The 57,671-nt window shown below is 66.0% G+C and carries 51 protein-coding genes (2 of these 51 only partly in view); 32 read left to right on the forward strand and 19 right to left on the reverse strand.

Translation table 11 applies throughout. The features are described from left to right. From M4578_RS05295 to M4578_RS05330, 8 genes are all read left to right on the forward strand, one after another. On the forward strand, positions 1-1,249 hold the 3' portion of the coding sequence (locus tag M4578_RS05295; protein ID WP_258092397.1) for an OmpP1/FadL family transporter. 11 nt of this gene lie to the left of the window's left edge; the window shows 1,249 of its 1,260 coding nt (coding positions 12-1,260); its start codon lies beyond the left edge, outside the window; it ends in the stop codon at positions 1,247-1,249. A 190-nt stretch (positions 1,250-1,439) separates the two neighbouring features. Next, positions 1,440-2,189 carry a DUF2270 domain-containing protein gene (locus tag M4578_RS05300; protein ID WP_258092398.1) on the forward strand — a complete coding sequence of 250 codons (750 nt, stop codon included), beginning with the start codon at positions 1,440-1,442 and terminating at the stop codon, positions 2,187-2,189. Positions 2,190-2,405: 216 nt separating this feature from the next. Beyond that, positions 2,406-3,041, forward strand: coding sequence for a DUF2270 domain-containing protein (locus tag M4578_RS05305; RefSeq protein ID WP_258092545.1), 636 nt, complete (start codon positions 2,406-2,408; stop codon positions 3,039-3,041). 51 nt (positions 3,042-3,092) lie between these two features. Further along, positions 3,093-4,658, forward strand: coding sequence for a glutamine-hydrolyzing GMP synthase (guaA, locus tag M4578_RS05310; RefSeq protein WP_258092399.1), 1,566 nt, complete (start codon positions 3,093-3,095; stop codon positions 4,656-4,658). 58 nt (positions 4,659-4,716) lie between these two features. Beyond that, a complete protein-coding gene (locus tag M4578_RS05315) occupies positions 4,717-4,989 on the forward strand; it encodes a putative quinol monooxygenase (protein ID WP_258092400.1) in 273 nt (90 codons plus the stop codon). Beyond that, a complete protein-coding gene (locus M4578_RS05320; RefSeq protein WP_258092401.1) occupies positions 4,986-5,864 on the forward strand; it encodes a DMT family transporter in 879 nt (292 codons plus the stop codon). Before M4578_RS05315 ends, M4578_RS05320 begins: the two co-directional genes overlap by 4 nt. Before the next feature lie 101 nt (positions 5,865-5,965). After that, positions 5,966-7,120: an OmpP1/FadL family transporter gene (locus M4578_RS05325; RefSeq protein ID WP_258092402.1), complete on the forward strand. Its 1,155-nt coding sequence runs from the start codon at positions 5,966-5,968 to the stop codon at positions 7,118-7,120. 74 nt (positions 7,121-7,194) lie between these two features. Further along, a complete protein-coding gene (locus tag M4578_RS05330; protein WP_258092403.1) occupies positions 7,195-8,049 on the forward strand; it encodes an ATPase in 855 nt (284 codons plus the stop codon). Between the two features lie 6 nt (positions 8,050-8,055). Here the strand turns inward: M4578_RS05330 and M4578_RS05335 are convergent, their stop codons facing one another. Together M4578_RS05335 and M4578_RS05340 are read right to left on the reverse strand one after the other, a co-directional pair. Then, complete coding sequence (locus M4578_RS05335) at positions 8,056-8,424, reverse strand: hypothetical protein (RefSeq protein WP_258092404.1); 369 nt, start codon at positions 8,422-8,424, stop codon at positions 8,056-8,058. Further along, positions 8,421-9,344 carry a hypothetical protein gene (locus M4578_RS05340; RefSeq protein WP_258092405.1) on the reverse strand — a complete coding sequence of 308 codons (924 nt, stop codon included), beginning with the start codon at positions 9,342-9,344 and terminating at the stop codon, positions 8,421-8,423. The genes M4578_RS05335 and M4578_RS05340 overlap by 4 nt, the downstream gene beginning before the upstream one ends. Positions 9,345-9,488: 144 nt before the next feature. On the opposite strand from M4578_RS05340, the gene M4578_RS05345 reads away from it, so the two are divergent. The 4 genes from M4578_RS05345 to M4578_RS05360 all read left to right on the forward strand — a co-directional run bounded on the left by M4578_RS05345 (position 9,489) and on the right by M4578_RS05360 (position 13,103). Continuing rightward, on the forward strand, positions 9,489-10,442 hold the full coding sequence (locus M4578_RS05345) for a homoserine O-succinyltransferase (protein ID WP_258092406.1): 954 nt from the start codon (positions 9,489-9,491) through the stop codon (positions 10,440-10,442). Positions 10,443-10,641: 199 nt separating this feature from the next. Further along, on the forward strand, positions 10,642-11,511 hold the full coding sequence (gene ppk2, locus M4578_RS05350; RefSeq protein ID WP_258092407.1) for a polyphosphate kinase 2: 870 nt from the start codon (positions 10,642-10,644) through the stop codon (positions 11,509-11,511). After that, positions 11,511-12,128, forward strand: coding sequence for a TetR/AcrR family transcriptional regulator (locus M4578_RS05355; protein ID WP_258092408.1), 618 nt, complete (start codon positions 11,511-11,513; stop codon positions 12,126-12,128). The genes ppk2 and M4578_RS05355 overlap by 1 nt, the downstream gene beginning before the upstream one ends. 123 nt (positions 12,129-12,251) lie before the next feature. Further along, on the forward strand, positions 12,252-13,103 hold the full coding sequence (locus tag M4578_RS05360; RefSeq protein WP_258092409.1) for a sulfotransferase family protein: 852 nt from the start codon (positions 12,252-12,254) through the stop codon (positions 13,101-13,103). A 105-nt stretch (positions 13,104-13,208) separates the two neighbouring features. Here M4578_RS05360 and rpsI read toward each other — a convergent pair whose 3' ends face one another. From rpsI to M4578_RS05375, 3 genes are all read right to left on the reverse strand, one after another. Next, complete coding sequence (gene rpsI / locus M4578_RS05365; RefSeq protein WP_258092410.1) at positions 13,209-13,697, reverse strand: 30S ribosomal protein S9; 489 nt, start codon at positions 13,695-13,697, stop codon at positions 13,209-13,211. Positions 13,698-13,699: 2 nt separating this feature from the next. Continuing rightward, entirely contained in the window at positions 13,700-14,158 is a 459-nt protein-coding gene (gene rplM, locus M4578_RS05370) for a 50S ribosomal protein L13 (protein WP_258092411.1), read from the reverse strand. Positions 14,159-14,317: 159 nt separating this feature from the next. After that, positions 14,318-15,745, reverse strand: coding sequence for an aminotransferase-like domain-containing protein (locus tag M4578_RS05375; protein ID WP_258092412.1), 1,428 nt, complete (start codon positions 15,743-15,745; stop codon positions 14,318-14,320). 69 nt (positions 15,746-15,814) lie between these two features. Here M4578_RS05375 and M4578_RS05380 point away from each other — a divergent pair, with 69 nt between their 5' ends. Next, on the forward strand, positions 15,815-16,042 hold the full coding sequence (locus tag M4578_RS05380; RefSeq protein WP_258092413.1) for a DUF1127 domain-containing protein: 228 nt from the start codon (positions 15,815-15,817) through the stop codon (positions 16,040-16,042). A gap of 96 nt (positions 16,043-16,138) precedes the next feature. On the opposite strand, the gene M4578_RS05385 is transcribed toward M4578_RS05380, so the two are convergent. Further along, positions 16,139-16,567, reverse strand: coding sequence for a PaaI family thioesterase (locus M4578_RS05385; protein ID WP_258092414.1), 429 nt, complete (start codon positions 16,565-16,567; stop codon positions 16,139-16,141). Between the two features lie 57 nt (positions 16,568-16,624). Between M4578_RS05385 and M4578_RS05390 the strand changes: the two genes are divergently transcribed. From M4578_RS05390 to M4578_RS05400, 3 genes are all read left to right on the forward strand, one after another. Next, positions 16,625-17,410 carry an enoyl-CoA hydratase gene (locus M4578_RS05390; protein ID WP_258092415.1) on the forward strand — a complete coding sequence of 262 codons (786 nt, stop codon included), beginning with the start codon at positions 16,625-16,627 and terminating at the stop codon, positions 17,408-17,410. A 100-nt stretch (positions 17,411-17,510) separates the two neighbouring features. Further along, a complete protein-coding gene (locus M4578_RS05395; RefSeq protein ID WP_258092416.1) occupies positions 17,511-17,708 on the forward strand; it encodes a YgaP family membrane protein in 198 nt (65 codons plus the stop codon). A gap of 118 nt (positions 17,709-17,826) precedes the next feature. After that, a complete protein-coding gene (locus M4578_RS05400) occupies positions 17,827-18,201 on the forward strand; it encodes an excinuclease ABC subunit A (RefSeq protein ID WP_258092417.1) in 375 nt (124 codons plus the stop codon). A 66-nt stretch (positions 18,202-18,267) separates the two neighbouring features. Here M4578_RS05400 and uvrA read toward each other — a convergent pair whose 3' ends face one another. Continuing rightward, positions 18,268-21,150, reverse strand: a complete 2,883-nt coding sequence (gene uvrA, locus M4578_RS05405) for an excinuclease ABC subunit UvrA (protein ID WP_258092418.1) — start codon at positions 21,148-21,150, stop codon at positions 18,268-18,270. Positions 21,151-21,303: 153 nt separating this feature from the next. Between uvrA and M4578_RS05410 the strand changes: the two genes are divergently transcribed. Both M4578_RS05410 and M4578_RS05415 read left to right on the forward strand, forming a co-directional pair. Continuing rightward, the gene (locus tag M4578_RS05410; RefSeq protein WP_258092419.1) at positions 21,304-21,663 is read left to right on the forward strand and encodes a rhodanese-like domain-containing protein; all 360 of its coding nucleotides are present in this window, start codon (positions 21,304-21,306) and stop codon (positions 21,661-21,663) included. A gap of 99 nt (positions 21,664-21,762) precedes the next feature. After that, entirely contained in the window at positions 21,763-23,451 is a 1,689-nt protein-coding gene (locus M4578_RS05415) for a VWA domain-containing protein (RefSeq protein WP_258092420.1), read from the forward strand. A 60-nt stretch (positions 23,452-23,511) separates the two neighbouring features. On the opposite strand, the gene M4578_RS05420 is transcribed toward M4578_RS05415, so the two are convergent. The 5 genes from M4578_RS05420 to M4578_RS05440 form a co-directional block, all read right to left on the reverse strand. Beyond that, positions 23,512-24,603, reverse strand: a complete 1,092-nt coding sequence (locus M4578_RS05420) for an ABC transporter ATP-binding protein (RefSeq protein WP_258092421.1) — start codon at positions 24,601-24,603, stop codon at positions 23,512-23,514. Between the two features lie 20 nt (positions 24,604-24,623). Then, positions 24,624-26,279 (reverse strand): alpha-amylase family glycosyl hydrolase, encoded by a 1,656-nt coding sequence (locus M4578_RS05425; protein WP_258092422.1) that lies wholly within the window; start codon positions 26,277-26,279, stop codon positions 24,624-24,626. A gap of 11 nt (positions 26,280-26,290) precedes the next feature. Beyond that, the gene (locus tag M4578_RS05430; protein WP_258092423.1) at positions 26,291-27,430 is read right to left on the reverse strand and encodes a carbohydrate ABC transporter permease; all 1,140 of its coding nucleotides are present in this window, start codon (positions 27,428-27,430) and stop codon (positions 26,291-26,293) included. Positions 27,431-27,442: 12 nt separating this feature from the next. Continuing rightward, positions 27,443-28,441 carry a carbohydrate ABC transporter permease gene (locus M4578_RS05435; RefSeq protein ID WP_258092424.1) on the reverse strand — a complete coding sequence of 333 codons (999 nt, stop codon included), beginning with the start codon at positions 28,439-28,441 and terminating at the stop codon, positions 27,443-27,445. 138 nt (positions 28,442-28,579) lie between these two features. Further along, positions 28,580-29,932 (reverse strand): ABC transporter substrate-binding protein, encoded by a 1,353-nt coding sequence (locus M4578_RS05440; protein WP_258092425.1) that lies wholly within the window; start codon positions 29,930-29,932, stop codon positions 28,580-28,582. 251 nt (positions 29,933-30,183) lie between these two features. Here M4578_RS05440 and M4578_RS05445 point away from each other — a divergent pair, with 251 nt between their 5' ends. The 12 genes from M4578_RS05445 to eno all read left to right on the forward strand — a co-directional run bounded on the left by M4578_RS05445 (position 30,184) and on the right by eno (position 48,829). Then, positions 30,184-31,215: a LacI family DNA-binding transcriptional regulator gene (locus tag M4578_RS05445; protein WP_258092426.1), complete on the forward strand. Its 1,032-nt coding sequence runs from the start codon at positions 30,184-30,186 to the stop codon at positions 31,213-31,215. An 11-nt stretch (positions 31,216-31,226) separates the two neighbouring features. Then, positions 31,227-32,558 carry a GH1 family beta-glucosidase gene (locus M4578_RS05450; protein ID WP_258092427.1) on the forward strand — a complete coding sequence of 444 codons (1,332 nt, stop codon included), beginning with the start codon at positions 31,227-31,229 and terminating at the stop codon, positions 32,556-32,558. Further along, a complete protein-coding gene (locus M4578_RS05455) occupies positions 32,555-33,526 on the forward strand; it encodes a glucokinase (protein WP_258092428.1) in 972 nt (323 codons plus the stop codon). The genes M4578_RS05450 and M4578_RS05455 overlap by 4 nt, the downstream gene beginning before the upstream one ends. Before the next feature lie 95 nt (positions 33,527-33,621). After that, a complete protein-coding gene (locus tag M4578_RS05460; protein WP_258092429.1) occupies positions 33,622-36,012 on the forward strand; it encodes a glycogen/starch/alpha-glucan phosphorylase in 2,391 nt (796 codons plus the stop codon). Positions 36,013-36,071: 59 nt separating this feature from the next. Then, positions 36,072-38,255 carry a 1,4-alpha-glucan branching protein GlgB gene (gene glgB, locus M4578_RS05465; RefSeq protein WP_258092430.1) on the forward strand — a complete coding sequence of 728 codons (2,184 nt, stop codon included), beginning with the start codon at positions 36,072-36,074 and terminating at the stop codon, positions 38,253-38,255. A 66-nt stretch (positions 38,256-38,321) separates the two neighbouring features. Next, positions 38,322-39,587: a glucose-1-phosphate adenylyltransferase gene (glgC, locus tag M4578_RS05470; RefSeq protein WP_258092431.1), complete on the forward strand. Its 1,266-nt coding sequence runs from the start codon at positions 38,322-38,324 to the stop codon at positions 39,585-39,587. Next, the gene (gene glgA, locus M4578_RS05475) at positions 39,584-40,996 is read left to right on the forward strand and encodes a glycogen synthase GlgA (RefSeq protein ID WP_258092432.1); all 1,413 of its coding nucleotides are present in this window, start codon (positions 39,584-39,586) and stop codon (positions 40,994-40,996) included. Before glgC ends, glgA begins: the two co-directional genes overlap by 4 nt. Next, on the forward strand, positions 40,993-43,050 hold the full coding sequence (gene glgX, locus M4578_RS05480; protein WP_258092433.1) for a glycogen debranching protein GlgX: 2,058 nt from the start codon (positions 40,993-40,995) through the stop codon (positions 43,048-43,050). Before glgA ends, glgX begins: the two co-directional genes overlap by 4 nt. Further along, a complete protein-coding gene (locus M4578_RS05485) occupies positions 43,047-44,903 on the forward strand; it encodes a 4-alpha-glucanotransferase (RefSeq protein WP_258092434.1) in 1,857 nt (618 codons plus the stop codon). The genes glgX and M4578_RS05485 overlap by 4 nt, the downstream gene beginning before the upstream one ends. A gap of 13 nt (positions 44,904-44,916) precedes the next feature. Beyond that, entirely contained in the window at positions 44,917-46,551 is a 1,635-nt protein-coding gene (locus M4578_RS05490) for an alpha-D-glucose phosphate-specific phosphoglucomutase (RefSeq protein ID WP_258092435.1), read from the forward strand. Positions 46,552-46,557: 6 nt separating this feature from the next. Continuing rightward, positions 46,558-47,436, forward strand: coding sequence for a DMT family transporter (locus tag M4578_RS05495; protein WP_258092436.1), 879 nt, complete (start codon positions 46,558-46,560; stop codon positions 47,434-47,436). Positions 47,437-47,554: 118 nt separating this feature from the next. Further along, complete coding sequence (gene eno / locus M4578_RS05500; RefSeq protein ID WP_258092437.1) at positions 47,555-48,829, forward strand: phosphopyruvate hydratase; 1,275 nt, start codon at positions 47,555-47,557, stop codon at positions 48,827-48,829. Positions 48,830-48,919: 90 nt separating this feature from the next. On the opposite strand, the gene M4578_RS05505 is transcribed toward eno, so the two are convergent. Beyond that, positions 48,920-49,321: a cell division protein ZapA gene (locus M4578_RS05505; RefSeq protein ID WP_258092438.1), complete on the reverse strand. Its 402-nt coding sequence runs from the start codon at positions 49,319-49,321 to the stop codon at positions 48,920-48,922. After that, positions 49,318-49,911, reverse strand: a complete 594-nt coding sequence (locus M4578_RS05510) for a hypothetical protein (protein ID WP_258092439.1) — start codon at positions 49,909-49,911, stop codon at positions 49,318-49,320. Before M4578_RS05510 ends, M4578_RS05505 begins: the two co-directional genes overlap by 4 nt. A gap of 236 nt (positions 49,912-50,147) precedes the next feature. Between M4578_RS05510 and tkt the strand changes: the two genes are divergently transcribed. Then, positions 50,148-52,166, forward strand: coding sequence for a transketolase (tkt, locus tag M4578_RS05515; RefSeq protein ID WP_258092440.1), 2,019 nt, complete (start codon positions 50,148-50,150; stop codon positions 52,164-52,166). Between the two features lie 379 nt (positions 52,167-52,545). On the opposite strand, the gene M4578_RS05520 is transcribed toward tkt, so the two are convergent. Further along, positions 52,546-53,514: a DUF808 domain-containing protein gene (locus M4578_RS05520; RefSeq protein WP_258092441.1), complete on the reverse strand. Its 969-nt coding sequence runs from the start codon at positions 53,512-53,514 to the stop codon at positions 52,546-52,548. A gap of 251 nt (positions 53,515-53,765) precedes the next feature. Between M4578_RS05520 and gap the strand changes: the two genes are divergently transcribed. Next, positions 53,766-54,773: a type I glyceraldehyde-3-phosphate dehydrogenase gene (gap, locus tag M4578_RS05525; protein ID WP_258092442.1), complete on the forward strand. Its 1,008-nt coding sequence runs from the start codon at positions 53,766-53,768 to the stop codon at positions 54,771-54,773. Between the two features lie 63 nt (positions 54,774-54,836). Here the strand turns inward: gap and M4578_RS05530 are convergent, their stop codons facing one another. The 4 genes from M4578_RS05530 to M4578_RS05545 all read right to left on the reverse strand — a co-directional run. Beyond that, complete coding sequence (locus M4578_RS05530; RefSeq protein WP_258092443.1) at positions 54,837-55,322, reverse strand: cytochrome b; 486 nt, start codon at positions 55,320-55,322, stop codon at positions 54,837-54,839. A gap of 171 nt (positions 55,323-55,493) precedes the next feature. Then, on the reverse strand, positions 55,494-56,045 hold the full coding sequence (locus tag M4578_RS05535; RefSeq protein ID WP_258092444.1) for an NADPH-dependent FMN reductase: 552 nt from the start codon (positions 56,043-56,045) through the stop codon (positions 55,494-55,496). Positions 56,046-56,242: 197 nt separating this feature from the next. After that, on the reverse strand, positions 56,243-57,451 hold the full coding sequence (locus tag M4578_RS05540) for a beta-ketoacyl-[acyl-carrier-protein] synthase family protein (RefSeq protein WP_258092445.1): 1,209 nt from the start codon (positions 57,449-57,451) through the stop codon (positions 56,243-56,245). Then, positions 57,448-57,671, reverse strand: partial view of an acyl carrier protein gene (locus M4578_RS05545; protein ID WP_258092446.1) — the 3' portion only. The gene runs 37 nt beyond the window's last position; the window shows 224 of its 261 coding nt (coding positions 38-261); the start codon falls outside the window, past its right edge; it ends in the stop codon at positions 57,448-57,450. Before M4578_RS05545 ends, M4578_RS05540 begins: the two co-directional genes overlap by 4 nt.

The following is a 57,671-nucleotide window of genomic DNA, read 5'->3' on the forward strand; positions in this document are numbered from 1 at the left end:
TTTCGCGCGCAGGCCGCTGGCCTGTGCGATGGTTTTCTGCACCCTTGGCGCAGGACCCGCGCTTGCCACCAACGGCTATATCGCCAATGGCTACGGCGGGGCCTCCAAGGGCATGGCCGGGGCCGGTGTGGCCGTGCCCTCGGGCGTTCTGGGCCTCGCGCAGAACCCGGCCATGGGGCACAAGGTGGGCAATCAGGCCGGCGTCTGCCTGACCAATTTCTGGCCCGACCGCGAGACCGAGATCGGCGCCGGCGGCCCGCTGACGCCGGGCACCCACAAAAGCCGCAACGACTATTTCCTCATTCCCTGCGGCGGCGCCAACTGGGTGCTGAACGACCGCTTCACCTTTGGCGCCTTCATGTTCGGCAATGGCGGCATGAACACCGAATACGGCACGAATTTCTTTGCCGGTCTCGGCGCTGGCTCGGCCCCGGTCGGGGTGAATCTGGAACAGGCCTTCATCAGCCTGAACCTGTCCTACAAGGCCACCGAGACGCTGACCCTGGGCATTTCGCCGGTCTTCGCCATCCAGCGCTTCAGCGCCACCGGGCTCGAAGCCTTTGGCGGCATGTCCATCGACCCCGCCCATGTCACCAATCAGGGCGACGACTGGTCGAACGGTCTGGGGGTCAATCTCGGCGTGCTCTGGGAACCGACGCCCGAACTGTCCTTCGGCGCCGCCTACCGGTCCAAGATCGACATGGGAGAGTTCGACAAATACGCGGGCCTCTTCGCCGAGGGCGGCGATTTCGACGTGCCCGCCGTCGCCACCATCGGCATGGCCTGGAAGCCGCAATCCATGCCGCAATGGACCTTCACCGGCGAATACCAGCGCATCTTTTACGGCGATGTCGCCTCGATCTCGAACCCCAACGCGCCGCCCCAGGGCCCGCTTGGCGCCGACAATGGCGTGGGCTTCGGCTGGAAGGACATGGATGTCTGGCGTCTGGCCGCGATCTACCGGCACAACGATCAATGGACCTTCCGCGGCGGCGTCAGCCATGCCAGCAAGTTCATCGACGACAGCTCGGCGGTGATCAATTCGCTGACCCCGGCCACGCCGCAATGGCATGCCTCGCTGGGCGCCTCCTACAAGATCAACGAGCGCTGGGGCATCACCGCCTCCTGGACCCATGCGTTCGATGCCGAGATCTCCGGCACCAACCCGGCACTGACCGGCGTGCCGCAGCCGGTCAAGATCCGCATGTCGCAGAACGAATTCGCCATCGGTGCCACCTATCGCTGGTAGGCCCCGCGCGACACCCGCCGGCACAATGCCCCCGCAGTCCCGCTGCGGGGGTTTTCGTCTTGTATCCCGGGGAAACTGAACGGCTTTTGAACCATCTCCGCCCCCATTGACCGCCGCTTAACCCCCGCCCCATAGCCTGAGCCCCGGGGCGGAGACCGGCACGGCAGGTCATGATCCGGAGGTGGCAAAGGTGGTATTCCTGGCAGACAGGCCCGCGCGCGATCCTGCGCGCGACTGGCAGGCCGACGCGATGGCGGAAGCGGAGAGCGAGGCAGAGACGCCCTTCGCCCCGAGTGCGGCCGAGATCGGCGCGGTGGCGCATCTCTACCGGGGCGAGATCTATCGCTGCACGGTCTGGCGCACCCGGCTCGACACCACCACCAACTGGGCGGTGGTGACGCTGGGCGTGGCGCTGTCGATTTCCTATGCCGCGCCCGATGCCTCGCCGCTGCCGCTGGTGCTGGTCGGCATCCTCAACCTGTTCTTCCTGACGCTGGAGGCGCGCCGCTACCGCTATTGCGACGCCTGGGGCACGCGGTTCCGGACGATGGAGCGGAATTTCTACGCCCCCATTCTCGACAACCGCGTCGCCGCGCCAGATCCCGGCTGGTCGCGGGATCTGGCGCGGGATTATCTGCGCCCCGCCTTCCGCATCGGCTATCTGCACGCGCTGGGGCGGCGCATCCGGCGGGGCTATCTCTGGATCATGTTCATCCAGAACATGGCCTTTCTGGGCAAGCTGGTGGTTCACCCACGGCCCGCCGCCTCGTGGCAGGATCTCTTCGACCGCGCCGCGGTCGGGGGTCTGCCCGGCTGGCTGATGTTCCTGGGCGCGGCGCTTTACATGACCAGCTTCTGCGCGCTTGCGGTCTGGAGCGGCCTGCGCGACCGCCGTCACCGGCGCCGGCACGACGTGCCCGCGCCGGATGCCGCCAACTAAGGCATGCAAGCCCGCCACGCCACAGGCCCAAAGCGTCTCCGGCGCTCAAAAGCCCCCTCCCTGCCGCGCCCCGCGATTTGACGCCGCCCAGGCCGCCATGCACTATGCTCCGGGGAGACGCGGGGCGCCCCGGAGCCCTGCACGGAGGAGGATACGGCCATCACCACCGACAGCAGCGGCCCGCCGGTGCCGCGCAAGGATCTCAGCACCGCCGAGATGGGCGCGGTCGCGCATCTTTACCGCGGCGAGGTCTATCGCAGCACCATCTGGCGCACCCGGCTCGACACCACCACCAACTGGGCGGTGGTGACACTGGGCGTGGCGCTGTCGATCTCCTTTGCCTCGCCCGATGCCTCGCCGCTGCCGCTGGTGCTGGTGGGCGTCCTGCTGGTCTTCTTCCTCGTGCTCGAAGCCCGCCGTTACCGCTATTTCAACGTCTGGCGCGCGCGTGCCCGCTGGATGGAAACGCATTTCTACGCGCCCATGCTGGCCGAGGGCGATCTGCATCTCGAAGACGACTGGCAGCGCGTGCTCGCCAACGATTATCTGCGCCCGCGCTATCATGTGCCCTTCATGGTTGCCGTGGGCCGCCGCATCCGCCGCAACTATTTCTGGATCCTGCTGATCCAGACGCTGGCCTTTGCCGGCAAGATCGCCGTGCACCCGACCCCGGTTCAAAGCCTCGACGCGGCCATGCGCCGCGCCGATGTCGGCCCGGTCCCGGGCGAGGCGATGATGGCCCTGGGCTTGCTCTACGTGGCCGTCAGCGGCGGAATCGCGCTCTGGAGCAAACGCGACGACCTGCGCCGCAGCCGCGCCCGCGGCCGCGAGAAATCCGACTCCATGGGCTGAGCGGCGCGCGCGCCTCTTGCGCCCGCCCCAAACCGCCCCTAAAGCGGGGTCATGACCCAGCATGACCGCCTTCTCATCATTGATTTCGGCTCTCAGGTGACCCAGCTCATCGCCCGGCGCCTGCGCGAGCTGAACGTCTATTGCGAGATCCATCCCTATCAGAACGTCACTGACGCCTTCCTGAAAGACTTCGCCCCCAAGGCGATCATCTTTTCCGGCGGGCCCGACAGCGTGACGCGCGAAGGCTCGCCCCGCCCGCCGCAATCGGCCTATGAGCTGGGCGTGCCGATCCTCGGCATCTGCTACGGCCAGCAGGTGATGATGCAGGATCTGGGCGGCAAGGTGGACGCGGGCCAGAGCCACACCGCCGAATTCGGCCGCGCCTATGTGACCCCCAAGGACGACCGCCTCGATCTGCTCTCGGGCTGGTTCCTCGACGGGTCCGGCCGCGAACAGGTCTGGATGAGCCACGGCGATCACGTCTCGGAAATCGCACCGGGGTTTGAGGTCTATGCCACCTCCCCCGGCGCGCCTTTCGCGATCACTGCCGATCTGGCCCGCCGCTTCTACGCGGTGCAGTTCCACCCCGAGGTGCATCACACGCCCAACGGCGCCACGCTCTACGAGAATTTCGTGCGCGAGGCCGGGTTCAAGGGCGACTGGACCATGGGTGCCTATCGCGAAGAGGCCATCGCGAAGATCCGCGAGCAGATCGGCGACAAGAAGGTGATCTGCGCGCTTTCGGGCGGCGTCGACAGCTCGGTCGCGGCAGCGCTGATCCACGAGGCGGTGGGCGATCAGCTCACCTGCGTCTTCGTCGACCACGGGCTCTTGCGTCTGAACGAGGCCGAAGAGGTTGTGGGCATGTTCCGCGACCACATGAACCTCTCGGTCATCCACGCGCAGGAGCAGGAGCTGTTCCTCGGCGAGCTCGAGGGCGTCTCCGACCCCGAGACCAAGCGCAAGATCATCGGCAGGCTCTTCATCGACGTGTTCCAGAAATACGCCGACCGGATCGAGGGCGCGGAGTTTCTCGCCCAGGGCACGCTTTACCCAGATGTCATTGAATCCGTGAGCTTTTCCGGCGGCCCCTCGGTCACCATCAAATCGCACCACAATGTGGGCGGCCTGCCCGAGAAGATGGGGCTCAAGCTGGTCGAGCCGCTGCGCGAGCTCTTCAAGGACGAGGTGCGCGCGCTCGGTCACGAGCTGGGCCTGCCCGCCAGCTTCATCGGGCGCCACCCCTTCCCCGGTCCGGGTCTGGCGATCCGCTGCCCCGGCGAGATCACCCGCGAAAAGCTCGACATTCTGCGCAAGGCGGATGCCGTCTATATCGACCAGATCCGCAAGCACGGGCTTTATGACGAGATCTGGCAGGCCTTCGTGGCGATCCTGCCGGTGCGCACCGTGGGCGTGATGGGCGACGGGCGCACCTATGATTACGCCTGCGCGCTGCGCGCGGTGACCTCGGTCGATGGCATGACGGCGGATTACTATCCCTTCACCCACGAGTTCCTGGGCGAGACCGCCACGCGGATCATCAACGAGGTCAAGGGCATCAACCGCTGCACCTATGACATCACCTCGAAGCCGCCCGGCACGATCGAGTGGGAATGATCCCCGGTACGGCGGCCCCGCGGCCGTCGAGGAGGCCGGCAACGGCCGAGGAGACGCCATGCCCCAGATCCGCCTCACCGGACTCATGACCTGCCCGCCCGAACGGGTCGAGGCCGTGCGTGACGCCCTGCCCGAGCATATGCGCCTCACCCGCGCCGAACCCGGCTGCCTGAGCTTCGAGGTGCGCGAAACCGCGCCCGGCATCTTCGCCGTGGCCGAGGTCTTTGCCGACCGCGCCGCCTTCGACGCGCATCAGATCCGCGCCGCGGCCAGCGCCTGGGCGCGCGTGACCGCCGGCTGCCCGCGCGATTACGAGATCACCGAGGCATGAGCCAGACGCTCAAGGCGGTGCTCTGGATGTCGGGCGCCATTGTCTCCTTCACCACGATGGCGGTGGCCGGGCGCGAAGTGAGCCTCGATCTCGATACGTTCGAGATCATGCTCTACCGCTCGCTGATCGGCGTGGTCATCGTCTCCGGCCTGCTGGCGGCCACCGGAAATCTGCACCAGATCACCCGACGTCATTTCGGGCTGCATATCCTGCGCAACCTGAGCCATTTCGGTGGCCAGAACCTCTGGTTCTACGCCATCACCGCGATTCCGCTGGCGCAGGTCTTTGCCCTGGAGTTCACCTCGCCGCTCTGGGTGATTGTGCTGTCGCCACTGGTGCTGGGCGAACGGCTGACCCCCAGCCGGGCGCTGGCCGCGGGGCTGGGCTTTGTCGGCATTCTCGTGGTCGCGCGCCCCTCGCCCGACACGCTCAACGCTGGGATTCTCAGTGCCGCGCTGGCCGCGATCGGCTTTGCCGGCTCCGCCGTCTTCACCCGCAAGCTGACCCGCAGCGAGACCGCCGCCTGCATCCTGTTCTGGCTCACCGTCACGCAATCGGTCTTCGGACTGCTTTGCGCCGGGGCGGATGGCGACATCGCCCTGCCCGCGCCGCAAAGCTGGCCCTGGGTGGCGCTGATCGCCGTGGCGGGGCTGGTTGCGCATTTCTGCCTGACCACGGCGCTGGGACTCGCGCCCGCACCGGTAGTTATGCCTATCGACTTCACCCGCCTCCCGGTTGTAGCCTTGGTCGGAATGCTCCTATACGGAGAGGCGCTCGATCCATATGTGTTTCTCGGTGCTGCCATTATTTTCGGTGCGAATTACTACAATATCCTCCGCGAAACGCGTCCGGCACCTGTCGTGACGGGGAAATGACCGCGCATCGCGCGGCGTCCCTCTCCCGGCCCGTTCCGTTCTGACCCGTGGTCTCGCGACCGGTTTCGCCGGAGGGCAAACCCGTTTGGGAAAGGGACAGTATGAACAGATCCTTGACCGCCGCCGCCGCGCTGTTGCTGAGTGCCGCCACGGCGCAGGCCGGCGGCATCGAATGGATGCCGCAATCGGCCATGGTGCTTTACGAAACCGGGACCGTGCTGGAAGTCACCCTGGCCCATGCCGCGCCCAGCCTGACCGGCCAGAACGTCTCGCCGCCCTTTCCCGCGCAGCAGATCGGCAATGTGGCCGAACCGTTCTACCTGCCCGCCTTCGCGCTGAAGGCCGACATTGGCGCGCGCACCGCCGTCGCCCTGCTTTACGACCGGCCCTTCGGCGCCGATGTCGCCTATGCCCCCGGCAACCTGCCCTTTGGCGGCACCACCGCCAAGGCCTCGACCCAGGCGCTTACGGCGCTGCTGAAATACCAGGTCACCGATCGGGTCAGCGCCTTCGGCGGGCTGCGGCTGCAACAGGCCGGCGGCGACATCCACATGCAGGGCGCTGCCTATGGCCCGCTTGCCGGCTATACCGTTCATCTCGCCCCGGAAACCGGGCTTGGCTATGTGCTGGGCGCCGCCTATGAGATCCCCGAGATCGCGCTGCGCGTGGCGCTGACCTACAATTCGACCATCCGGCACGACATGGAGACCAGCGAATCCGGCCCGCTGCTCGACCCGGACGGGCCCGGTCCGCTGCCGGCGCTGCCGCTGCTCGACGGCCAGAGCAACACCGAGGTGAAGACCCCGGAAAGCTGGAACCTCGAATTCCAGACCGGGATCGCCCCCGACACCCTGCTGTTCGGCTCCATCCGCTACGTCAAGCATTCGCAGTTCCGCGTCGATCCCGAGCAGTTCATCGCCGTCGCGCCCGGCGGGCTGATCGACCTCGAAGACACCACCACCTATACGCTCGGGCTCGGGCGGCGCTTTTCCGAGCGGGTTTCGGGCGGGGTCAGCGTCACCTACGAGCCCGCCGGCGACCGGCTGCTGTCGCCGCTGGCACCGACCACCGGCTATACCCAGCTTCGCCTGCTGGGCTCCTACAAGGTCAACGACCGGCTGACGCTGTCGGGCGGGGTCAGCCATTTCTGGCTCGGCGACGGGATGCCCGCGACCGGCATGCCCGAGGCCGCGCGTGCCGACTTTACCGACAACAGGGCCTGGGGCGTCGGCGTCAAGCTCGCTTACCGCTTCTGAGCGGTGCGCGCTGTTTGACGCCGCCCGCCGCCATGGTTACCTGTGGCGCCGGACGAGTCAGAGGAGCCCCGCCAATGCGTTACGACACCGCCGAGGACTGGCGCGCGGCGCCGCGCAAGCGGGTGGTGCTTTTCGCCATGTCGGGACTGGGCAAGACCCATGTCTCCTCGCTGCTGCGCGACACGGGCGACTGGTTCCACTACTCGATCGACTACCGCATCGGCACCCGCTACATGGGCGAATATATCGCCGACAACGCCAAGCGCGAGGCGATGACCGTGCCCTTCCTGCGCGAGCTTCTGCTGTCGGATTCGATCTATATCGGCTCCAATATCACCTTCCACAACCTCACCCCGGTCTCCACCTATCTCGGCAAGCCCGGCGATCCCGCCCGGGGCGGCCTGCCGATGGAGACCTACCGGCAGCGGCAGGAGCAGTTCCGCCGCGCCGAAGAGCAGGCGCTGCTCGACACCGGCTATTTCATCGACCGCGCGCAGGATCTGTACGGCTATCCGCATTTCGTCTGCGACACCGGCGGGTCGATCTGCGAATGGGTCGATGCCGAGGATCCCGCCGACCCGATCCTGACCGAGCTCAGCCGCCACGCGCTGATGGTCTGGGTGCGCGGCAGCGAGGCGCATACCGAAGAGCTGATCCGCCGCTTCGACAAGGCGCCGAAACCCATGGCCTACCAGCCCGAGTTCCTCGCCGCCTGCTGGGCGGACTATCTTGCCGAGACCGGGCTGGCGGAGACCGCCGTCGACCCCGACGGGTTCATACGCTGGACCTATGCCCGCGCACTGGCCCACCGCCAGCCGCGCTATGAGGCCATGGCGCGGAACTGGGGCGTGACGGTCGAGGCCGCCGACATGGCGACCGTGCGTGACGCGGCGGATTTCACCGAGGTGATCGCCGCCGCGCTGCCCTGAGTCTCGCTAGCTCAGTAAGGTGACGAGCCGCGCCAGGATACTTGCCATTTTCCCCGCGCTTTCAAGAACATCCGTCAGGGTCTTGATGGATCGCACGAGCGCGTTTGCGCGCCGGGTCTGTGCCCTCACGCGCTTTTCGGCCTCCGAAGGATCGAGCTGCGTGGCTTGAAACGCCATCTCGGCCTCCAGAATCTTCTGATCGTTTTGCGACAGCTTGGCGCGTTCCGCGCGCAACTCGGCGATGCGTCCGAGATCCGATGCGGCGGCGGCTTTTTTCAGCTCCTGAAGATTGAACCGGTAGAGATCGTTCTGGCGGTTCCGAAGCTGCTGGAAATAGGCGTCGGATTGGACGGATGGGCTGCTCATGACGGTCACTCCTTCAACAGATCGGACAGCGCCCGAAGGCTTTCGAGATAGGCCACGACATCCTCGGCCGAGCCATGCGAGCGCAGCGCCGCCGCCAGCTTGCCATGCAGCTCGGCCACCAGCGTCAGACGATAGGTCAGCGTGCCCCGGTAATAGGTCATGAAGGCGCTGTGCTTGTTCTCCAGCGCGACCATCGCCGCGCGATAGGCGGCGGTATCGCTGCTGTCGGCAAGCAGCACCGCCTGATCCGCCGCGCGCAGATCCGCAACCGCTCCGGGCAGCTTGGGATCGACCCCGAGATTGAGCGCGTGCAGCACCGATTCCCGCACGATCTGGCGCACATCCTCATCCGAGGCCAGCACCACCGAGCGCATCCGCTTGTAACGCAGCGCGCTGACCGCCGCGCTGACCACCGCTCCGCTCTTCTCGGCATTCGCCTGCCGCTCCGCCAGGAACGTCGTCAGATCCTCGAGCTCCGCCGCCTTCGACAGATCGCTGAAAGACGCGACCGCCGTCGCATAGGCGGCGTTCAGATCCGATTCCAGCGTCGCGTCGCTCAGCGCCTCCAGCGACCCCAGATAGGCCGACAGCACCGTCAGCTTGCGTTTCAGCGCCGTGGCCTCGCCGATCACCGGCGCGCGGTCGCCCACCCGGATCTTTTCCAGCGTGCAGGTGGCCGAGGGCAGGAACACCCCCGTCGCCAGCTCGTTCGAGCAGTCGTTGCCAAGCGTCCAGATGTCCCGATTGGCCGCCGCCGCCGAAATTTCGGCCTGGCGGTCGGCTTCGAGCCCCGGCGCCAGTTTCGGCTCGATGGCGCTTTTGGTCTCGTCGAAGGCGGTCTTCAGATCGCCGAACTCCGTCGCGACCCGGTCGGTTGTGCAGCCTGCGGCCATCAGGCCGCAGAGCGCCATGGCAGATGCCAGTCGCATGTTCTTCCCCCTGGTGTTCCCGGTTTCCCTTGCGTCAGAATGTTAACCCGCCGTCATCGTTTCGTGAACGCCTCCTGCAATCCGTTGGACTTCGCCCCACCAAGGGGATATTCGGCACAGACCGTTTTCACAGATATGCCTGCCATGCCGATCAAACTGCCCTCCGACCTGCCCGCCTACGACGTCCTCAATCGCGAGGGCGTCATGGTCATGTCCGAGGACAGCGCGTCGCGGCAGGACATCCGGCCGCTGCGCATCGCGCTGCTGAACCTGATGCCGAAGAAGATCCAGACCGAGACCCAGTTCGCCCGGGTCATCGGCGCGACCCCGTTGCAGATCGAGTTCTCGCTGATCCGCATGACCGAGCATCAGACCAAGAACACCGCCGCCGAACATATGGAGGCGTTCTACCGCCCCTTCGCCGATGTCGCGGAGACGGGCGAGAAATTCGACGGGCTGGTGATCACCGGCGCGCCCATCGAGCACCTGCCCTTCGAGGAGGTGACCTATTGGGACGAGATGACCCGCGTCTTCGACTGGACGCAAAGCCATGTGCATTCGACCTTCGGCGTCTGCTGGGGCGGCATGGCGATGATCAACTATTTCCACGGCGTGCCCAAGCACATGCTGGATCACAAGGCCTTTGGCTGCATCCGGCATCAGAACCTCGCCCCCGCCTCGCCGTTCCTGCGCGGCTTCTCCGACGACATGGTCATGCCGGTGTCGCGCTGGACCGAGGTGCGCCGCGACGAGGTCGAGGCGGCGGGGCTGCCGGTGCTGATCCATTCACCCGAGACCGGCCCCGCGCTGGTCGAGGACCCGTGCCATCGCGCGCTCTATATCTTCAACCATCTGGAATATGATTCCGGCACGCTGAAGGAAGAGTACGACCGCGACGTGGCCGCCGGGAAAGACATCAACGTGCCGGCGAACTACTACCCCGAGAACGACCCGAAGCGCGCGCCGCAGAACCGCTGGCGCAGCCATGCGCATCTGCTCTACGGCAACTGGATCAACGAGATCTACCAGACCACGCCCTTCGATCTGGCCCGCATCGGCATCGACTCGACCGACTGGCGCAATTCGGCGGGTGGCTAGGGCTTGCGCCGCAACGGGCTGATCCGGCCCCCGGCCGGCCCGGTAGCGGGCGCCCGGCTTCCTGCCATGTCTCTGCGAACGACCTTGCGGACGGGCACCGCCCATGGCGTCCCGGGCAGCCGGCGCCCGCGTTGCGGGTTTGCGTTAACGACATTCACATCCCATATTAGCCGCCAAAACAACGAGTAGGACCTGTGCTTTGACCCTTCCCTTCGACGGCGCCATCAGCGCCTTTTTCGAGAAAGACGCCCCCGAAGACATCCGCAACGCGCTCAGGCGCGCGGACAAGGACGAGGTGCTTTCCGCAAGCTACCCCTATTCCGAGGCGATGAAGGGCAAGGCTTATCAGAAGGAAATGGACGCGCTGCAGATCGAGCTGGTGAAAATGCAGAGCTGGGCCAAGGAGACCGGCCAGCGCATCGCCATGGTTTTCGAGGGTCGCGATGCCGCCGGCAAGGGCGGCACGATCAAGCGCTTCCGCGAGAACCTGAACCCGCGCGGGGCGCGCGTGGTGGCGCTGTCGAAACCCTCGGACATCGAGGCGACGCAATGGTATTTCCAGCGCTATATCGACCACCTGCCGGCGGGCGGCGAGATCGTCTTCTACGACCGGAGCTGGTACAATCGGGGCGTGGTCGAAAAGGTCTTCGACTTCTGCACCGAGGCGCAGCGCGAACATTTCTTCGCCCAGGTGGTGGATTTCGAAAAGATGCTGGTCGAGGAAGGCATCCTGCTCTTCAAGTTCTGGCTGAACGTGGGCCGCGCCGAACAGCTCCGCCGCTTTCTGGCGCGCGAGCAGGATCCGCTGAAACAGTGGAAACTGTCGTGGATCGACGTCGAGGGTCTGAAGAAATGGGATGCCTACAGCGCCGCCATCTCCGAAACCCTGTCGCGCGCGCATTGCCCCGAGGCGCCCTGGACGGTGATCCGCTCGGATGACAAGAAACGCGCCCGTCTGACGGCGATCCGCCATGTGCTGAGCCATCTCGACTACCCCAACAAGAACGAGAAGGCCGTCGGCGCCCCCGATGCCAAGCTCGCGGGGGGCCCCGAGCTCTGGGAAAGCTGATGGGCAAGCGCGGCTATCATCACGGCAATCTGCGCCAGGCGCTGGTCGATGCGGCGCTTGCGCTCATCGAGGAGAAGGGCCCCACCGGGTTCACGCTGTCGGAGGCCGCGAAACAGGCGGGCGTGACGCCCGCCGCGGTCTACCGCCATTTCGCCGGGCGCGACGATCTGATCGCCGAGGCCGCGCGCCAGGGCTACGAGATCTTCGCCGATGTGATGCAATTCGCCTATGACAAGGGCCAGCCCTCGGCGCTGGCCGCCTTCGAGGCGACGGGCCGCGCCTATCTCGCCTTTGCCCGCAAATATCCCGGCCATTACATCGCGATGTTCGAAAGCGGCATCTCGGTGAACCATTCTCCGGCGCTGGCGGCGGTCTCGGCCCGCGCGCGCGGCGTTCAGGAACGCGCTGCCGCCGAGCTGTCGCAGCACATCCCGCCGGGCAAGCGCCCGCCGCCCAGCATGGTCTCGGCCCATATCTGGGCGCTCTCCCACGGGGTGGTCGAGCTTTTCGCCCGGAACTCCCCGGGCACCCAATCGCCCTTCCCGCCCGAGGCGCTGCTGGAATCCGGCATCGGCATCTATCTGCGCGGGCTCGGCCTGCTGCCGCCCGACCAGTAACCCCTTGGCGCCGGACCCGCCGCGGGATAAGCCTTCCATTGGCCCTGAAATATCCCGGGGAGTCACGGCAGCGCCGTGACGGGGCAGCGCCCCGCCCGGCCCGACCGTCAAAGCCCGCGCGACATGTCCGACAAGACCTTCCTTCTCTGCCCCGGCGCCTCGAAATCCGGCACCACCTGGATCCGTACCTATCTGGGCGCCGCCGAAGGCGCCGATATGGGCCCGCTGGGCGAGATGCAGGTCTGGGACGCGGTGAGCGTGCCGGAAAAGGCGCATTTTCTCATGCCCGAGCCGCCCGCGTTTCGCCGTGCGCAATTCGCCCTTGCGCGGCGATTGGGGCTGAAAGCGCGCGGCAAGGAGCTGCGCTGGTTTCTGCAACAGGATCCCGGCCGCTACATTCCCTATTTCGCCGGGCTGCTCGCGCGGCCGGGGATCCGGCTCACCGGCGATGTGACGCCGGGCTATGCGGCGCTCTCCACCGAAACGCTGCGCGATCTCGACCGCGGCTTCGCCGCGCGGGGCATCGAGGTGAAGACGATCTTCACCATGCGCGACCCGATCGAGCGCGCCTGGTCGCTGCTCAAGATGTACCGCCGCAAGAGCAGGCTCTCCGACAGCCTGTCGGACGCCGAGGCGTTTCTGGCGATCTTCGCCCCCGGCGGCTGCGGCACCACGGATCCGGATTATCACGTCACACTGGCCCGGCTCGACGCGGTGTTCCCCGAGAACCGTCGCTTTATCACGCTTTACGAAACCCTCTTCACCGCAGAGACGATCGCGGATCTGTCGCGCTATGTGGGGATCGCGGCCCGCCCCGAGGCCGGGGGGGCCGCGGTCAATGCCGCGGGCGACCGCAGCGCCTTGCCCGCCGGGCTGGCCGAGCAGGTCTTTCCGAGCTTTGCCAGGGATTACGACGCGGTGCTCTCGCGGCTGCCGCGGGCGGCGACGCTCTGGCCCCACGCGCGGCTCCTCTGACACGGGCGCGCCCAGGATTTTTCGGACGAAAAATCCTGGGCCCTCCGCAAAAGCAGAAGGGCCGCCCAACCGGGCGGCCCTTTGCAAATCCGTGTCGCGAAACGCTTAGCGCTTCGAGAACTGGAAGCTCCGGCGCGCCTTGCGCTTACCGAATTTCTTCCGTTCCACCACGCGGCTGTCGCGGGTCAGGAAGCCGGCGGCTTTCAGTGCCGACCGCAGCGAGGGATCGTAAAGCTGCAGCGCTTTCGAGATGCCGTGCTTGACCGCACCGGCCTGACCCGAAAGGCCACCGCCCTTGACGGTCGCCATCACGTCGAACTGGTCCTCGACGCCGGCCACGGTGAAGGGCTGACGCAGGATCATCTGCAGCACCGGACGGGCGAAATAGGTGTTCAGCTCCTTGCCGTTCACCACCACCTTGCCCGAGCCCGGCTTGATCCAGACGCGGGCGACCGCGTCCTTCCGCTTGCCGGTGGCATAGGAGCGGCCCAGCTCGTCACGAACCGGCTCGCGGGGTGCTTCGACGACTTCCGGGGCGGCTTCGATGCCGGCCGCGGTGCCGAGGTCTTCCAGGGAATTGATCTGTTCGGCCATGATTACACCCGGGTGTTCTTTTTGTTCATCGACTTGACGTCCAGCACATCCGGCGTCTGCGCCTCGTGCGGATGTTCGGCGCCGGCATAGATGCGCAGGTTGGTCAGTTGCTTGCGCGACAGGCGGTTGCCCGGCAGCATGCGCTTGACGGCCTGGAACACCACACGCTCGGGGTGCGCACCCTCGAGGATCTGGGCCTTGGTGCGGGACTTGATGCCGCCCGGGTGGCCGGTGTGCCAGTAGAAGTTTTCTTCACGCTTCTTGCCGGTCATCTGCACCTTGTCGGCGTTGATGACGATGACATTGTCGCCCATATCCATATGGGGCGTGAAGGTGGCCTTGTGCTTGCCACGCAGACGCATGGCGACGATCGAAGCGAGACGGCCGAGAACGACGCCTTCCGCGTCGATCACGATCCATTTCTTCTCGATGTCTGCCGGAGTCGCAGAGAAGGTTTTCATCGTGGGTGCCCTTGAGCTGGTATTGAAAGGGCCCGCGCAAGGGGCCCGCATTCCGATTGCGCGGTTATACGCATCCCGAAATCGCAGTCAAGGGACCCATATCCGTATTTATCAAACAAAATCAGTGTATTAAAATTATGGTATTTAGATACCCCAGTCCTACACGAGAATCTGCTCCGGCGGATTGTCCAGCAGCCGGCGCAGGCGCGCCAGCGCCGCCTCGAAATCCGCCAGCGCCACCTGCGCGTTCATGCCGATGCGGATCGCATGCGGGGCAAAACCGTTGCGGGGGGCAAAATCCTCGCCCGGACGCACCTGCACGCCCTGTGCCTCGGCGGCGAGGCAAAAGGCGGCGGCGCGCCAGCCCGGCGGCAGGCGCAGCCAGACGAAGGGCGCCTCCTCGTGCCAGCTCAGATCGTGCCCGCCCAGCAGGTTCAACGTCGCCCGGACATAGACCGCATTGCGCCGGCGCACCGAGCGGACGATCTCGCGGGTTTCGCTGCGGGTAAGCAGATCCTCGGTCAGATCCGCCAGCGGCCGCGCCAGCCCGAAGAACCCGTTCTCGGCCACCCGCCGCAGTTCCGAGCGCCGTGTCTGCGGCGCGATGGCAAAGCCGATGCGCAGCGCCGGGGTCAGGGTCTTGGAGATCGACGAGACGAACCAGCCCTGTTCCGGCAGCAGCGCGCGATAGGTCTCGTCCCGCGCTTCGCCCAGAAAGGTGCTGTCGTCTTCCAGAATGTCGAAACCGCATTGCCGTGCCACCTCGGCAATCTCGCGGCGGCGTTCCGGCGGTGTGACCAGCGTGGTGGGATTGTGCAGTTCCGGAGAGGTACAAAGAAGCTGCGCCTCGTGCCGCCGGGCGATCTCGGCCAGAGCCGATGGAACAATCCCCTGCGCGTCCATGGGCACCGGTACAACCTCGGCCCGCATCAGCTCGGCGGCGCGGCGGAAACCCGGATAGGCCAGCTCCTCGGTCAGCACCACAGGGCGCCGCCCGCGCAGCACCGCCTGCATGACCAGGGAAATCCCGCTTTGCGCGCCATGCGACAGCACCACATCTTCGTGTTGAAGCGCGCCCAGGGGCACCTCGCCCAGCCAACCGACCACCGCGCGCCGGGCCTGCGCGAAGGCGCGTGCCGAAGGGTAGTCGAGCAGATCCCGCGCTGGCCGGTGGGCCAGACGCGCGAATCCCTCCTGAATCAGCGCCACCTGCCCCAGATCGGGCAGCCGCGCGGTGAACAGCGTCACCAGTTCGCCGCCATCGGGGCCCTTGCTGTGCGGCAGGGAATCATAGACCGGCGGCCGGTCGTCGCCACCGCCGCCGTTGACGAAGGTGCCGCGCCCGACCTCGGCCAACAGCAGGCCCTCATCGGTGAGAATGGTATAGGCCCGCGCCACCGTGCCGGGGGTCATGTTCAGCCGCCAGGCCAGATCGCGTACCGGCGGCAGCCGCGTGCCCGGGCTCAGCCGCCCATCCGAAACCCCCTGACGCAACGCCCCGGCAAGCGCGCGGTACTTCGGCCCTTCCGGCTGATCGCTATACAGCGCTGATATTGTATCAGTCACAATGTTTTTCTCGACACTCATATTGGCACATTGTATCAGGATTTTGCGAAAATCAAGGAAATTGTATCAATACAAGAATCGGAGACTCCCATGGCACATATCGCTCACGCCCCGCTTATCGCCTATCTCGACGCGCAGCGCCCGCTGCCGCCGCTGTCGGCATTCGCGCTGCGCACCGCGGTGGTGCTGGCGAAGTGGTCCGAGCGCAGCCGCACCCGCCGCGCGCTGGCACAGCTCGATCCTCATCTTCTGCGGGATATCGGACTGGAACGGCACGTCGCCTTCAAGGAGGCACGCCGCATGTTCTGGCAGGGCTGATCCCCGGACCTGTCAGAACCTCTTCCCCTGGGCGCGAGGTATTCCCTCGCGCCTTTTTTGTCGGCCCCCTCCGGTCACCCTGCCCCGCCCGCCGGCTCAGCCCGCGGGCACCGGCGGAATCGAATAGGTCAGCGAGGCATGGGCGACGGGCTTGTCCGAGCCTTCGGAAAACAGCAGCACATCGGTCACGCTGAGGCTGCGCCCGAGCTTGAGCAGCCGGGCCTCGGCCAGCAGGTCGCGCCCCGCCTCGGGCTTGCGCATGAAGTCGATCGAGCAATGGGTGGTCACCGTCAGCGCCTGCGGCCCGATGCGGGCCAGCGTCGCCACATAGGCCGCCACATCCGCCAGCGAGAACATCGAGGGCCCCGACACCGTGCCGCCGGGGCGCAGATGGTCGTCCGACACATGCAGCCGCATCACCAGAAGAGCCTCGTCCATGCGGTCGATCCCGAACATCCCCTCCACCTGCGGAAACACTTCCGTCAGATAGTCCTGCATCTCCGCAATGGTGAATCTGAGCGCCATGCTTTCCTCCCTGTCGCTGCGGGTCTAAGCTGAACGCAAACAGGTTGGGAGGACAAGATGGACCTGCTGGAACGTCACGACACCGGCGCCGTCGCGCATCTGCGCATGTGCGCGCCCGAGCGGCTGAATGCGCTTTCGGACGAGATGCTTGCGGCGCTTCAGGCGCAGATCGACGCATTGACGGACGACCGGACGATCCGCGCCGTGGTTCTGTCCGGCGCGGGCAAGGTGTTCTGCGCCGGGCACGATCTCAAGCAGATGCAGCGGGGCCGTCAGGCCGAGGATGGCGGCAGGGCCTATTTCGCCGATCTCTTCGCCCGCTGTTCCCGGGTCATGACGGGGCTGCAAAAGCTGCCCCAGCCGGTGATCGCGCAGGTACACGGGATCGCCACCGCCGCCGGCTGCCAACTCGTGGCCTCCTGCGACCTTGCGGTGGCCGCAAAAGGCACGCGCTTCGGGGTGAACGGGGTGAATATCGGGCTGTTCTGCTCGACCCCGATGGTCGCGCTGACCCGGAACATCGCCGCCAAACATGCGTTCGAGATGCTGAGTACCGGCCGTTTCGCCGATGCCGAGGAGGCGCGGCAGATGGGTCTGGTGAACCGCGTCGTGCCGGGCGAACAGCTCGCCGAGGCGGCGCAGGATCTTGCGGAAACCGTCGCCGGCAAGCTCGGCGCGGCGGTGAAGATCGGCAAGGAGGCCTTTTACGCGCAGGCCGCGCTGCCGGTGGAAGAGGCCTATGCCTATGCCGGTGACGTGATGGTCGAGAATATGCTCTGGCGCGATACCGAGGAAGGCATCGCGGCCTTTCTCGAGAAACGCGCGCCCGACTGGACACAATAGTTCCGCCCGCTCTGTGACCAGATCACAGACGCCGCCATCAGGATGCGGCACTACCATGGGACAGACTTCGCACTCCTCTTTTGCAGAAAGGACAACGACCATGTTTTCCAAGAATGTCGGCGGGATCGACAAGATCCTGCGTATCGTCGTCGGCGCGCTGCTCATCCTCGCCTATTTCCTCGTCGATGGCGCCTATAGCTGGCTTTACCTGCTGGGCATCATCCCGCTGGTGACCGGGCTGCTGGGCACCTGCCCGCTCTACTCGATCTTCGGGATCAACACCTGCCCCCGGAAATAATCCGCCGGCGGCAAAGCCCGATCTGGCAAGCCTCCGCCCATGGCGCCCGGTTGCGGAACCGGACCATGGGCGGGCGGCGTTTCCTCTGCAATGACTTTGCAAAACAAGGAGACCCGCCATGAGGCAGAGACTTGCCATCGCCCTGATCGCCACCGCCACCGCGCTGAGCCTGCCGCTCGCCGCAAGCGCCGCGCCCAAGGGCTGCCCGCCGGGGCTGGCCAAGAAACACAGCGGCTGCACGCCGCCGGGGCTGGCGAAGAAGGTCCAGCGCGACCGACCGTCCGACAGCTACGCCTATCGGGAACGCGAGCGTGACCGCTATCGCATCGGCGAGCGGATCTCCGACGGCTATATCGTCCTGCGCGATCCCCGCGCCTACGGGCTGCTGCCGGACCATACCTATTACCGCAGCAACGATGTGGTGTATCGCGTCGATCCGCAGACCCGCGAGGTTCTGGACGTGATCGGCGCCGTGGCCGCGCTGCTGGACTGACGCGCGCCAGACCGGCGCCGGCACGGGCCTGCCATGATTGGCAGGCCCTATTTTGTGCCCGAAGAACTACTCCGCCGCCACCTTGCCCGGCCTCAGCATCGGCTTGAGGTAACGGCCGGTATGGCTGCGCTCGACCTCGGCCACCTCTTCGGGCGTGCCGGTTGCGACGATCTCGCCGCCGCCATCGCCGCCCTCGGGGCCGATGTCGATGAGGTGGTCTGCGGTCTTGATCACGTCGAGATTGTGCTCGATCACCACCACCGTGTTGCCCTGCTCCACCAGCTCGTGCAGCACTTCGAGCAGCTTGCGCACATCCTCGAAATGCAGCCCCGTGGTGGGCTCGTCGAGGATATAGAGCGTGCGTCCGGTGGAACGTTTCGCCAGCTCTTTCGACAGCTTCACCCGCTGAGCCTCGCCGCCCGAAAGCGTTGTCGCCTGCTGGCCCACCTTGATATAGCCGAGCCCCACGCGCATCAGCGCGTCCATCTTCTCGCGGATCGAGGGCACCGCCTTGAAGAATTCCTGCGCCTCTTCAACCGTCATATCAAGAACGTCGGCGATGCTCTTGCCCTTGAAGCGAATTTCCAGGGTCTCTCGGTTGTAGCGCTGGCCCTTGCAGGTTTCGCATTCCACATAGACATCGGGCAGGAAGTGCATCTCGATCTTGATGACGCCATCGCCCTGGCAGGCCTCGCAGCGCCCGCCCTTGACGTTGAAGCTGAACCGCCCCGGTTTGTAACCGCGCGCCTTGGCCTCGGGCAGCCCGGCGAACCAGTCGCGGATCGGGGTGAAGGCGCCGGTATAGGTGGCCGGGTTCGACCGCGGCGTGCGCCCGATGGGGCGCTGGTCGATGTCGATCACCTTGTCGAGATGTTCGAACCCCTTGATCGTCTCGCAGGGCGCGGGCGTCTCGCGCGCGCCGTTCAGCTTCATCGCGGCGTTCTTGTAAAGCGTCTCGATGGTGAGCGTCGACTTGCCGCCGCCCGAGACGCCGGTGACGCAGACGAACTTGCCCAGCGGAAATTCGGCGGTCACCTCCTTGAGATTGTTGCCGGTCGCCTTGACCACGGTCAGTTTCTTCTTGTTGCCCTTGCGCCGGGTCTCGGGCACGGCGATCTCGCGGGCGCCGGAGAGGTACTGACCGGTGAGGCTGGCGGGATCGGCGGCGATGGCCTCGGGGGTGCCGTGGCTGACCACCTGGCCGCCATGCACGCCGGCGCCGGGGCCGATGTCGAAGACGTAATCCGCCTGGCGGATCATGTCCTCGTCATGCTCGACCACGATCACGGTATTGCCCTGATCGCGCAGGGATTTCAGCGTACCGATGAGCCGGTCGTTGTCGCGCTGGTGCAGACCGATGGAGGGCTCGTCGAGCACGTAGAGCACACCGGTCAGGCCGGAGCCGATCTGGCTCGCGAGCCGGATGCGCTGGCTTTCGCCGCCGCTCAGGGTGCCCGCGGCGCGGCTCATGGTGAGATATTCGAGCCCGACATTGTTCAGGAATCCGAGCCGCTCGCGGATCTCCTTGAGGATGGCGCGAGCGATCTCGTTCTTCTGGCCGGTAAGGCTGGCGGGAACGGTTTCGATCCAGGCGAAGGCCTCTTTGATCGACATCTCGACCACCTGGCCCACATGCAGCCCGGCAATCTTGACCGCCAGCGCCTCGTCGCGCAGCCGGTAGCCATGGCAGGCGCCGCAGCGGCGGTTGTTCTGGTAGCGCTCGAATTCCTCGCGGATCCAGTTGCTGTCGGTCTCGCGATAGCGGCGCTCCATATTCGGGATGACCCCCTCGAAGACACGGGAGACCTGGTAGATGCGCCCGCCCTCGTCGTAGCGGAAGGGGATTTCCTCGTCGCCGGAGCCGTAGAGAAAGACCTGCTGAACATGTTTCGGCAGGTCCTTCCAGCGGTCGTTCTTGTTGAACTCGTAATGCTTGGCGATGGCTTCGATGGTTTGCAGAAAATAGGGCGACTTGCCCTTGCGCCACGGCGCGATGGCGCCATCGGCCACCTTGAGCGTGGCATCGGGCACCACCAGCCGCTCGTCGAAGAACAGCTCGACGCCAAGCCCGTCACATTCCGGGCAGGCGCCGAAGGGGGCGTTGAAGGAGAACAGCCGCGGCTCGATTTCGGGGATGGTGAAACCGCTGACCGGGCAGGCGAAATTCTCGCTGAAGGTGATGCGGACCGGCTCCTCGGTCTCTTGCGAGCCCTCCTCGCCCGGGCGCGGCGCGGTTTCCAGGATGGCAATGCCCGAGGCCAGATCCAGCGCCGTGCGGAAACTGTCGGCCAGCCGGGTCTCCAGCCCCTCGCGCACCACGATCCGGTCGACCACCACGTCGATGTCGTGGCGGAATTTCTTGTCGAGCGTCGGCGGGCTGTCGAGCTCGTAGAACTCGCCATCCACCTTGACCCGCTGGAAGCCCTGCTTGCGCAGCTCCAGAAATTCTTTCTTATACTCGCCCTTGCGGTCTCGGATGATCGGCGCCAGCAGATAACCGCGCGTCCCCTCTTCCATCGCCATGACCCGGTCGACCATGTCCTGCACCTGCTGCGCCTCGATGGGCAGGCCGGTGGCGGGCGAATAGGGCGTGCCGACGCGGGCGAAGAGCAGCCGCAGATAATCGTAGATCTCGGTCACCGTGCCGACGGTCGAGCGCGGGTTCTTCGACGTGGTTTTCTGCTCGATGGAGATCGCGGGCGAGAGGCCCGAGATGTGATCCACATCGGGTTTCTCCATCATGTCGAGGAACTGCCGCGCATAGGCGGACAGCGATTCCACGTAGCGGCGCTGTCCCTCGGCATAGATCGTGTCGAAGGCCAGCGACGACTTGCCCGAGCCCGACAGCCCGGTGATCACCACCAGCTCGTCGCGGGGAATATCCACGTCGATGGATTTCAGATTGTGTTCGCGCGCGCCGCGCACTTCGATCTGCTTCAGCTCTGCCATGAGACCTCCGGATCCGGATGCCCAACACATAGGCGAAAGCCCGGGCTTCGCCAATCGCAAAGTGAGAACATAGCGGGAACTTTCGCGCATCGCCTTTACATTCGCAATCATGAATGTATATCCCTTGAGCAACAGAGCCAATGGAGTCGCCGAATGTTCGCTTTTCTGACCGGTAACCGCGCCGCCGACATGAGTGCCGCCGAGGCTGTCGAGAAATCCCGCGCGGGCGAGATCGTGGTGATCGACATCCGCGACGGTATGGAGCTGAAGGCAACCGGCAAGGCCAAGGGCGCACTGCATGTGCCCATGGCCGCCTTCAAGATGCGCTGCGACCCCAGCAGCCCGGAATGCCTGCCCGAACTGAAATCGGGCAAGCCCATCGCGGTCTATTGCGCCAGCGGCGCGCGTTCGGGCATGGCCAAGGGCATGCTCAAGCGCTTCGGCTACGAAGACGTGCACAATATCGGCGGTCTGGCCCATTGGCAGCGCGCCGGCGGCGCCATCGAGCGCTGATCGGGGCCTGCCGGGCCGGAAAGGTCCGGAATTCCTCAATTGTTCCTTCCTGTCATTGCGCCGAGGCTGTGCCCCGGCCCTGACAGGAAAGGAATGTCCATGCCCCGACTCCGCCATCTGCTTGCCCCAGCCTTGCTGGCCCCGCTGCCGCTGTTTGCGCAGGAGGGGGGCAACAGCATTCTGGTCCTCGACGCTTCGGGCTCGATGTGGGGACAGATCGACGGCAAGGCCAAGATCACCATCGCGCAGGAGGTGATCGGCGGGCTGCTTGAAACGCTGCCCGAGGATCGGGCGCTGGGGCTGACCGTCTACGGCCACCGCCGCAAGGGCGACTGCCGCGACATCGAAACGCTCGTGGCGCCCGCCGGTCGCAACCGCGCGGCGATCTCCGAGGCGGTGGCCGCGATCAAGCCCAAGGGCAAGACGCCGATGACCGATGCGGTGATCGCGGCGGCCGAGGCGCTGCACCATAGCGAAGAGGCGGCGACGGTGATCCTGGTGTCGGACGGGATCGAGACCTGTGCCCCCGATCCCTGCGCCGCCGCGCAGGCGCTGGAAGAGGCCGGCGTCGATTTCACCGCCCATGTGATCGGGTTCGATGTGGCCGATCCCGAGGCGCAGGCGCAGCTTGCCTGCATCGCCGGCAACACCGGCGGGCGTTACCTGACGGCCTCCGACGCGGCAGAGTTGGCCGAGGCGCTGAGCGAGGTGACAACCGCACAGGCGCCGGATCCGGCATTGTCCGCGCCGGTGCGGCTGACCGCGCGGGAACGGTTCGGAGAGGCCACGCGCGATGTGGCAGTGATCTGGACCGTGACCGGCCTCGACGGCGAGATCGTGGAAGACGGGCTGGCGGACAGCGACGGTTTGCAGCTCGCCCCCGGCCGCTACCGGGCGACCGCGATGCGGCTCTCGGACGACAGCGAGCTTGCGCAGACGCTCGAGGTCACCGAGACCGGCGGGGCGCTCACGCTGACCTTCGAGGCGCCCCTGCCCCGGGCCACGCTCGATGCCCCCGCCACAGGCGCCGCCGGCACGATGATCGAGGTCGCCTGGACGGGACCGGACGGCGAAATGGATTATCTCGCCACCGCCCTGCCCGGCGCCGACGCGACCGATTATCTGAGCTATGACTATACCCGGACGGGCAGCCCGATGGCGCTGCGGCTGCCCGCGCAGCCGGGGGCATACGAGATCCGCTATGTCGACTCTGGCACGCTGCAGGTTCTGGCACGCCGCCCGGTGACGGTCACACCGCAGCAGGACGGGCTGAGCGCGCCGGATACGGCGCCCATCGGCGCCACGATCGAGGTCGCCTGGCAGGGCGGCGGTTTCGACGCGGATTACATCGATGTCGCCCTGCCCGGCGCCGCGCCGCTCGACTATCTGACCTACGCCTATGTGCGGGACGGCAATCCGCTGGACCTGGTACTGCCGCTCGCGCCCGGCGCCTATGAGATCCGCTATATCACCGCGCAGGACAACAGCGTCGCGGCGCGGCAGTCGATCACGGTGACCGACCTAGCCGCGACGCTCGATGCGCCGGAGAGCGCGGCGGCGGGCGCCACGCTGATGGTTGGCTGGGAGGGCCCGGGCTATGCGGGCGATTACCTGACCATCGCGCAGCCCGGCAGCGACGCGCTGAGCTACGAGAGCTATGCCTATACGCGGAACGGCATGCCGGCGGTGCTTGCCACCCCCGACACGCCCGGGCGCTATGTGCTGCGCTATGTGGCGGAGGGACGGCATTCGCGCGTCCTGGCGGAACGGACACTGGAGCTGCGCTGATCGCCGGCGCAAATTCCTTCAAAGGAATTTGCAAATCTTTTCGAAAAGATTTGCCCGGCTTTACCGATAGCGCAACGAGATGCCCCCGGCGAAAAGATGCACCTTCGCCGGGTCCGCCGCCAGCTTGACCTCCTGGCCGCGCAGCCCCTTGTGGATGCCCGGCAGCTTGGCGATCACCGGTTCGCGCGCGCCCTGCGCGGGCTCGAAATGCAGCAGCGTGACCTCGCCCAGCGCCTCGGTCATCGCCACCGGCCCCGCATAAAGCGCCGCCTGCTGGGCGATGGTGAAATCCTCCGGCCGGATTCCCACGGTCACCGCGCGCCCCAGATCGCCCTTGCCGGTGGGCACGTCCGAGACCGCCGTGCCGCCGCTCGCCAACCGCACCGTCGTCCGCATCCCGGTGCCCGTCACCTCGCCCTCGAGCAGGTTCATCGCCGGCGATCCGATGAACTGCGCGACAAATTCCGAATTGGGCGTCTCGTATAGCTCGAGCGGCGTGCCGACCTGGGCGATCCCCTTGTTGGCGAGTACCACGATCCGGCTTGCCAACGTCATCGCCTCGACCTGATCGTGGGTCACATAGATCATCGTGCGGTCGGGCATGGATTCCTTGAGCTGCGCGATCTCGATCCGCGTCGCCACCCGCAGCGCGGCGTCGAGATTGGAGAGCGGCTCGTCAAAGAGATAGACCTTGGGATCGCGCACGATGGCCCGCCCGATCGCCACCCGCTGCCGCTGCCCGCCCGACAGCGCCTTGGGCAGCCGGTCGAGATAGGGTTCGAGCTGCAGCATCTCGGCGGCGCGGGTCACCGCCGCGTCGATCTCGGATTTGGATTTCCTGGCGATCTGCAGCGCAAAGGCCATGTTGTCGCGCACGGTCATATGCGGATACAAAGCATAGCTCTGGAACACCATGGCGATGCCGCGCTGCGCGGGCGGCACGTCGTTGACCAGCTCGCCGTCGATCTCCAGCGTCCCCGCGGTGATCTTTTCCAGCCCGGCAATCATCCGCAGGAGCGTGGACTTGCCGCAGCCCGAGGGCCCCACAAAGACGATCAGCTCGCCCGCCTTGATGTCGAGGTCGATGTGCTTCAGCACCTCGACCGCGCCGCCATAGGTCTTGCCCACATCGGTCAGTTTCAGATCGGCCATCCGCTGCCCCTCCCCCTTTGTTATGTCTTCAGCGCCAGCACGGGCTGCCAGCGCCCGAAATGCAGGCGGCCATCGGGCGCCGGACCCGCCGAGCCCAGCTCCGCCCCGATCTGATGCCAGCGCCCTCCCGGCGCCTCCACCGTGACCGGCGCGTCGCCGATGTTGAAGGCGCAAAACAGCTCCTCGTCGCCGCGGCAGCGGCGGAAGCGCAGCACCGTGCCCTCGCAGGCCACCTCGCTGATGGCGCCCTTCATCAGCGCCGGGTGGCTGTGCCGGAACGAGATCGCGCGCCGGTAGTGATGCAGAATCGCCAGCGGATCGCTTTCCTGATCCGCGACCGTGCGGCTCAGATGCGCGTGGCTGACCGGCAGCCAGGGGCGCATATTGGTGGAAAACCCGCCGTTATGCGCATCGTGCTCCCAGACCATCGGCGTGCGCGCCCCGTCGCGCCCCTTGAAGGCGGGCCAGAACCGTTTGCCGTAAGGGTCCTGAAGATCCTCGAACGCCACCTCGGCCTCGGGCAGCGCCAGTTCCTCGCCCTGATAGATGCAGGCCGAGCCGCGCAGACACATCATCAGCGTCATATAAAGCCGCGCCGCCGCCTCGGGGATCTTCCAGCGCGAGATATGGCGCATGACATCGTGGTTCGAAAACGCCCAGCAGGCCCAGCCGCCTGCCGCCTTCTCCTCCATGTCGTCCATGACTTTCTTGATATAGGGTGCCGTCGGCGCGTGATCCGAAAGCAGTTCGAAGGCGTAGGACATGTGAAGATGGTCGTCGCCGCGCGTATATTCGCCCAGCACCTCCAGCCCGCGCTGGTCCTCGCCGATCTCGCCCACCGCCGCCGCGTCATACGCGTTCATCAGGCTGCGCAGCCGCGCGAGGAACTCGAGATTCTCCGGCTGGGTCTTGTCGTAAAGATGGTTCTGCCAGGTGTAAGGGTTCACCGCAGGCGCGGTGATCGGGTTGCGCAGCTCCGGCGGCAAGGGCGGGTTGTCGCGCAACTCCTTGTCATGAGTGTAGAAATTCACCGTATCGAGCCGGAACCCGTCGACGCCCCGGTCGAGCCAGAACCGCGCGATGTCCAGCAGCGCCTCCTGCAAGGCCGGTTCGTGGAAATTCATGTCCGGCTGCTCGGTCAGGAAATTGTGCAGGTAATACTGGCAGCGCGTCGGATCCCATTGCCAGGCCGATCCGCCGAAGATCGACAGCCAGTTGTTGGGCGGCGTGCCATCGGGCTTGGCATCCGCCCAGACATACCAATTGGCGCGCGGGTTGTCCTTTGACGACCGGCTTTCGGTGAACCACGGATGGTCGATGGAGCTGTGCGAGATCACCAGATCCATCAGCACCTTGAGCCCCAGCATATGGGCGGTCTCGATCATCACGTCGAAATCGGCCAGCGTGCCGAACAGCGGGTCGATGTCGCAATAATCGCTCACATCGTAACCGAAATCCCGCATCGGAGAACGGAAGAACGGCGAGATCCACACCGCATCGACCCCCAGCGAGGCCACATAGGGCAGCCGCTGGGCGATGCCCAGCAGGTCGCCCACACCGTCGCCATTGCTGTCCTGAAAACTGCGCGGGTAGATCTGGTAGATCACCGCGCCGCGCCACCAGTCGGGATCTTTGCTGAGGTATCGTTTGGCGCTCATGTCGGACATCTCGGTCATCTCTGTTGCCCTCATTTCACCGAGCCGGCCAGCAGGCCGCGCACGAGGTATTTCTGCATTGCGAAAAAGACCAGCAGCGGCACGGCGATGGAGACGAAGGCCGAGGTTGCCAGAATCTCCCATTGCCCGCCCCGCGAGCCCAGAAGGTTCACCAGCCGCGCCGTCAGAACCAGCGTGTCGTCGTCGGTGCCAAGAAACACCAGCGCCACCAGCAGATCGTTCCAGGTCCAGAGGAACTGGAAGATGGCAAAGCTCGCCAGCGCCGGGAAAGACAGCGGCAGCACGATCTTGACGAAGACCTGAAAATCGGTCGCCCCATCCACCCGCGCGCATTCGATGATGTCGCGCGGCAGCCCCACCATGTAGTTGCGTAAGAGATAGATGGCGAGCGGCAGGCCGAACCCGGTATGCGCCAGCCAGACGCCCAGATAGCCCTTGCCGATGCCGATGTCGTTGTGAAGCTGCAAAAGCGGGATCAGCGCCAGTTGCAGCGGCACCACCAGCAGCCCCACCACGGCGGCGACCAGCAGCGCACGGCCGGGAAACTCCATCCAGGCCAGCGCATAGGCGGCAAAGGCCGCGACAAGGATCGGGATCACCGTCGCCGGGATCGCCACGGTCAGCGTGTTCAGAAACGCCTGCCCCACCCCGGTGCCCGCCGTGGTGCCGAACAGGACCGAGCGGTAATTGTCGAGCGTGAATTCCGGCGGCGCGGTGGCGGTCGAGAAGATGCGCGGCAGGCGCTCGCCCTCGAAGCTCTGCGGCGCGGTCAGACGGTAGCGCCCGGCGGCATCGACGCTCAGCGCCCAGCCGTCCTTGAGCTCGGCCACATCGCCGGGGCCATAGGCCTCGGGCGCGCGCGACGAGGTGCCCCATGCCGAGACGGCGGCGCCGGTATCGGGATAAAGCTCGCCCTCGATCACGTAGAGCGCCCCCTCCTGCCGTTCCGCGCCCGCCACACGGATCGCCGGCGCCTGCCGTTCCTGCGCCGAGAACGACGACCACCAGCCGGAGTTGGAGATCTGCTCGCCGGTGCGGAAGGAGGAGACGAGCAGCCCCACGGTCGGGAACAGCCAGAGCGCCACCAGAAGTGCCACCGAAAGGTGCACGGCCCAGGTCAGCGTCGATTTGGTGCCAGCGATATTGTCCATGGGTCCGGCTCCTCAGCGCATTTCCTTGCGTGCGTTCAGCACGTTCCAGATCAGGATCGGCAGTACGAGGATCATGATCACCATGGCCGCCGCCGAGCCCACACCCCAGTCGAAGGCGCGGAACATCTTGTCGTACATGTAATTGGCCAGCACCTGCGTCTCCCACTGGCCGTTGGTCATTGCCAGCACGATGTCGAAGACCTTGAGAACCACCAGCGTGATCGTTGTCCAGACCACCACGATCGTGGGCATGATCTGCGGCACCTTGATGCGGAAGAAGATCTGGAACGGGTTGGCGCCGTCGACGATGGCAGCCTCCACGGTTTCCTCGGGGATGCCGCGCAGGGCGGCGGAAAGAATCACCATGGCAAAGCCGGTCTGGATCCAGATCAGCACCACCATGAGCAGGAAATTGTTCCAGGGCGTGATCGTCAGCCAGGTCTGCGGATCGCCGCCCAGCGCCACCCAGATCGCGTTCAGGACGCCGATCTGGTCCTGCCCCTCGGGGCGGAAATCATAGACCAGCTTCCAGATCACCGAGGCGCCGACGAAAGAGATCGCCATGGGCATGAAGACCAGCGATTTCGCCAGATTGCCCCAGCGGATACGGTCGGTGAGCTGGGCGGCCAGAAGGCCGAAGCCGGTGGAGGCGGCGGGCACGACGATGAGCCAGAGCATGTTGTTGCGCATGGCTTCCCAGAATTTCGGCTCGCCCATCATCTGGCGGTAGTTCGCAAGCCCCACAAAGGCGCCGCCCTGATCGCGGTCGGTGAGCGACAGCCAGAGCGTCGCCACGACCGGATAGGCCAGATAGAGCCCCAGCGCGAAAAGCGCGGGAAACAGGAACAGCCAGGGCCGGACCATATTGGCGCGGGAGATATTGCGGGCGATATGGGCGCCCCGCGCCGGAAAGATCAGCTTGTCGAGGATCTGGTTCGCGCCCCAGAAATAGCCCACGCAGCCGCCCACCCCGATCACGATGGTCAAAACCGCCTGAAGTGCCGGATGCATGATGTCTCCCTCCCCTGACAAGACGGGCTCTGCGCCGGCCCCTGCCGCCCGCCCCGCAAATCTCTTCCAAGAGATTTGCAAGGTCCTTCGAAGGACCTTGCGGAACAAGGGCCGGACGCGGGCGCCCGTTGCGCGCCCTTACTTGATGCCGTCCCAGCTGTTCTGGATCTCGGTGGCGACCTCTTCGGCGGATTTGCCGCCGACGTAATCGACCATGCCGGTCCAGAAACTGCCCGCGCCCACCGCGCCCGGCATCAGGTCGGAGCCGTCGAAGCGGAAGGTGGTGGCGTTCAGCAGGATCTCGCCCTGTTTCTTCAGCGGCGGGCTGCCGTAAAGCTCGGCATTGGCGCCCTTGAACGGGGTCAGGAAGCCCGATTGCGCCATCCAGATCTCATGCGCGATGGGGGTCTTCAGGAACTCGATGAAGGCGCGCGCGCCGGGGCTGTCCTTGGTGATGAAGGCCAGCGTGCCCGCGCCCAGCACCGGCTTGCCCAGATCCTTGCCCTCATAGGCGGGCATATAGAAGAAATCCGCGTCCAGCCCCAGCTCGGTGCCTTCCGGGAAGAAGGTCGGGATAAAGCTCGCCTGGTGGTGCAGATAGCATTGCGACGGCGAGGCGAAGAGCCCCAGCGGGCTTTCGCGGAAATCGGTGGTGGCCACCGCACCGGTGCCGCCCGCCACATAGGCGTCGTTCTTGGCGAACCAGCCGAATTCGTCGATGGCGCCCACGACCTTGGGGTCGTTGAACGGGATCTCGTTGGTCACCCACTGGTCATAGACCTCGGGCGGCTGGGTGCGCAGCATCATGTCCTCGACCCAGTCGGTGGCGGGCCAGCCCGTGGCCCCGCCAGACCCCAGACCGATGCACCAGGGCGTTTCGCCCTCCTCGGCGATCTGTTCGGTCAGCGCCTTGAGATCCTCCAGCGTCTCGGGCACCTCATAGCCCGCATCCTCGAAATTCTCGGGCACGTACCAGACCAGCGATTTCACGTCGATCTTGTAGGGAAAGGCGTAGAGCGCGCTTTCGCCGTCGGGCCCGGTGTAGGAGCCGAGGCTCACCCAGCTTTCGCCCGCCGCGTAATTCTCCTTGAGCCAGGCTTCGGTCTCTGCGCCCAGCGGTTCGACAAAGCCCTTGGAGACCAGATCGGCGATCAGCCCCGGCTGCGGCAGGATCGCGATATTGGGCGGGCTGCCGGCCTCGGTGTCGATGACGATCTGCTGTTCATAGGTCTCGGAGGAGGCATAGCTCACCTCGGCCCCGGTCGCCTCGGCGAAATAGACCAGCACCGATTCCACCAGTTGCTGGTCGTCGCCGCGCCAGGGCCCGAAGATGTTCACCGTCTCGCCGCTGAGATCGTGGGCCGCGGCAAAGGCGTTGTAGCTGTCCCAGTTGAAACCGCCCTCCCCGGGCGCAAACACCATATCTGCGGCCTGCGCCGTGCCGGCCGTCAGCGCCAGCATCGCGGCACCACTCAGAAAACTGCGTTTCATAAAGGCTGATCCTCCCGTTTCACGCGGATTGCCCCGCATTGAATTCCGCTTTTAGGCGAGTCGCCCAAAGCGCTTTGAAGATGCCCGAGCGTCCCGCGTTTGCCCCAACATGTCAATCTGCAGATGCCGGTATTTTCCTCATATTTCATGCTGCACTGCAGCTTTTTCAGGCAGGCGGAAAAAGTCTTTCCGGCGGTCATGTTTTGCGGTTACGGTCCCGATCATCCGAAGCGCTTTGGACTTGCGATCCGATGAATCTCAAGATGCTCGCCGCCCATCTGGGCCTGTCCCAGACCACCGTCAGCCGGGCCCTGAACGGCTATCCCGAGGTCAGCGAGGAAACGCGCAAGCGCGTGACCGAAGCGGCCCTCCGGCTGAACTATGCGCCGAACGCGCGCGCCAAGGGGCTGGCGACCGGTCGGGCCATGGCGATCGGCCACGTCATCCCGATCTCGACCCAGCACGAGATCGTCAATCCGGTCTTCGGCGATTTTGTCGCCGGCGCCTCGGAGGCCTATCTCAAGGCGGGCTACGACATGACCCTGTCGCTCACCGGCGATGAGGACGAGGCCGAGAATTACCGGCGGCTGAAGGCCAAGGGCAATGTCGACGGCATCATCCTGCACGGGCCCAAGATGGCCGACGGGCGCATTCCCTTCCTGACCGGACTGGGACTGCCCTTCGTGGTGCATGGGCGGGCCTCGGATCTCGACCAGCCCTATTGCTGGGTGGACATGAACAACACCAGTGCCTTCCACCGCGCCACCGCCTTTCTGCTCGATCTCGGCCACCGGCGGATCGCGCTGGTCAACGGGCTGGAATTCATGGATTTCGCCCATCGCCGCCGGATCGGCTACGAATCCGCGCTGCGCGAGCGTGGCATTGCCCCCGATCCGGTGCTGATGCGCAGCGAGGAGATGACCGAGCCCTATGGCTATCGCGCCGCGACCGAGCTGCTGGCCCATCCCGAACCGCCCACGGCCTTTCTCACCTCGTCGCTGATCACCGCGCTGGGCGTGCGGCGGGCAATCCACGAGGCCGGAAAGCAGATGGGGCGCGACATCTCGATCGTGACCCATGACGACGATCTCAGCTATCTCTCCAACGGGCGCGATCTGCCGATCTTCACCGCCACCCGCTCCTCGGTTCGCGAGGCCGGGCGCATCGCCGCCGAGATGCTGCTGCGCCACATCGCCGACCCCGGGCGCGCCCCGGAAACGCAGCTCCTCGAGGCCCAGCTCATCATCGGCGGCTCGACCGGGCCAGCTCCGACGCAACATTAGGATCGACCGATATGCAACTGAGCAGGAAAGATTTCCCCAAAGACTTCCTCTTCGGCGCCGCGACCTCGAGCTATCAGATCGAAGGCCATGGCTTCGGCGGCGCGGGCCGCACCCATTGGGACGATTTCGCCGCGACGCCGGGCAATGTCGTGCGCGGCGAAAACGGCGCCATCGCCTGCGATCACTATCACCGCTATCCCGAGGACCTCGATCTCGTGGCGGGCGCCGGGTTCGACGCCTATCGCTTTTCGGTCTCCTGGGCGCGGGTGCTGCCCGAGGGGCGCGGCGCGGTGAATGCCGAGGGGCTGGATTTCTACGACCGGCTGACCGACGCCATGCTGGAGCGCGGCCTGAAACCCTTCGCCACGCTCTATCACTGGGAACTGCCCTCGCCTCTGGCCGACCTCGGCGGCTGGCGCAACCGCGACATCGCCCAATGGTTCGGCGATTTCACCGAGATCGTCATGCGCCGCATCGGCGACCGGATGGACACCGTGGCGCCGATCAACGAGCCCTGGTGCGTCGCCTGGCTGAGCCATTTCCTCGGCGCGCACGCTCCGGGCCTGCGCGACATCCGCGCCGCCGCCCGTGCCATGCATCACGTTCTGCTGGCCCATGGCCGTGCCATCGAGGTGATGCGCGGGCTGGGCATGGGCAACCTGGGCGGCGTCTTCAATCTCGAATGGGCCCATCCCGCCGAGGATACCGAAGCCCATCACCACGCCGCCGCCGTCTATGACGGGATCTACAACCGCTGGTTCATGGGCGGCGTGTTCAAGGGGCAATATCCGCAGATCGTGCTCGACGGGCTGGAGCCGCATCTGCCGGCGGGCTGGCAGGACGACATGGCGCTGATCTCGCAGCCGCTCGACTGGTGCGGGATCAACTATTACACCCGCAAGCTGCTCGCCCCGGCCCCGGGGCCCTGGCCGGCGCTTCAGGAGGTGCCGGGGTCGCTGCCCAAGACCTTCATGGATTGGGAAATCTACCCCGAGGGGCTCTTGCAGTTCCTCAGCCGCACCGCCGAGGACTATACCGGAGACCTGCCGATCTATGTCACCGAAAACGGCATGGCCGGGCATGACGACCTGTTCGGCGGCACCGTCCCGGACGACCACCGCATCGCCTATCTCGAAGCGCATCTGGCCGATGTCAGACGCGCCCTGGCGCGGGGCGTGCCGGTCAAGGGCTATTTCGTCTGGTCGCTGCTCGACAATTACGAATGGAGCTTTGGCTACGACAAGCGTTTCGGCATCGTGCATGTGGATTTCGACACGCTTGTACGCACGCCCAAAGCGTCTTACGACGCGTTGAAGCTGGCGCTAACGAGAGGTCAGGCATGAGCAGCGGCATCACGGCGGTTCTGGCCGACATCGGCGGCACCAACACCCGTGTCGCGCTGGCCCGCGGGGCCGAGGTCGATGCCGGCAGCATCCGCCGCTACCGCAACGCCGATCACCCGGGCATCGGCGCGGTGCTGCACGATTACCTGTCCACGGCGCAGGTCGCCCCGCAGGCCGCCTGCGTCGCCATGGCGGGCCCGGTGCGCGACAGCGCCGGGCGGCTTACCAATCTCGATTGGGAGGTCAATCGCGAGATTCTGGCCGAGGCCACCGGCGCCGAAACGCTGGCGGTGCTCAACGACCTTCAGGCGCAGGGCCATGCGCTGGGCCATATCGCCCCCGAGAACCTTACCCTGCTGCGGCGGGGCCAGCCCGCCAGCCCGCAGGCGGCGCGGCTGGTGATCGGCGTCGGCACGGGCATGAACGCGGCGCCGGTCTATCGGCTGGACGACCGCACGCTGGTGCCGCCCTCCGAGGCCGGCCATGCCACGCTGGCGCTGCGTTCGGACGACGAGCTGCGGCTTTTCCAATATGTCTCGCGCAAGCATGACGGCGCCGGCATCGAGCATTTCCTGTCGGGGCGCGGCTTCGAGCGGATCTGGAACTGGGTCTGCGAGGAAGAGGGCTCGGACGAGCGCGACCGCAGCGCCGCCGAGATCATGGCAGCGATGGCGGCGGGCGATGCGCGCGCCCATCGCGCGGTCGAGATGTTCTCGCGGCTGATGGGCCGGATCTGCGGCGACCTGGCGCTGATCACCCTGCCCTTCGGCGGAATCTATCTGATCGGCGGCGTCGCGCGGCATTTCGGCCCCCACCTGCTGAGCTGCGGCTTTGTCGACGGTTTCCGCGACAAGGGCCGGTTCAGCACCTTCATGGATCAGTTCCCGGTGCATCTTGTGACAGACGACTATGCGGCGCTGACCGGATGTGCCTGCCACTTAACCGAACAGTTGCAAATACACGCCTAAAACCGCGTCAATCTTGCCTTTCAGGGGCAGAACGCTGTTGATACACACAACACTCTGCCTATGAGTGACCGGTTCCAATCGAGCGAGTCCCGACAATGCTTCAGATGAAGACACCGCCCCTGCGCGACGCCATCCTGCGCCACCTGACCTATTCTTTCGGCAAGGATCCCGAACACGCCATCCTCGAGGATTGGCGCATGGCGCTGAGCTATGCGGTGCGCGACCGGATCGTCGACGCCTGGTTCAAGGCCACGCATGAAACCTACGAGACCGGCGCCAAGCGGGTCTATTACCTGTCGATGGAATTCCTGATCGGGCGGCTTCTCGAAGACGGGATCGTCAATCTGGAGCTGGTCGATGAGGCCAAGGCGGCGCTGGCGGAATACAGCAAGGATTACAACGAGGTCCTGACCGACGAGCCCGATGCGGCACTCGGCAACGGCGGGCTCGGCCGTCTCGCGGCCTGCTTCCTCGAAAGCCTCTCGACCATCGGCTGCCCGGCGCATGGCTACGGCATCCGCTACGAGCACGGGCTGTTCCGGCAGAGCTTTGTCGACGGCCGCCAGATCGAGCAGCCGGAACTGTGGCTCGGCCAGCGCCACGCCTGGGAGTTCGAACGCCCCGAGGTGCGCTATCGCATCGGCTTTGGCGGCCATGTGGACGTGCGCGGCGAAACCGTGCGCTGGTATCCTGCCGAAGAGGTCGAAGCCGAGGCGTTCGACACGCCCGTCGTCGGCTGGAAAGGCCGCTGGGCCAACACGCTGCGGCTCTGGTCGGGCCGCGCGATCCATCCGTTCGACCTCGACGCCTTCAACCACGGCGACTATGCCCGCGCCGCCGCGCCCGAGGCGCTGGCGCGCACCATCAGCCGCGTGCTCTACCCCGACGACACCACCGAACAGGGCAAGGAGCTGCGGCTGAAGCAGGAATATTTCCTGACCGGCGCCGCGCTGCGCGACATCCTGCGCCGCTTCAACAACCAGTTCGGCGATCTGCGCCGCCTGCCCGAAAAGGTGGCGATCCAGCTCAACGACACCCACCCGGCGATTGCCGGGCCCGAGCTGGTGCGCATCCTGCATGACGAACGCGGCATCGAATTCGACGAGGCGATGGAGATCGCCAAGGGTACGCTCTCCTACACCAACCACACGCTGCTGCCCGAGGCGCTGGAAAGCTGGGACGAGCATCTCTTCGGCCGCCTGCTGCCGCGCCACATCCAGATCATCGACCGGATCGACGCCACCCATGCGGCGCAGAACCCCTCGCGCACGCAGTCGATGCGGGCCGACCATCAGGTGAAGATGGGCCAGCTCTCTTTCGTTATGGCGCATAACGTCAACGGCGTCTCGGCGCTGCATACCGAGCTGATGAAGACCACGGTCTTCGAAGAGCTGCACCGCTTGCACCCTGACCGGATCGTGAACGAGACCAACGGCGTGACCCCGCGCCGCTGGTTGCTGGGCTGCAACCCGGGCCTGGCCGGGCTGATCTCCGAGGCGATCGGCGAGGGCTGGGTCGACGATCTGGAGCAGCTCGAAAAACTGGAACCCTATATCGAGGACGCGGCCTGGATCGACCGCTATGCCAAGGTGAAGCGCGCCAACAAGGTCGAGCTGTCGAACTGGATGGGCCAGACCTATGGGTTGCATGTGGACCCGGACATGCTGTTCGACGTGCAGATCAAGCGCATGCACGAATACAAGCGCCAGCATCTGAACATCCTCGAGACCATCGCCCACTGGCAGGAGATCCGCGAAAACCCCGATGCGGGCTGGGTGCCGCGGCTCAAGCTCTTCGCCGGCAAGGCGGCGCCGGGCTATTTCTTTGCCAAGGACATCATCCGCCTGATCAACGACGCGGCGGCGGTGATCAACGCCGACCCGGTGACCAACAAATATCTCAAGGTCGCCTTCCTGCCGAACTACAACGTCTCGCTCGCCGAGCGGCTGGTGCCGCCGGCGGACCTGTCGGAACAGATCTCGACCGCGGGCAAGGAAGCCTCGGGCACCGGCAATATGAAATTCGCGCTGAACGGCGCGCCGACGGTGGGCACGCTGGACGGCGCCAATGTGGAAATCCGCGACCATGTGGGCACCGAGAATTTCTTCCTCTTCGGCATGACCGCCGAAGAGGTCATGGAACGCCGCACCGTCGAGGGCCACGCGCAAAAGGCCATCGCCGCCGACCCGCGTCTCAAGGGGGCGCTGGACCTGATCCGCGAAGGGCGCTTCTCTCCCTCCGAACCCGAGCGTTATCACGGCGTGGTGGGCAATCTGGAAGGGCCGGATTATTTCCTCGTCTGTTCGGATTTCACCGATTACTGGCGCGCGCAGCGCGAGGTCGATACGGCCTTTGCCGACGCTCAGGGCTGGGCGCGCATGGCGGCCTATAACACCGCGCGCTCGGGCTGGTTCTCGTCCGACCGGACCATTCGCGGATATATGGCCGACATCTGGAAGGCACAAAGCCTGCTGCAAAAAAGCTGAGCCGCTAACATTGCACGCCAGCCATTGCAGCCCACGAGCAACGCACTAAAGTCCGGGGCATGACCGATGCACATCACGCCTCCGCCCCGGACTTTCAACGCCTGATTCAAGGCCAACACGACGACCCCTTCGCCCTGCTCGGGCCGCACTGGCAGGGCGGTGACCGCTTTGTCACCGCCTTCGATCCCGGCGCCGAAGAGATGTGGGCGGTGATCGCAGACACGCCCCATCCGCTTGCGCCGGTGTCCGGTGCACCGGGGATCTTCTACGGCAAGGTGCCCGGCGATGCGCCCTATCTGCTGCGCGGTGCCGCGCGCGGCGGCCAGTGGGAGATGGAAGACGCCTATCGCTTCGGCCCGGTGCTGGGCGAGATCGACGAATATCTGCTCGGCGAAGGCAGCCATCTGCGGCTCTGGGAAGCGCTTGGCGCCCATGTGAAAGAGCATGAGGGCACCTGGGGCACGCAATTCGCCGTCTGGGCCCCCAACGCGCGCCGCGTCTCGGTTGTGGGCGATTTCAACTGGTGGGACGGGCTGCGCCACACCATGCGCCGCCGTGGCGCGACCGGCGTCTGGGAGATCTTTGTCCCCGGTGTCGGCGACGGCGCTTTCTACCGCTACGAGATCGTCGGCCCCGATGGCCAGATCCAGCCGCGCAAGGCCGACCCGGTGGGCTTCGGCTCGGAACACCCGCCCGCCAATGCCTCGATCGTGCGCGACATTTCGGGCTATGGCTGGTCCGATGGCGACTGGATGACCAGCCGTCAGGCGATGCAGAACCGCGAGGCGCCGATCTCGGTCTACGAGGTGCACCTGCCCTCCTGGCGCCGCAAGGACTGGGGCCGCCCGATCTCTTATGTCGAGGCGGCGACCGAGCTGGTCGCCTATGTCAAGGAGATGGGCTTTACCCATATCGAGCTGCTGCCGATCAGCGAATACCCGTTCGACGGCTCCTGGGGCTATCAGCCCATCGGGCTCTTCGCGCCCACCATCCGCTGCGGGCTGCCGCATGAGTTCCGCGATCTGGTGAACGCCGCCCACCGCGCCGGGCTGGGCGTGATCCTCGACTGGGTGCCAGGGCATTTCCCCACCGACGCACACGGGCTGGGCAAGTTCGACGGCACCGCGCTTTACGAACATGCCGACCCCAAGGAAGGGTTCCACAGGGACTGGAACACGCTCATCTACAATTACGGCCGCGCCGAAGTGTCGAATTTCCTGACCGCCAACGCGCTTTACTGGCTGGAGGAGTTCCATGCCGACGGGCTGCGGGTGGATGCGGTGGCCTCGATGCTTTACCGCGACTATTCCCGCGATCCGGGCGAATGGATCCCCAACAAGGACGGCGGGCGCGAGAATTACGAGGCCATCGCCATGTTGCAGCGGATGAACATCGCCACCTATGGCGACCATCCCGGCATCATGACCGTGGCCGAGGAAAGCACCGCCTATCCCGGTGTGTCGCAGCCGGTGGATCAGGGCGGGCTGGGCTTTGGCTTCAAGTGGAACATGGGGTGGATGAACGACACCCTCGAATACATGCAGAAAGACCCGGTCTACCGCAGCTATCATCACCACCAGATGACCTTCGGGCTGGTCTATGCCTTTTCCGAGAATTTCATCCTGCCGATCAGCCATGACGAGGTCGTGCACGGCAAGGGTTCGATGCTGGGCAAGATGCCCGGCAGCGACTGGGAGAAATTCGCCAACCTGCGCAGCTATTACGGCTTCATGTGGGGCCATCCGGGCAAGAAGCTGCTCTTCATGGGGCAGGAATTCGCGCAAGGGTCGGAATGGAACCACGATGCCCAGATCGACTGGGAGTGCTTGGCCAACCCGCAACACGCGGGCATGCAGAGCCTGGTGCGCGATCTGAACCATCTGTACCGCGAGACACCCGCCCTGCACGCAAAGGATTGCTTCGCCGAGGGGTTTCAGTGGATCGTCGGGGGGGATTCCCAGAATTCCGTCTTTTCCTGGGTGCGACGGGGTGCGCCCGGGGATCCCGAGGTTGTGGTCATCTGCAACTTCACACCACAAGAGCACGGGTCGTATCGCATGGGGATGCCTGCGACCGGGCGCTGGCGCGAGGCACTGAACAGCGATGCCGAAATCTATGGGGGGGGCAATCGCGGAAACTACGGGGCGGTCGAGGCGCATCCGGGAGAGTATCACGGCCAGCCGGCGCATGCCGATGTGATGATCCCGCCGCTATCGACGATCTATCTGGTGCGCGAGACCTGACGCATCTCAACACTCGGTTGTCAGAGCAAGGGGCAAGACAACCTCTCACGGCGAAGAGGATCTGACATGCCATGGAGAAACCAGAGGCTGGCGGGGCGAAGCATGGCCTTCGTCCTCGCCGGAGGCCGCGGCTCGCGGCTGCATGAACTGACAAACGACCGGGTGAAACCGGCGGTCTATTTCGGCGGAAAGACCCGGATCATCGACTTCGCGCTGTCGAATGCGATGAATTCCGGCATCCGCAAGATCGCGCTGGCGACGCAATACAAGGCACACAGCCTGATCCGCCACGTCCAGCGCGGCTGGAACTTCTTCCGGGCCGAGCGCAACGAGTTCCTCGACATCCTGCCCGCCTCGCAGCGGGTCTCGGAGGGCATGTGGTATCGCGGCACGGTGGATGCGGTGGCGCAGAATATCGACATCATCGACAGCTACGACATCGACTATATCGTGATCCTGGCGGGCGACCACATCTACAAGATGGATTACGAGTTGATGATCCGTCAGCATGTGGAAACCAAGGCCGATGTCACCGTGGGCTGCCTCACCGTCGACCGGCCCGAGGCCAGCGCCTTCGGCTGCATGGCCGTGGACGGCAACGACCGCATCACCTCGTTCCTGGAAAAGCCCAAGAATCCGCCCGGCCTGCCCGACGATCCCGACAAGACTCTGGTTTCCATGGGGATTTATGTCTTCGACTGGAACTTCCTGCGCGAGCGGCTGGTCGAGGATATGGACGATGACAGCTCCAGCCACGATTTCGGCAATGACATGATCCCCGAGATCGTCGCCAAGGGCACGGCCCAGGCGCATCGGTTCGAACATAGCTGCGTGCGCTCGCGCGCGGGCGCACCCGCCTATTGGCGCGACGTGGGCACCGTCGATGCGTTCTGGAAGGCCAATATCGACCTCACCGATTTCACCCCCGAGCTCGATCTCTGGGACCGGAACTGGCCGATCTGGACCTATTCCGAGCTGCTGCCGCCGGCGAAATTCATCCATGACGAAGAGGACCGGCGCGGCTCGGCCGTCAGTTCGCTGGTCTCGGGCGGCTGCATCGTCTCGGGCACCGAAATCCGCGAGTCCCTGCTCTCGACCATGTGCCACACCAATTCCTATGCCTCGCTGCACCGCGCGGTGGCGCTGCCCTATGTTTATGTCTCGCGGCACGCGCGCCTTAAAAATGTGGTCATCAATCGTGGGGTACATATTCCCGAGGGGCTCGTCGTCGGCGAGGACCCCGAGGAAGACGCCAAATGGTTCCGCGTCAGCCCGGGCGGCGTGACGCTTATCACCCAGCGGATGCTGGACCGGAGAGAAGAAAAGAAATGACCAAAGTGCTGTCCGTCGCCTCGGAATGCGTGCCACTGATCAAGACCGGGGGGCTGGCGGATGTGGCGGGCTCCCTACCCGCTGCGCTGGCGCCGCACGGGGTCGAGATGCGCACGCTGGTGCCGGGCTATCGCCCGGTGCTCAAGGCGGTGGGTCGCCGCAAGCAGGTGGCGCAATGGGACGATCTCTTTGGCGGGTTCGCCCGGGTGTTCCGCGGCAAGCTGGGCGAACAGGTGCTTTATGTGCTCGACGCCCCGCATCTCTACGACCGCGACGGCGGGCCCTATTCCGACGCGCTGGGCCGCGATTGGCCGGACAACCCCGAACGGTTCGCGGCGCTGTCCAGCGCCGCAGCGATGATTGCCGCCGACGGGATCGAGGATTGGTTTCCGCAGGTACTGCATTGCCACGACTGGCAGGCGGGCTTTGCCCCGCTCTATCTGCGCGAGCTGGGCGCGGGCGACCGGGTGGCCACACTGATGACCATTCACAACATCGCCTTTCAGGGCATCGCCCGGCCGGCGATGATTTCCCCCCTGGGCCTTCCGCGCGCCGGCTTCAATGAAAAAGGCTATGAGTTCTGGAACAATATCAGCGCCTTGAAGGCCGGTCTTGTCTATGCGGATAAACTGTCCACGGTCTCGCCCACCTATGCGTCCGAGCTGATGACCGAGGAATTCGGCAAAGGGCTCGACGGGGTGCTGCGCGAGCGGCAGGAGGATCTGGTCGGCATCCTCAACGGCATCGACGAGGAGCTGTGGTGCCCGCCCTACAAGAGCCCCGCGGGCAAGGCCAAGCACCGCAAGGCGCTGCGCGAGGAAATGGGCCTGCCCGACTGGCCCGGCCCGGTCTGCGTGCTGGTCTCGCGGCTGACCGAGCAGAAGGGGCTCGACATTCTGCTTCAGGCCCTGCCCGCGCTGCTGGACCGGGGCGGACAGCTTGCGCTGCTGGGCTCGGGCGACCGCGATCTGGAAAAGGCGTTCCTGGGCTATGCCGACGCGCATCCCGGCGTCGCCACCGTCATCGGTTATGACGAGGCGCTGGCGCGGCGGCTGATCGCCGGCGGCGACGCCATCCTCGTGCCGTCGCGATTCGAACCTTGCGGGCTGACCCAGCTTTACGGCCTGCGCTACGGTACCCTGCCTCTGGTTGCGCTGACCGGCGGTCTGGCGGACACGGTGATCAACGCATCGCCTGCCGGATTGGCAGCCGAGGCCGCAACCGGGGTGCAGTTCCATCCGGTGACGGCGCAGGCTCTTGCGCAGGCGCTGATGAAACTGGTCAAACTCTACCAGGATCGAGCAACCTGGACGCGGATGATGAAAAACGCCATGGCAGCCCCGGTCGGCTGGGACCAATCCGCCGCCGCCTATGCGGCGCTTTACACCGAGATGGTCAAACCCGCATGAGCGGACCCGAGATCCTGGCAGGCTCGCCCGCGCCGCTCGGGGCCACCTTCGACGGCGACGGGGTGAATTTCGCCGTCTTCTCGCAACATGCCGAGGCGGTGCTGCTCTGCCTTTTCGACGAACATGGCGCCGAGACCGCGCGCCTGCCGCTGCCCGAGCGCGATGGCGACATCTGGTACGGGCGGGTGCCGGGGCTGACCCCGGGCCAGCATTACGGGCTGCGCGCCGAGGGACCGTTTTCGCCGCGCGACGGGCACCGGTTCAACCCCTCCAAGCTGCTGATCGACCCCTACGCCCGACGGCTCACCGGCCACCCGATCTGGCACGACGCGCTGTTCGGCGGCGTCGAGGCGCCGGACCGCCGCGACAGCGCGCGGTTCATGCCGAAATGCGTGGTCGAGGATCCCAGCTATGACTGGGGCAGTCACAAGGCGCCGAACCGCCCGATCGCGGAAAGCGTGATCTACGAGGCGCATGTGAAAGGGCTGACCAAGCGCTTTCCCGACGCCGACCACCCGGGCCATTTCCTGGCGCTCGCCTCGGACCCGGTGCTGGAACATCTCATCAAGCTCGGCGTCACCGCGGTGGAGCTGCTGCCGGTGCAGGCGTTCCTCAACGACCGGTTCCTGGTCAAGAAGGGGCTGGTGAATTACTGGGGCTACCAGACCCTGGGCTTTTTCGCCCCCGAGCCGCGCTATCTGACCCAGGGCCGGCTCTGGGAATTCCAGTACATGGTGGCGCGGCTGCATTCCGCCGGGATCGAGGTGATCCTGGATGTGGTCTACAACCATAGCTGCGAAGGCGACGAGAACGGCCCGACGCTGGCCTTTCGCGGGCTCGACAACCGCTCCTATTACCGGCTGCACGACGACAAGCGCTTTTACATCAACGACACCGGCACCGGGAACACGCTGAACATCGAACACCCGATGGTGCTGCGCATGGTGCTGGACAGCCTGCGCTACTGGGCCACCACCATGGGCGTCGACGGGTTCCGCTTCGATCTCTGCGCGACGCTGGGGCGCACGCCGAACGGGTTCGACCCGAATTCCGCGTTCTTCAAGGCGATCCGCCAGGATCCGGTGCTGGCCACGAAGAAGCTCATCGCCGAACCCTGGGACATCGGCCCGGGCGGCTATCAGCTTGGCGGCTATCCCGCGCCTTTCTCGGAATGGAACGACAAGTATCGCGACGGGGTGCGGCGCTTCTGGCGCGGCGATCTCGGCCATGTGCCGGTGATGGCCGACCGGATCACCGGATCGGCGGGGCTCTTCGATCATTCCGGCCGGCCCGCCACCGCCTCGGTCAACCTGATCACCGCCCATGACGGGTTCACGCTGACGGATGTGGTCAGCTATGTCGCGCGCCACAACGAGGCCAATGGCGAAGACAACCGCGACGGCCATGGCGAGAACTACTCCGACAATTTCGGTGTCGAGGGCCCGACGGAGGATGCCGGGATCGTTGCCGCGCGTACCCGGCGGCGGCGCAACATGATGGCCACGCTGCTGCTGAGCCAGGGCACGCCGATGATCCTTGCCGGCGACGAGCTGGGCAATTCCCAGATGGGCAACAACAACGCCTATGCCCAGGATACCGAGATCGGCTGGGTGGACTGGGACAAGGCTGATCACGAGTTCATGGCCTTCACCCGCTGGCTCATCGCCTTCCGCAAGGCGCATCCGATCCTGCGGCAGAATCGGTTCCTGCATTCGCAGCCGCGCAAGGTGGACGGGGTGCCCGATCTCTTCTGGTGGCGCCCGGACGGCACCGAGATGACCCGCTCCGACTGGACCAACGGCCACCTGCATGTGCTTTGCGCCGAATTCCGCATGGCCAGCGGCACGCCGCGCTATGCGCAGGCGGAAGAGGCGATCTATCTCGCCTTCAACGCCGGCGAGGCGGTCGATCTGGTGCTGCCCGCGCTGCCCGCGGGCTTTCAATGGGTGCGCCATATCGACACCGCGCAGCCGCTGCGCCCGGCGGAGCCGGTGGGAACGAAACTGAGATTGGCGGAGAATTCGGTGGTGGCATTGGTGGAGGAGCCCGCATGAGCGGGGCGTCGCTGGACGCGCGCGCGCGCAAGGCGGGGATCATTCCTGAATTCAGGGATTTGTTCGGGAATACGCAGGTCGCGCCTGAGGAAAGCAAGGCTGCCATCCTGGCCGCGATGGGGCTGGCCGACGCCCCCGACACGCCCGAGCCCGCGCTGCCGCGCTGGCATGTCTGCGTGGCCGACGCGCCGGTCGCGCTGGCGGTGCCCGGCGCGTGGCGCATCCTGCTCGAAGACGGCAGCGCGCGCGAGGGGCGCGGCGCGCTGCCGGCGCTGCCGCTGGGACGGCACCGGCTGGACAGCGACGGCGCGCGCTGCTGGCTGCTCTCTGCGCCGCCGCGCCTGCCGCTGCCGCCGAAGCTATGGGGCCTGATGGCCCCGCTGGCCTGTCTGCGCAGCGCGGCGCAGGGCGGGCTCGGCAGCTATGACGATCTGGCGCAGCTCGCCGAGGGGCTGGGCGCGCAGGGGGCGGCCTTTGTCGGGGTGAACCCGATCCATGCGGGGTTTCTGACCCATCCCGACGGGTTCAGCCCCTACACCCCCTCGCATCGCCGCCGCTTTTCGCCGCTCTACCTGCCCTCTGCCGCGCAGGGCGCCGCCCCCGGCCCGCTGCTGATCTTCTCCGAAGAGTTGCCGGCGCGGATGCAGGCGCTGGAGGCAGAGTTCCGCGCCGCGCCGCCGGGCGACGCCTTCGAACGCTATCTGTCCCATGAGGGCGCGGGGCTGCGCCGCTTCGCGACCCATCAGGCGCTGTCGGAACGGCTCGGCCCCTACTGGGACAACTGGCCCACCGCCTATCACGACCCCGCCAGCGCCGAGGTCGCGCAGGCCGCGCACGATCTGGCCGATCGCGTCCGCTTTCACGCCTGGCTGCAATACAAGGCCGAGGGCGCGCTGGCCGAGACGCAGACCCGCGCAACCGAGGCCGGCATGGCGCTTGGCCTCTATCTCGATCTGGCGGTGGGCACGCATCCCCATGGCGCCGAGACCTGGGAGGACCGGCAGAGCTTTGCCTTCGGCGCCAGCCTCGGCGCGCCGCCCGACGCCTTTGCGCCGCAGGGGCAGAACTGGCATCTGGCGCCGTTCAACCCGGTGCATCTGATCGAGACCGGGTTCGAGGCGCTGGCGCTCACCCTGCGCCAGCAGCTCCGGTTCAGCGGCGCGCTGCGCATCGACCATATCCTCGGCTTCGAGCGCGCCTATTGGGTGCCCGACGGGCTGCCCGGCGCCTATGTCACCATGCCGCGCGAGGCGATGCTCGCCGTGGCGCGGATGGAGGCGGCGCGCGCCGGCGCGGTGATCGTGGGCGAGGATCTGGGGGTGATCCCCGACGGGCTGCAACAGGCGCTTGGCGACAGCGGCATTCTCGGCTGCCGGCTCATGTGTTTCGAACATAGCGGCGATCCGCCCTGGTATCGCGCGCCGCAGGATTACCCCGAGGGCGTCATCGCCAGCTTTTCCTCGCATGATCTGCCGACCTGGAAGGGCTGGCGCGCGGGGCGCGAGATCACCCTGCGCCGCGACATCGGCATCACCCCGCCGGAACATGTCGACGGCATGCTGTCCTGGCGCGGCCGCGAGGTCGACGGGTTCGACGGCGCCACGTCGCCCTATCGTGACGGCTTTGCCCCCGAGGCGCCCGAGGCGATGGCGGCGCTGCTGGCGGCCACCGCCGCGCGCATGGTCGCGCTTCAGGTCGAGGATGTGCTGGGTCTCGAAAACCAGCCCAACATGCCGGGCACGGTCTCGGAATACCCGAACTGGCGGCAGCGGCTGCCGCTGGGCGTTGCCGAGATCACCGCTCTGCCCGTGCTTGCAAATGCGGCCCGGATCATGAAACGTGCCGGGCGATAGGAGACGGAATTCCATGACCAGCATTCGCACCATTCCCACCGAGCCGATCGAGGGCCAGAAACCGGGCACCTCGGGTCTGCGCAAGAAGACGCCGGTCTTCCAGACGCACCACTATCTGGAAAACTTCATCCAGAGCATCTGGAACGGCATCGGCGGCGTTGCGGGCAAGACGCTGGTTCTGGGCGGCGACGGACGGCATTTCAATTCTCAGGCGGCGCAGGTGGTGCTGCGCATGGCCGCCGCCGGCGGTGCGAAGAAGGTGATCGTGGGCAAGCGCGCGATCCTCTCGACCCCCGCCGCCTCGAACCTGATCCGCAAGCGCGGGGCGGATGGCGGCATCATCCTCTCGGCCAGCCACAACCCCGGCGGGCCCGAAGGCGATTTCGGCGTGAAATACAACACCTCCAACGGCGGCCCCGCCGCCGAGGGCGTGACGGCCAGGATCTTTGACGCCACCAAGGAGATCGCCGAATTCCACATCATGGAAAGCCACGATGTCGGGCTGCGGATGACCGACACGGTGACGCTGGGCGAAATGGAGATCGAGATCGTCGATCCGGTCGAGGATTACGCCGCGCTCATGCAGGAGCTGTTCGATTTCGACGCCATCCGGACGCTGTTCAAATCGGGCTTCCGCATGCGCTTCGACGCGATGCATGCGGTGACCGGCCCCTATGCCTACACGATCCTCGAAGAGATCCTCGGCGCGCCGCCCGGCACGGTGATCAACTCGATCCCCCTGCCCGATTTCGGCGGCGGCCACCCCGACCCGAACCCGACCTGGGCCAAGACGCTCTGGGACGAGATGATGACCGAGACCGGCCCCGATTTCGGCGCCGCCTCCGATGGCGACGGCGACCGCAACATGATTGTCGGCCGGCAATGCTATGTCTCACCCTCCGACAGCCTCGCGGTGCTGGCGGCGAATGCCACCTTGGTGCCCGGCTACAAGGACGGGCTGAAGGGCGTGGCGCGCTCCATGCCCACCAGCGCGGCGGTGGACCGGGTGGCGGAAAAGCTGGGCATCGCCTGCTACGAGACGCCCACCGGCTGGAAGTTCTTCGGCAATCTGCTGGACGCGGGCCGGGCGACGCTTTGCGGCGAAGAGAGTTTCGGCACCGGCTCCGACCATGTGCGCGAGAAGGACGGGCTCTGGGCGGTGCTGTTCTGGCTGAACGTGCTGGCGGTGAAAAAGCTGTCGGTGGCCGAGCTGATGGTGGCGCATTGGGCCGAGTACGGACGCAACTACTATTCCCGCCACGATTACGAGGCGGTCGATACCGAGGCCGCCAACGGGCTGATGGATCATGTCCGCAGCCAGCTCGCCTCCCTGCCCGGACAGAGCTTTGGCCCGCTCACGGTCGAGAGCGCCGACGAATTTGCCTATGACGACCCGGTCGATGGCTCGCGCTCCGAAGGTCAGGGCCTGCGCGTGGGCTTCGCGGGCGGCGCGCGCGTGGTGCTGCGGCTTTCGGGCACCGGCACCGAGGGCGCGACGCTGCGGGTCTATCTGGAGCGGCTCGCCATCGACCCGGCGGGGTTCGGCCTCGACCCGCAGGCCGCGCTTGCCGATGTGATCGCCGCCGCCGAGGCGATTGCCGGGATCAAATCCCGCACCGGACGCGACGCGCCCGACGTGATCACCTGATCCCGGGTGGAAACGCTTCGCGCGATTCTGCTCATGGTGCTTGGAATGGCGTTGCTGGCCGGCAGCGACGCCTTTCTCAAACTTGCCTCGCAGCTTGCCCCGGTCGGGCAGGTCATGATGATGCTGAGCCTGGGCGGCACCGCCCTGTTCCTGACCGTGGCCTGGCTGCGCCGGGTGCCGCTGCGGCGCGACGAGATGCTGCATCCCCAGGTGCTGCTGCGCAACCTGTTCGAGATCGTCGGCGCCGTGGGCATGATCGTGGGGCTGTCGAAGATCCCGCTCTCGCTGATGGCGGCGATATTGCAAACCGCGCCGCTGCTGGTGACGCTGGGCGCGGCGCTGTTCCTGCGCGAGCCGGTGGGCTGGCGGCGCTGGGCGGCGATCGGCGTCGGGCTGACGGGCATGCTGATGGTCATCCGCCCATTCGGCACCGGCTTTACCGGCTGGGAGCTGTTTCCGGTCGCGGGGGTCACCGGGCTGGCCGCGCGCGATCTGGTGACCCGGGTGCTGCCGGCGCGGATCCCCTCGCTGGCGGTCTCCACCTATGGCTTTGCGGTGATCTTTCCGGTGGGCGTTGCGCTGACGCTGATCTCCGACGCGCCGCTCACCGCCGATCCGCGCATCTGGCTGCACATGGCGGGGGCCGTGGTGGTGACCACGGCGGGCTATCTCTCGGTGACCGCGGCGATGCGGCTGGCGACGGTCTCGTCGGTGGCGCCCTTCCGCTACACGCGGCTTGTCTTCACCGCGGGGCTCGGGATGGCGGTGTTCGGAGAGCGTCCGGACGGCTGGACCTGGGCGGGCGCGGCACTGATCCTGGCGGCGGGGCTCTATTCCTTTCTGCGCGAAAGACGGCTTGCGCGGGCCGTTGCGCCCGCCCCCTGAGCCCCGGCGCGGCGATCCGGACAACGTTAGCGCAACCCCCTGCCCGCGTTGCGTTTACATTCTCCGCCTGCCTGATATAGCTCGCCCGAACCCATCTTGGACGCGAGGGACGGACCCCATGAGCACCATCATCGACATTCACGCCCGCGAAATCCTGGACAGCCGCGGCAACCCCACGGTCGAGGTCGACGTGACCCTCGAAGACGGCACCCAGGGCCGTGCCGCCGTGCCCTCGGGCGCCTCGACCGGCGTGCATGAAGCTGTGGAGCGCCGCGACGGCGACAAGAGCCGCTACATGGGCAAGGGCGTGCTGGAAGCGGTTGCCGCCGTCAACGGCGAGATCGCCGAAGCCATCGTCGGTTTCGACGCCACCGAGCAGCAGGCCATCGACGGCGCGATGATCGAGCTCGACGGCACCGACAACAAGGGCCGTCTCGGCGCCAACGCCATCCTCGGCGTGTCGCTGGCCACCGCCAAGGCGGCGGCGGAATTCACCGCGCAACCGCTCTACCGCTATGTCGGCGGCACCGCGGCGCGCGTGTTGCCGGTGCCGATGATGAACATCATCAATGGCGGCGAGCACGCGGATAACCCGATCGACATCCAGGAATTCATGATCATGCCGGTGGCGGCGGAGAACATCCGCGACGCCGTGCGCATGGGCTCGGAAGTGTTCCACACGCTGAAAAAAGAGCTCTCGGCGGCGGGCATGTCCACCGGCCTCGGCGACGAGGGCGGCTTTGCGCCCGAGCTGGCCTCGACCCGCGACGCGCTGGATTTCATCCTGAAAAGCATCGAGAAAGCCGGCTACAAGCCCGGTGAGGACATCTATCTGGCGCTCGACGCCGCCTCGACCGAGTATTTCAAGGACGGTAAATACGAGATGAAGGGCGAAGGTCTGTCGCTGTCGTCGGCGGAGAACGTCGATTACCTTGCCAAGCTCTGCGCCGATTACCCGATCATCTCCATCGAGGACGGCTGTGCCGAGGACGATTGGGAAGGCTGGAAGATCCTCACCGAGAAACTCGGCGGCAAGGTTCAGCTTGTGGGCGACGATCTTTTTGTGACCAACCCCGCGCGTCTGGCCATGGGCATCGACCAGGGCGTGGCGAACTCCATGCTGGTCAAGGTGAACCAGATCGGCTCGCTGTCGGAGACGCTGAAGGCCGTCGATATGGCCCATCGCGCGCGCTATACCAATGTGATGTCGCACCGCTCGGGCGAGACCGAGGACAGCACCATCGCCGATCTCGCCGTGGCGACGAATTGCGGGCAGATCAAGACCGGCTCGCTGGCGCGTTCGGACCGGCTGGCCAAGTACAACCAGCTCATCCGTATCGAGGAAATGCTGGGCGACGTGGCCGAATACGCAGGCAAGTCGATCCTGCGCTGAGGCCGGGAGACAAATCTCTTCGAAGAGATTTGCAAATTCCTGATCAGGAATTTGCGCGGGGCGGCGACCGAAAGGCGCCGCCCCGATGCGTTACGAGGCCGCCTTCTCCTCGATGGCCTCCGCCAGCGCCTCGGCCCGCGCGGCCATCTCGGCCAGCGTGTCGGTCACGCTCTCGGGGATCACCGGCACCTCGATCTTTTCGGGCTCCGGCGCCGGACGGTCCCGCAGCTCGCGCAGCTCTTCGCCCATTTCGCCCAGCTTGTCCTCGGCTGCGCGCAGCCGGTCTTCGAGCCCCGCGGTCTTGTCCGCCAGCATCAGCCCGGCCATGAGCAGCATCCGCGCCTCGGGCATGCGTCCGATCTGCTGCACCAGCACCTGCGCCTCGGTGTCGAGCATGCGCGCGGCGGTCAGCAGATACTGCTCCTCGCCCTGCTGGCAGGCGACGTCGAAGCTGCGCCCGCCGATGGTGATCTGCACTTCGATCTGGCTCATTGCACCGCCTCCTCGCTCATACCCGCCGCATCCGCCAGCACCGGCTCGAGCGCGCCGAGCACGGCACGCATCTCGGCCTCTTCCGCCGCGCGGGCCGCGCGCAGCGATTCCAGTTCGGCCAGCATCGCCTTGTTGACCAGATGCGGCTCGCCGATATTGGCCTCGAGCGCGGCGCGCATATCCTCGTTGGTGCGGCGCAACATCTCGTTCGAGAGCCGCATCCGCTGCAATTCCGTATCGAGCTCGGCCATGCTTTCGCGCTGCGCGGCGATCTGCTCCCGCAACGCCGCATCGGGCTCGGGTGCCGGTTCGGCGCCGCCCTGCCCCTCGAGCCGCGCATGCAGGAGCTTCACCCGCTCCTCGAGCTGCGCATTGGCCATCTTCTCCTCGTCGAGCGCCATCCGGAGCCGTGCGATCTCTTCGGCGGCCTCGGCATCCGGGACCGCCGCAACCTCCACGGCCTCGACCGGCTCCGTCTCCGGCGCCGCCTCGGGGGCTGGCGGCGGCAGGGTGGACAAGTGTTCCACGCCCTGCGCAATCCGGTCCAGCGCCCGCGTGATGCGCGACTGCAACTCGTCGATCTGGGTCATCTTGCCCTCTCTAATATCTGCCCTCGGGGCCTGTCTCGCCGGTTCTGACGAATCGGCACCACCCCGTTGCGCATGAGTTTAACAAGCGCAATGGAAAATTGCGCCCCTTATGTTTTCCAAGGCGTTACCGGGCGCAGTTCATCCTGAGCCTGCGGAATGATGGCGCCAATGCTTGAACTTCGGAGGAACGCTGCTATTCAGCGACGGCAACGGCTCTGGGAAAGAGAGGACGCCCCGTGGATATCACCGCCCTTCGCGACGCACATCCCGAACACTGGATGCGCGCAACCGCCATCCGCGCGCTGACGCTCGACGCGGTGGCAGCGGCCAATTCCGGCCATTCCGGCATGCCCATCGGCATGGCCGACGTCGCCACGGTTCTGTGGTCCAAGCATCTGAAATTCGATGCGAAAAACCCCGGATGGGCGGATCGCGACCGGTTTATCCTGTCCGCCGGCCACGGCTCGATGCTGATCTATGCGCTGCTCTATCTCAGCGGCGATGCGCAGATCACGCTCGACGAGATCAAGGCCTTCCGCCAATGGGGCTCGCGCACTGCGGGGCATCCGGAAAACACCCATGCGGCCGGAGTCGAGATGACCACCGGCCCGCTCGGCCAGGGCATCGCCACCTCGGTGGGCTTCGCCATGGCCGAAGAGATCCTGCGCGGCCGCTTCGGCAAGGCCACGATGGATCACTTCACCTATGTGATCGCCGGCGACGGCTGCCTGATGGAAGGCGTCAGCCATGAGGCCATCGGCCTTGCGGGCCGCTACGGGCTCGGCCGTCTCGTGGTCTTCTGGGACAACAACGACATCACCATCGACGGCAGGGTCTCGCTTTCGGACCGCACCGATCAGGTGGCCCGCTTCCTCGCCGCCGGCTGGCATGTGCAGGAAATCGACGGCCACGATCCCGAGGCCATCGACGCGGCCATCGCCGCCGCCAAGTCGGTGACCGACAAGCCCTCGATGATCGCCTGCAAGACCCATATCGCCCTGGGCCACGCGGCGCAGGACACCTCCAAGGGCCATGGCGCGCTGACCAATGCCGATCAGAACGCCGCGGCCAAGGCGCTCTGGGGCTGGAGCGGCGGCGCCTTCAACGTGCCCGCCGAGATCAAGAGCTGGTGGGAAGGCATCGGCACGCGCGGCGCCGCCGATCGCGAGGCCTGGGAAGCCCGGCTCGCATCGCTCTCCGAGCGCAAGCAGGCGGAATTCGCCCGCATGATGGCCGGCGAAGCGCCGAAAAAGCTCTCCTCCGTGATCCGCGCGCTGAAGAAGCAGAACTCCGAGGCGGCGCCCAAGGTGGCGACCCGCAAGAGCTCGGAAATGGTGCTGGAAGTGGTGAACCCGGTGATGCCCGAGACGGTGGGCGGCTCTGCCGACCTTACCGGCTCGAACAACACCAAGACCGGCGATATGGGCGTCTTCGACACCGATAACCGCAAGGGCCGCTACGTCTACTGGGGCATCCGTGAACACGGCATGGCCGCCGCGATGAACGGCATGGGGCTGCATGGCGGTATCCGCCCCTATGGCGGCACCTTCATGGCCTTCACCGATTACGCCCGCCCGGCGATGCGTCTGGCGGCGCTGATGAAGACGCCGACGGTGTTTGTCATGACCCATGACAGCATCGGCCTTGGCGAAGACGGCCCGACCCACCAGCCGGTGGAGCATCTGGCCATTTCGCGCGCCACGCCGAACACGCTGGTGTTCCGCCCCGCCGACACGATCGAGACCGCCGAGGCCTGGGAGATTGCCCTGAGCCAGACCGAGACCCCCTCGGTGCTGTCGCTGACGCGCCAGAACGTGCCCACCGTGCGGACCGAGCACAAGACCAACAACCTGGTCGAGAAAGGCGCCTATGTTCTGGCCGAGGCGACGGGCAAGCGTCAGGTCATCCTGATGGCCACCGGCTCCGAGGTCTCGATTGCGATGGCCGCGCGCGATCTGCTGCAGGCGGACGGGATCGGCACCCGCGTGGTTTCGATGCCCTGCTGGGAGCTGTTCTCGGCGCAGGACGAGGCCTATCGCAAGCGCGTGCTGCCGGCGGGCCCCGTGCGGGTCGCCGTCGAGGCCGCGACGCGCTTCGGCTGGGACAAATGGCTGCTGGGCGAGCGTGGCCGCGAGGCCAAATCGGCCTTTGTCGGCATGGACGGCTTCGGCGCCTCGGCGCCGGCGGAGGTGCTCTACGAGAAGTTCGGCATCACCGCAGAGGCGGTGGCCGAGAAGGCCAAGGCGCTGCTCTAAATCAAACTGGCCGCGGCCTTCGGGTGAAATGACCCGGGGGCCGCGATCATATCGAAAAGACCACGGTCGATCTCCGCGCCCTCAGGCCCGGAAACAAGGCCGAAGGCCGCCGGGCCCAGCGGCTGCCCGTCCCGCCGGGCTGCCGCTTTGGAGACGCAAGCGCCTCGTTGAGAGGTCCTTCGGATCTGGCCAGGATAAATCAAGGAATTCGGACCGTCAGTGCGGCACCCCACGGGCAGCCGCTTGGCCCGCCTTGGGTTGTACTTATTGTCTCCGAACGCGACTTCCACCAGCGCCGCCGCATCCATACCGGCTGAGAATTTCGGCAAAGATCAAAAGGCGGCCCCTGGGGCCGCCCGTTTCATGAAGCAGGCGCCGCTCAATGCGCCGCTGTCTTCCCCCCGAAGAGCGGCATCACCAGCTTGGTCACCACCGGCACCAGCACGATCCCCCAGATCAGCCCCAGCACCCCGTCGATCCCCGCCGTCGCGATCCAGAGCGCGGCGGCCTGAAGCTCTGTCCCCACCGGCTGCGCCACAACCACGGCGGCGTGATGGATCGTCTCCTCGGGCAGATGCCAGCCCATCTGCGCCAGCGAATGCACGATGATCGAGCCGCCGACCCAAAGCATCGCCACGGTGCCTACGGTCGACAGGATCTTCATCACCCAGGGCATGCCCTTGACGATCCCCCGCCCCAGCGCGCGGGTCATGCTCAGCCGGCCCACACGCGTCAGCCAGAGCCCGATGTCGTCCATCTTCACGATCACCGCCACCGCGCCATAGACCAGTGCCGTGATGCCAAGGCCGACAATGGCCAGCACCACCGCCTGAATCCAGACCTCGCCGCTTTCGATGGTCGACAGCGCCAGCGTCATGATCTCGGCGGAGAGGATGAAATCGGTCTTGATCGCGCCCTTGACCTTCTGCTCCTCCAGATGCGCCGGATCGCCCACATCGTGGCTGCCGTCGGGCCCGCCGGAATGGGCGTCATGCGGCAGCAGCACATGCAGGATCTTCTCGGCCCCCTCGAAACACAGGTAGGATCCGCCCAGCACCAGAAGCGGCGGCACCAGCCAGGGCGCAAAGGCGGCCATCAGCAGCGCCGCGGGCAGCAGGATCACCAGCTTGTTGAAGACCGACCCGCGCGCGATGCGCCAGATGATCGGCAGCTCGCGCGCCGCCTCGAACCCGTGCACGTATTTCGGTGTCACCGCCGCATCGTCGATCACCACCCCCGCGGCCTTGGAGCCCGCCTTGGCCGCATGCGCCGAAATGTCATCGACCGAGGCCGCCGCAATCTTGGCGATGCCCGCCACGTCGTCGAGAAGCGCCAGAAGCCCGCTCATGCCTGTCTCCTATCCAGCCTGCCGGGGCAGCCTAGCGGCCACACCAAAAGGTGCAAGCCGCCGGCCCCGCAGGGGCGCAGATATCGCCCTTCTGCGATGTTATCGCAACCCGTGACGCAAGACCGGGCTGGCGTTAGCGCCACCCGGAAATTTATCGCTAACAAATTGGTCAAAAACACCTTTTGCGGATTGGCTTTCCGGCATACGTCTGTATACCAAGCGCATATTCTGAGGATTTAGGAGACCCGCCCATGACCGTCACTGTCGGGATCAACGGATTTGGCCGCATCGGCCGCTGCACGCTGGCGCATATCGCCGAGAGCGCGCGCAACGACGTGCAGGTGGTCAAGATCAATGCCACCGGCCCGATCGAGACCGCAGCGCATCTGATGCGCTACGACAGCGTGCACGGGCGGTTCGCCGGCGAGGTCAAGGTGGTGAACGGCAATGCGCTCGATCTGGGCCGCGGCCCCATCGACGTGATGTCGACCTATGACATGGAGGCGCTGGACTGGTCGGGCTGCGATGTGGTGCTGGAATGCACCGGCCAGTTCAACGATGGCGACAAGGCGGTGCAGCACATTCACCAGGGCGCCAAATCCGTGCTGATCTCGGCCCCAGCCAAGAACGTGCAGAAGACCATCGTCTACGGCGTCAACCACCGCGATCTGGTGCAGGGCGACGTGATGATCTCGAACGGCTCCTGCACCACCAACGGGCTCGCGCCGCTGGCCAAGGTGCTCGACGAGGCCATCGGCATCGAAAGCGGTGTGATGACCACCATCCACAGCTACACCGGCGACCAGCCGACGCTGGACCGCCGCCACAACGATCTCTACCGCGCCCGTTCGGCGGCCATGGCGATGATCCCCACCTCCACCGGCGCCGCCAAGGCGCTTGGCGAGGTGCTGCCCAACCTCAAGGGCAAGCTCGACGGCTCGGCGATCCGCGTGCCCACCCCGAATGTGAGCGCCGTGGACCTGACCTTCCAGGCCAGCAAGGACGTGACCGTCGAGGATGTGAATGAGGTCGTGCGCGAGGCCGCCGCCGGCCGCATGGGCATGGTCCTCAGCTACGATCCCGAGCCCAAGGTCTCGGTCGATTTCAACCACACCACCGCCAGCTCGATCTTTGCGCCCGACCAGACCAAGGTGGTCGGCAAGCGCACCGTGCGGGTGCTGGCCTGGTATGACAACGAATGGGGATTCTCGGCGCGCATGGCCGATGTGGCGGCGGCCATGGGCCGGCTGCATCACTAAACGCCGCGCGACGCAGCGAGACGGGGGGCGGTGCCGAGGAGAAGGCCGCCCCCCGAACTGTGTTTACATCATGCGCCGGGCCAGCCCGGTCTTCCACCAGAACTGATGCACCAGCACGGCGGCCACATGCAGCAGCACCGTCAGCATCAGCACCGAGGTGCCGGCCTCATGCAGCTCTGCCAGACTGCGGGAGGCCAGAAACCACGATCCCATGCCCGACACTGGCAGCGCCAGCAGCAGCAGATAGATCACCCCGTGGGTCAGCTTCGCGGCGATCCCCGCCCAGCCCGGCTCTTCCTCGGGCAGCGCCGGCGCGCCATGGGTCACACGCAGCGCCAGACGCCAGAGCGTCAGCGCCAGAACGAGCAGCCCCACGACGATATGCGCGATGGGGATCAGCGAATAGCTGGGGGTGCCGGTCTCGATCAGCGTACGAAAGGCCCGGCCGATCGAGTCGAAGGCGAAATATTGCAGCGCCAGCAGGACGACGACCGCCCAGTGCAAGAGCTTCTGAAGGGTGGAATAGCTGGCGGGGGCTGTGCGGGCCATGGCGGGCTCCTCGATGGCTTGAAACGGGATCGCTCGGCGGTTTGAACGCAGGACGGGGCGGGGTCCGTCGAAAACCACGCCCCTGCCCCGCGCATTTTTTGCAAAGCGCCCGGCCCGCGACAATCGGCGCCGGCCCACAGGCGGCGGATCGCCCGCCGCCTGTGGCAGAATTCACGACAGTTTGTCGATCCAGGCGGCGAAGGCGCTCATGAAACCGCCAAGGAATGCCTTGGTGTCCTCATTGGTCAGCCGGCCCTCGTCGTCGAGGATCTCGTGGATATGGCCCACATAGGCCTCGGGCTGCTGCATGGGCGGGGCGTTCAGGAACACCAGCGACTGGCGCAGGTGGTGGTTCGCGCCGAACCCCGCGATGCCGCCCGGCGAGCCGGTGACGATGGCCGAGGGCTTGCCATCCCAGACGCTTGCGCCATAGGGGCGCGAGCCCACGTCCAGCGCGTTTTTCACGCTGGCGGGCAGCGAGCGGTTGTATTCCGGCGTCACGAACAGCACCGCATCGGCGGCATTCACGAATTTCCGGAACCGCGTCCAGGCCTCGGGCACGTCGCCCTCGTCGAGATCGGGGTTGTAGAGCGGCAGGTCACCCGTTCCCACAAAGGAGAAATCGAGCCCCTCGGGCGCCAGCCCGACCAGCGCCTGCGCCAGTTTCCGGTTGTAAGATCCCTCACGCAGAGATCCCACGATGACAGCGATATGTTTGGACATTTTTGCCTCCAAAATCTGATGGCAAAGACATAGCGCTGCGCGAAATAGCAGAGTAGACCGAATATCGAACCCAAAGCGTGCAGATTCGCACGGAACCGCCCCCGCGCTTCCGCGTTCCCCGCAAAAGCCGCCTGTCTTTCATCTTTCCGGAAAATACGCCCGCCGGAGGCGTCCCTCCCGCGCCACGGGCGCCGCGCTCAGACCTTGCGCAGCGCCAGCACCGCGTTGAGCCCGCCGAAGGCGAAAGCGTTCGACAGCACCACCGAGACCTCCGCCTCGCGCGCCTCGTTCGGCACCACATCGAGCGCGCATTCCGGATCGGGCTCCTCATAGCCGATGGTCGGCGCGATCACGCCGTCGCGCAGCGCCATGATGCAGGCCAGAAGCTCCACCGCCCCGGTGCCGCCGATGCAATGCCCGTGCATCGCCTTGGTGGACGAGATCATCAGCCGGTCCGCCTGCGGCCCCATGGCATCGGCCACCGCCGCGCATTCGGTCTTGTCATTGGCCGCCGTGCCGGTGCCGTGGGCATTCACATAGCCCACCTCCTCGCGGTCGATCCGGCCGTCGCGCAGCGCGCCGGTGATCGCCCGCGCGGCGCCCTGTTTCGAGGGCATCACGATGTCCGAGGCATCCGAGGTCATCGCAAAGCCTATCACCTCGGCGAGAATCTCGGCGCCCCGGGCGCGCGCGTGCTCGTATTCCTCGAACACATAGACCCCGGCGCCCTCGCCTTGCACCATGCCGTTGCGGTTGGCCGAGAACGGCCGGCAGGCGTCTTTCGACATCACCCGCAGCCCTTCCCAGGCCTTCACACCGCCGAAACACAGCATGGATTCCGACCCGCCGGTGATCATCACCGAACAGCTTCCCGAGCGCACCATCTGGAAGGCCAGACCCATCGCATGGTTCGAGGAGGCACAGGCGGTGGCCACGGTGAAGGTCGGGCCGCACAGGTTGAACTCCATGCTCACATGGGACGCGGCGGCGTTGTTCATCAGCTTCGGCACGACGAAGGGGTGAACCCGGTTCTTCCCCTCCTCATAGACCGAACGGTAATTCTCGTCCTGCGTGGTCAGCCCGCCGCCCGAGGTGCCCAGAACCACGCCCGAACAATCCGCCAGCTCGCCCTGAAGGCTCAGCCCCGACTGCGCGATGGCCTCGCGCGCGGCGATCAGCGCGAATTGCGTGAAGCGATCGTACAGCGCAAGTTGCTGACGGTTGAAGGCCGCCGCCGGATCGTAGCCCTTGACCTGTCCGCCGATGCGGATCGCCAGCCGCTCAACATCGCGAAACGCGAGATCCGAGATGCCGCAGCGGCCTTCGCGCATCGCCTCGAGCGTGGCAGGCACGTCGCGCCCCAGCGCGTTGATCGTTCCCGCGCCGGTTATGACGACCCGTTTCACTTTGCCTGCTCGGAGATCAGCTTTTCGATCCCGGCGACGATCGTGGCCACCGAGGAGATGTCGAAATCGCTCTCCTCCGGCTCGTTGGCGTTGAACGGCACCGAGATGTCAAAGGCTTCCTCGATGGCAAAGATGCTTTCCACAAGGCCGAGGCTGTCGATCCCAAGATCCTCCAGCGTGCTTTCCATCGTCACATCCGATGGTTCCAGCACCGCCTGCT

It is taken from the genome of Salipiger pentaromativorans, from assembly GCF_024721115.1.
GTDB classification, from domain to species: Bacteria; Pseudomonadota; Alphaproteobacteria; order Rhodobacterales; family Rhodobacteraceae; genus Salipiger; species Salipiger pentaromativorans.

Excerpts from the sequence above, each read along its gene's own strand:
- M4578_RS05485 (WP_258092434.1), top strand. The coding sequence starts at position 43,047 with ATGAGCGGGGCGTCGCTGGACGCGCGCGCGCGCAAGGCGGGGATCATT.
- gap (WP_258092442.1), top strand. The coding sequence starts at position 53,766 with ATGACCGTCACTGTCGGGATCAACGGATTTGGCCGCATCGGCCGCTGC.
- glgC (WP_258092431.1), top strand. The coding sequence starts at position 38,322 with ATGCCATGGAGAAACCAGAGGCTGGCGGGGCGAAGCATGGCCTTCGTC.
- M4578_RS05430 (WP_258092423.1), bottom strand. The coding sequence starts at position 27,430 with ATGGACAATATCGCTGGCACCAAATCGACGCTGACCTGGGCCGTGCAC.
- M4578_RS05395 (WP_258092416.1), top strand. The coding sequence starts at position 17,511 with ATGTTTTCCAAGAATGTCGGCGGGATCGACAAGATCCTGCGTATCGTC.
- M4578_RS05345 (WP_258092406.1), top strand. The coding sequence starts at position 9,489 with ATGCCGATCAAACTGCCCTCCGACCTGCCCGCCTACGACGTCCTCAAT.
- glgA (WP_258092432.1), top strand. The coding sequence starts at position 39,584 with ATGACCAAAGTGCTGTCCGTCGCCTCGGAATGCGTGCCACTGATCAAG.
- M4578_RS05375 (WP_258092412.1), bottom strand. The coding sequence starts at position 15,745 with ATGAGTGTCGAGAAAAACATTGTGACTGATACAATATCAGCGCTGTAT.
- M4578_RS05355 (WP_258092408.1), top strand. The coding sequence starts at position 11,511 with ATGGGCAAGCGCGGCTATCATCACGGCAATCTGCGCCAGGCGCTGGTC.
- M4578_RS05450 (WP_258092427.1), top strand. The coding sequence starts at position 31,227 with ATGCAACTGAGCAGGAAAGATTTCCCCAAAGACTTCCTCTTCGGCGCC.
- M4578_RS05420 (WP_258092421.1), bottom strand. The coding sequence starts at position 24,603 with ATGGCCGATCTGAAACTGACCGATGTGGGCAAGACCTATGGCGGCGCG.
- glgX (WP_258092433.1), top strand. The coding sequence starts at position 40,993 with ATGAGCGGACCCGAGATCCTGGCAGGCTCGCCCGCGCCGCTCGGGGCC.
- M4578_RS05460 (WP_258092429.1), top strand. The coding sequence starts at position 33,622 with ATGCTTCAGATGAAGACACCGCCCCTGCGCGACGCCATCCTGCGCCAC.
- glgB (WP_258092430.1), top strand. The coding sequence starts at position 36,072 with ATGACCGATGCACATCACGCCTCCGCCCCGGACTTTCAACGCCTGATT.
- M4578_RS05505 (WP_258092438.1), bottom strand. The coding sequence starts at position 49,321 with ATGAGCCAGATCGAAGTGCAGATCACCATCGGCGGGCGCAGCTTCGAC.
- M4578_RS05415 (WP_258092420.1), top strand. The coding sequence starts at position 21,763 with ATGCCCCGACTCCGCCATCTGCTTGCCCCAGCCTTGCTGGCCCCGCTG.
- M4578_RS05320 (WP_258092401.1), top strand. The coding sequence starts at position 4,986 with ATGAGCCAGACGCTCAAGGCGGTGCTCTGGATGTCGGGCGCCATTGTC.
- M4578_RS05390 (WP_258092415.1), top strand. The coding sequence starts at position 16,625 with ATGGACCTGCTGGAACGTCACGACACCGGCGCCGTCGCGCATCTGCGC.
- M4578_RS05530 (WP_258092443.1), bottom strand. The coding sequence starts at position 55,322 with ATGGCCCGCACAGCCCCCGCCAGCTATTCCACCCTTCAGAAGCTCTTG.
- M4578_RS05425 (WP_258092422.1), bottom strand. The coding sequence starts at position 26,279 with ATGACCGAGATGTCCGACATGAGCGCCAAACGATACCTCAGCAAAGAT.
- rpsI (WP_258092410.1), bottom strand. The coding sequence starts at position 13,697 with ATGGCCGAACAGATCAATTCCCTGGAAGACCTCGGCACCGCGGCCGGC.
- M4578_RS05385 (WP_258092414.1), bottom strand. The coding sequence starts at position 16,567 with ATGGCGCTCAGATTCACCATTGCGGAGATGCAGGACTATCTGACGGAA.
- uvrA (WP_258092418.1), bottom strand. The coding sequence starts at position 21,150 with ATGGCAGAGCTGAAGCAGATCGAAGTGCGCGGCGCGCGCGAACACAAT.
- M4578_RS05535 (WP_258092444.1), bottom strand. The coding sequence starts at position 56,045 with ATGTCCAAACATATCGCTGTCATCGTGGGATCTCTGCGTGAGGGATCT.
- M4578_RS05360 (WP_258092409.1), top strand. The coding sequence starts at position 12,252 with ATGTCCGACAAGACCTTCCTTCTCTGCCCCGGCGCCTCGAAATCCGGC.
- M4578_RS05445 (WP_258092426.1), top strand. The coding sequence starts at position 30,184 with ATGAATCTCAAGATGCTCGCCGCCCATCTGGGCCTGTCCCAGACCACC.
- M4578_RS05340 (WP_258092405.1), bottom strand. The coding sequence starts at position 9,344 with ATGCGACTGGCATCTGCCATGGCGCTCTGCGGCCTGATGGCCGCAGGC.
- M4578_RS05440 (WP_258092425.1), bottom strand. The coding sequence starts at position 29,932 with ATGAAACGCAGTTTTCTGAGTGGTGCCGCGATGCTGGCGCTGACGGCC.
- M4578_RS05455 (WP_258092428.1), top strand. The coding sequence starts at position 32,555 with ATGAGCAGCGGCATCACGGCGGTTCTGGCCGACATCGGCGGCACCAAC.
- rplM (WP_258092411.1), bottom strand. The coding sequence starts at position 14,158 with ATGAAAACCTTCTCTGCGACTCCGGCAGACATCGAGAAGAAATGGATC.
- M4578_RS05510 (WP_258092439.1), bottom strand. The coding sequence starts at position 49,911 with ATGACCCAGATCGACGAGTTGCAGTCGCGCATCACGCGGGCGCTGGAC.
- M4578_RS05410 (WP_258092419.1), top strand. The coding sequence starts at position 21,304 with ATGTTCGCTTTTCTGACCGGTAACCGCGCCGCCGACATGAGTGCCGCC.
- M4578_RS05380 (WP_258092413.1), top strand. The coding sequence starts at position 15,815 with ATGGCACATATCGCTCACGCCCCGCTTATCGCCTATCTCGACGCGCAG.
- M4578_RS05325 (WP_258092402.1), top strand. The coding sequence starts at position 5,966 with ATGAACAGATCCTTGACCGCCGCCGCCGCGCTGTTGCTGAGTGCCGCC.
- M4578_RS05435 (WP_258092424.1), bottom strand. The coding sequence starts at position 28,441 with ATGCATCCGGCACTTCAGGCGGTTTTGACCATCGTGATCGGGGTGGGC.
- M4578_RS05490 (WP_258092435.1), top strand. The coding sequence starts at position 44,917 with ATGACCAGCATTCGCACCATTCCCACCGAGCCGATCGAGGGCCAGAAA.
- M4578_RS05520 (WP_258092441.1), bottom strand. The coding sequence starts at position 53,514 with ATGAGCGGGCTTCTGGCGCTTCTCGACGACGTGGCGGGCATCGCCAAG.
- M4578_RS05330 (WP_258092403.1), top strand. The coding sequence starts at position 7,195 with ATGCGTTACGACACCGCCGAGGACTGGCGCGCGGCGCCGCGCAAGCGG.
- M4578_RS05400 (WP_258092417.1), top strand. The coding sequence starts at position 17,827 with ATGAGGCAGAGACTTGCCATCGCCCTGATCGCCACCGCCACCGCGCTG.
- guaA (WP_258092399.1), top strand. The coding sequence starts at position 3,093 with ATGACCCAGCATGACCGCCTTCTCATCATTGATTTCGGCTCTCAGGTG.
- eno (WP_258092437.1), top strand. The coding sequence starts at position 47,555 with ATGAGCACCATCATCGACATTCACGCCCGCGAAATCCTGGACAGCCGC.
- M4578_RS05315 (WP_258092400.1), top strand. The coding sequence starts at position 4,717 with ATGCCCCAGATCCGCCTCACCGGACTCATGACCTGCCCGCCCGAACGG.
- M4578_RS05305 (WP_258092545.1), top strand. The coding sequence starts at position 2,406 with ATGGGCGCGGTCGCGCATCTTTACCGCGGCGAGGTCTATCGCAGCACC.